The 57,671-nt window shown below is 37.5% G+C and carries 55 protein-coding genes, 2 pseudogenes and 4 riboswitches (1 of these 61 only partly in view); of the genes and pseudogenes, 13 read left to right on the top strand and 44 right to left on the bottom strand.

The features are described 5' to 3' along the window. The 6 genes from ACOZBY_RS10640 to ACOZBY_RS10615 all read right to left on the bottom strand — a co-directional run. Nucleotides 1-359, bottom strand: the start of a protein-coding gene (locus ACOZBY_RS10640; protein ID WP_422762266.1) for an SDR family NAD(P)-dependent oxidoreductase. The gene continues 394 nt to the left of window position 1, outside the view; only the first 359 of its 753 coding nucleotides appear in the window; it begins with the start codon at nucleotides 357-359; its stop codon lies beyond the left edge, outside the window. Nucleotides 360-725: 366 nt separating this feature from the next. Then, entirely contained in the window at nucleotides 726-1,604 is an 879-nt protein-coding gene (hslO, locus tag ACOZBY_RS10635; RefSeq protein WP_031415980.1) for an Hsp33 family molecular chaperone HslO, read from the bottom strand. Nucleotides 1,605-1,996: 392 nt separating this feature from the next. Then, nucleotides 1,997-2,434: a MarR family winged helix-turn-helix transcriptional regulator gene (locus ACOZBY_RS10630; protein WP_012294563.1), complete on the bottom strand. Its 438-nt coding sequence runs from the start codon at nucleotides 2,432-2,434 to the stop codon at nucleotides 1,997-1,999. A gap of 305 nt (nucleotides 2,435-2,739) precedes the next feature. After that, a complete protein-coding gene (locus tag ACOZBY_RS10625) occupies nucleotides 2,740-3,021 on the bottom strand; it encodes a hypothetical protein (protein ID WP_031415983.1) in 282 nt (93 codons plus the stop codon). Nucleotides 3,022-3,027: 6 nt separating this feature from the next. After that, a complete protein-coding gene (locus ACOZBY_RS10620; protein ID WP_031415984.1) occupies nucleotides 3,028-3,417 on the bottom strand; it encodes an SHOCT-like domain-containing protein in 390 nt (129 codons plus the stop codon). Between the two features lie 12 nt (nucleotides 3,418-3,429). Then, a complete protein-coding gene (locus ACOZBY_RS10615) occupies nucleotides 3,430-3,798 on the bottom strand; it encodes a DUF2089 domain-containing protein (RefSeq protein ID WP_031415985.1) in 369 nt (122 codons plus the stop codon). Nucleotides 3,799-4,350: 552 nt separating this feature from the next. Between ACOZBY_RS10615 and ACOZBY_RS10610 the strand changes: the two genes are divergently transcribed. Further along, nucleotides 4,351-4,686 (top strand): 2Fe-2S iron-sulfur cluster-binding protein, encoded by a 336-nt coding sequence (locus ACOZBY_RS10610; RefSeq protein ID WP_031415986.1) that lies wholly within the window; start codon nucleotides 4,351-4,353, stop codon nucleotides 4,684-4,686. Between the two features lie 109 nt (nucleotides 4,687-4,795). On the opposite strand, the pseudogene ACOZBY_RS10605 reads toward ACOZBY_RS10610, so the two are convergent. Then, a pseudogene (locus tag ACOZBY_RS10605) lies at nucleotides 4,796-4,984 on the bottom strand (SDR family oxidoreductase); the annotation flags it as partial. Between the two features lie 203 nt (nucleotides 4,985-5,187). On the opposite strand from ACOZBY_RS10605, the gene ACOZBY_RS10600 reads away from it, so the two are divergent. Together ACOZBY_RS10600 and ACOZBY_RS10595 are read left to right on the top strand one after the other, a co-directional pair. Beyond that, the gene (locus ACOZBY_RS10600; protein WP_099805907.1) at nucleotides 5,188-6,153 is read left to right on the top strand and encodes an arsenic resistance protein; all 966 of its coding nucleotides are present in this window, start codon (nucleotides 5,188-5,190) and stop codon (nucleotides 6,151-6,153) included. Nucleotides 6,154-6,600: 447 nt separating this feature from the next. Next, the gene (locus tag ACOZBY_RS10595; protein WP_422762262.1) at nucleotides 6,601-8,079 is read left to right on the top strand and encodes an Lsa family ABC-F type ribosomal protection protein; all 1,479 of its coding nucleotides are present in this window, start codon (nucleotides 6,601-6,603) and stop codon (nucleotides 8,077-8,079) included. Nucleotides 8,080-8,214: 135 nt separating this feature from the next. Here ACOZBY_RS10595 and ACOZBY_RS10590 read toward each other — a convergent pair whose 3' ends face one another. The 7 genes from ACOZBY_RS10590 to ACOZBY_RS10560 all read right to left on the bottom strand — a co-directional run bounded on the left by ACOZBY_RS10590 (nucleotide 8,215) and on the right by ACOZBY_RS10560 (nucleotide 16,044). Next, on the bottom strand, nucleotides 8,215-9,039 hold the full coding sequence (locus ACOZBY_RS10590; RefSeq protein ID WP_031415994.1) for a sugar phosphate isomerase/epimerase family protein: 825 nt from the start codon (nucleotides 9,037-9,039) through the stop codon (nucleotides 8,215-8,217). Then, the gene (locus ACOZBY_RS10585; RefSeq protein WP_031415995.1) at nucleotides 9,036-10,010 is read right to left on the bottom strand and encodes a DUF6005 family protein; all 975 of its coding nucleotides are present in this window, start codon (nucleotides 10,008-10,010) and stop codon (nucleotides 9,036-9,038) included. The genes ACOZBY_RS10590 and ACOZBY_RS10585 overlap by 4 nt, the downstream gene beginning before the upstream one ends. Before the next feature lie 13 nt (nucleotides 10,011-10,023). Next, the gene (gene asbD, locus ACOZBY_RS10580; protein ID WP_031415996.1) at nucleotides 10,024-10,281 is read right to left on the bottom strand and encodes a petrobactin biosynthesis protein AsbD; all 258 of its coding nucleotides are present in this window, start codon (nucleotides 10,279-10,281) and stop codon (nucleotides 10,024-10,026) included. Beyond that, nucleotides 10,278-11,513, bottom strand: a complete 1,236-nt coding sequence (locus ACOZBY_RS10575; protein ID WP_422762259.1) for an AMP-binding protein — start codon at nucleotides 11,511-11,513, stop codon at nucleotides 10,278-10,280. Before ACOZBY_RS10575 ends, asbD begins: the two co-directional genes overlap by 4 nt. Further along, nucleotides 11,513-13,258 carry an IucA/IucC family protein gene (locus ACOZBY_RS10570; RefSeq protein WP_422762257.1) on the bottom strand — a complete coding sequence of 582 codons (1,746 nt, stop codon included), beginning with the start codon at nucleotides 13,256-13,258 and terminating at the stop codon, nucleotides 11,513-11,515. The genes ACOZBY_RS10575 and ACOZBY_RS10570 overlap by 1 nt, the downstream gene beginning before the upstream one ends. After that, nucleotides 13,233-15,053, bottom strand: coding sequence for an IucA/IucC family protein (locus ACOZBY_RS10565; RefSeq protein ID WP_422762255.1), 1,821 nt, complete (start codon nucleotides 15,051-15,053; stop codon nucleotides 13,233-13,235). The genes ACOZBY_RS10570 and ACOZBY_RS10565 overlap by 26 nt, the downstream gene beginning before the upstream one ends. A 472-nt stretch (nucleotides 15,054-15,525) precedes the next feature. Beyond that, nucleotides 15,526-16,044, bottom strand: a complete 519-nt coding sequence (locus ACOZBY_RS10560; protein ID WP_012294577.1) for a GNAT family N-acetyltransferase — start codon at nucleotides 16,042-16,044, stop codon at nucleotides 15,526-15,528. A gap of 121 nt (nucleotides 16,045-16,165) precedes the next feature. Here ACOZBY_RS10560 and ACOZBY_RS10555 point away from each other — a divergent pair, with 121 nt between their 5' ends. Next, nucleotides 16,166-16,807: a YczE/YyaS/YitT family protein gene (locus tag ACOZBY_RS10555; protein ID WP_099805871.1), complete on the top strand. Its 642-nt coding sequence runs from the start codon at nucleotides 16,166-16,168 to the stop codon at nucleotides 16,805-16,807. A gap of 109 nt (nucleotides 16,808-16,916) precedes the next feature. On the opposite strand, the gene ACOZBY_RS10550 is transcribed toward ACOZBY_RS10555, so the two are convergent. From ACOZBY_RS10550 to mmgD, 6 genes are all read right to left on the bottom strand, one after another. Then, nucleotides 16,917-17,972: an enoyl-CoA hydratase/isomerase family protein gene (locus ACOZBY_RS10550; RefSeq protein WP_325881478.1), complete on the bottom strand. Its 1,056-nt coding sequence runs from the start codon at nucleotides 17,970-17,972 to the stop codon at nucleotides 16,917-16,919. A gap of 14 nt (nucleotides 17,973-17,986) precedes the next feature. Further along, entirely contained in the window at nucleotides 17,987-18,772 is a 786-nt protein-coding gene (locus ACOZBY_RS10545) for an enoyl-CoA hydratase-related protein (RefSeq protein WP_031416003.1), read from the bottom strand. A 10-nt stretch (nucleotides 18,773-18,782) separates the two neighbouring features. Then, nucleotides 18,783-20,477: an acyl-CoA dehydrogenase family protein gene (locus ACOZBY_RS10540; protein ID WP_416277655.1), complete on the bottom strand. Its 1,695-nt coding sequence runs from the start codon at nucleotides 20,475-20,477 to the stop codon at nucleotides 18,783-18,785. A gap of 9 nt (nucleotides 20,478-20,486) precedes the next feature. Further along, the gene (prpB, locus tag ACOZBY_RS10535) at nucleotides 20,487-21,401 is read right to left on the bottom strand and encodes a methylisocitrate lyase (RefSeq protein WP_036163716.1); all 915 of its coding nucleotides are present in this window, start codon (nucleotides 21,399-21,401) and stop codon (nucleotides 20,487-20,489) included. A 42-nt stretch (nucleotides 21,402-21,443) separates the two neighbouring features. Then, complete coding sequence (locus ACOZBY_RS10530; RefSeq protein ID WP_036216312.1) at nucleotides 21,444-22,877, bottom strand: bifunctional 2-methylcitrate dehydratase/aconitate hydratase; 1,434 nt, start codon at nucleotides 22,875-22,877, stop codon at nucleotides 21,444-21,446. A gap of 98 nt (nucleotides 22,878-22,975) precedes the next feature. Further along, the gene (gene mmgD, locus ACOZBY_RS10525) at nucleotides 22,976-24,097 is read right to left on the bottom strand and encodes a citrate synthase (RefSeq protein ID WP_422762251.1); all 1,122 of its coding nucleotides are present in this window, start codon (nucleotides 24,095-24,097) and stop codon (nucleotides 22,976-22,978) included. A 189-nt stretch (nucleotides 24,098-24,286) separates the two neighbouring features. Continuing rightward, nucleotides 24,287-24,481: riboswitch (cobalamin riboswitch) on the bottom strand. A gap of 231 nt (nucleotides 24,482-24,712) precedes the next feature. Between mmgD and ACOZBY_RS10520 the strand changes: the two genes are divergently transcribed. After that, complete coding sequence (locus tag ACOZBY_RS10520) at nucleotides 24,713-25,198, top strand: NUDIX hydrolase (protein WP_422762511.1); 486 nt, start codon at nucleotides 24,713-24,715, stop codon at nucleotides 25,196-25,198. A 47-nt stretch (nucleotides 25,199-25,245) separates the two neighbouring features. On the opposite strand, the gene ACOZBY_RS10515 is transcribed toward ACOZBY_RS10520, so the two are convergent. From ACOZBY_RS10515 to metE, 6 genes are all read right to left on the bottom strand, one after another. Next, entirely contained in the window at nucleotides 25,246-26,064 is an 819-nt protein-coding gene (locus ACOZBY_RS10515; protein WP_012294586.1) for an ABC transporter ATP-binding protein, read from the bottom strand. A gap of 2 nt (nucleotides 26,065-26,066) precedes the next feature. After that, on the bottom strand, nucleotides 26,067-26,840 hold the full coding sequence (locus ACOZBY_RS10510; protein ID WP_012294587.1) for an ABC transporter ATP-binding protein: 774 nt from the start codon (nucleotides 26,838-26,840) through the stop codon (nucleotides 26,067-26,069). Nucleotides 26,841-26,850: 10 nt separating this feature from the next. Then, on the bottom strand, nucleotides 26,851-27,654 hold the full coding sequence (locus ACOZBY_RS10505) for an ABC transporter permease subunit (protein WP_281486439.1): 804 nt from the start codon (nucleotides 27,652-27,654) through the stop codon (nucleotides 26,851-26,853). Nucleotide 27,655: 1 nt separating this feature from the next. Then, entirely contained in the window at nucleotides 27,656-28,609 is a 954-nt protein-coding gene (nikB, locus tag ACOZBY_RS10500) for a nickel ABC transporter permease (RefSeq protein ID WP_036161745.1), read from the bottom strand. Nucleotides 28,610-28,680: 71 nt separating this feature from the next. Beyond that, nucleotides 28,681-30,300, bottom strand: coding sequence for a nickel ABC transporter substrate-binding protein (gene nikA, locus ACOZBY_RS10495; RefSeq protein WP_036161748.1), 1,620 nt, complete (start codon nucleotides 30,298-30,300; stop codon nucleotides 28,681-28,683). A gap of 144 nt (nucleotides 30,301-30,444) precedes the next feature. Next, nucleotides 30,445-30,637: riboswitch (cobalamin riboswitch) on the bottom strand. Nucleotides 30,638-30,757: 120 nt separating this feature from the next. After that, complete coding sequence (gene metE, locus ACOZBY_RS10490) at nucleotides 30,758-33,055, bottom strand: 5-methyltetrahydropteroyltriglutamate--homocysteine S-methyltransferase (protein WP_036163729.1); 2,298 nt, start codon at nucleotides 33,053-33,055, stop codon at nucleotides 30,758-30,760. A gap of 273 nt (nucleotides 33,056-33,328) precedes the next feature. Further along, nucleotides 33,329-33,507, bottom strand: a riboswitch (cobalamin riboswitch). A 547-nt stretch (nucleotides 33,508-34,054) separates the two neighbouring features. On the opposite strand from metE, the gene ACOZBY_RS10485 reads away from it, so the two are divergent. Continuing rightward, the gene (locus ACOZBY_RS10485) at nucleotides 34,055-34,201 is read left to right on the top strand and encodes a YrzI family small protein (RefSeq protein WP_080695201.1); all 147 of its coding nucleotides are present in this window, start codon (nucleotides 34,055-34,057) and stop codon (nucleotides 34,199-34,201) included. Between the two features lie 382 nt (nucleotides 34,202-34,583). On the opposite strand, the pseudogene ACOZBY_RS10480 reads toward ACOZBY_RS10485, so the two are convergent. The 8 genes and pseudogenes from ACOZBY_RS10480 to ACOZBY_RS10445 form a co-directional block, all read right to left on the bottom strand. After that, nucleotides 34,584-34,949 (bottom strand): annotated as a pseudogene (locus tag ACOZBY_RS10480) (DUF2785 domain-containing protein); the annotation flags it as partial. 98 nt (nucleotides 34,950-35,047) lie between these two features. Continuing rightward, complete coding sequence (locus ACOZBY_RS10475; protein WP_422762247.1) at nucleotides 35,048-36,103, bottom strand: ankyrin repeat domain-containing protein; 1,056 nt, start codon at nucleotides 36,101-36,103, stop codon at nucleotides 35,048-35,050. 186 nt (nucleotides 36,104-36,289) lie between these two features. Continuing rightward, nucleotides 36,290-37,360: a DUF4085 family protein gene (locus ACOZBY_RS10470; RefSeq protein ID WP_080717357.1), complete on the bottom strand. Its 1,071-nt coding sequence runs from the start codon at nucleotides 37,358-37,360 to the stop codon at nucleotides 36,290-36,292. A gap of 665 nt (nucleotides 37,361-38,025) precedes the next feature. Next, on the bottom strand, nucleotides 38,026-38,268 hold the full coding sequence (locus tag ACOZBY_RS10465; protein ID WP_422762245.1) for a hypothetical protein: 243 nt from the start codon (nucleotides 38,266-38,268) through the stop codon (nucleotides 38,026-38,028). A gap of 97 nt (nucleotides 38,269-38,365) precedes the next feature. Then, the gene (locus tag ACOZBY_RS10460; RefSeq protein WP_422762243.1) at nucleotides 38,366-39,721 is read right to left on the bottom strand and encodes an NAD(P)-binding domain-containing protein; all 1,356 of its coding nucleotides are present in this window, start codon (nucleotides 39,719-39,721) and stop codon (nucleotides 38,366-38,368) included. A gap of 330 nt (nucleotides 39,722-40,051) precedes the next feature. Beyond that, entirely contained in the window at nucleotides 40,052-40,468 is a 417-nt protein-coding gene (gene arsC, locus ACOZBY_RS10455; protein WP_036161757.1) for an arsenate reductase (thioredoxin), read from the bottom strand. Nucleotides 40,469-40,480: 12 nt separating this feature from the next. Further along, nucleotides 40,481-41,539, bottom strand: coding sequence for an ACR3 family arsenite efflux transporter (arsB, locus tag ACOZBY_RS10450; protein ID WP_036161760.1), 1,059 nt, complete (start codon nucleotides 41,537-41,539; stop codon nucleotides 40,481-40,483). After that, nucleotides 41,532-41,858: an ArsR/SmtB family transcription factor gene (locus ACOZBY_RS10445; RefSeq protein ID WP_012294603.1), complete on the bottom strand. Its 327-nt coding sequence runs from the start codon at nucleotides 41,856-41,858 to the stop codon at nucleotides 41,532-41,534. The genes arsB and ACOZBY_RS10445 overlap by 8 nt, the downstream gene beginning before the upstream one ends. Before the next feature lie 553 nt (nucleotides 41,859-42,411). Here ACOZBY_RS10445 and ACOZBY_RS10440 point away from each other — a divergent pair. Further along, complete coding sequence (locus ACOZBY_RS10440) at nucleotides 42,412-43,023, top strand: hypothetical protein (protein WP_422762240.1); 612 nt, start codon at nucleotides 42,412-42,414, stop codon at nucleotides 43,021-43,023. A 305-nt stretch (nucleotides 43,024-43,328) separates the two neighbouring features. Here ACOZBY_RS10440 and ACOZBY_RS10435 read toward each other — a convergent pair whose 3' ends face one another. Next, nucleotides 43,329-44,684, bottom strand: coding sequence for an FAD-binding oxidoreductase (locus tag ACOZBY_RS10435; protein WP_422762238.1), 1,356 nt, complete (start codon nucleotides 44,682-44,684; stop codon nucleotides 43,329-43,331). Between the two features lie 365 nt (nucleotides 44,685-45,049). Here ACOZBY_RS10435 and ACOZBY_RS10430 point away from each other — a divergent pair, with 365 nt between their 5' ends. Continuing rightward, nucleotides 45,050-45,325 (top strand): YqhV family protein, encoded by a 276-nt coding sequence (locus ACOZBY_RS10430; RefSeq protein WP_012294608.1) that lies wholly within the window; start codon nucleotides 45,050-45,052, stop codon nucleotides 45,323-45,325. Nucleotides 45,326-45,647: 322 nt separating this feature from the next. On the opposite strand, the gene ACOZBY_RS10425 is transcribed toward ACOZBY_RS10430, so the two are convergent. The 4 genes from ACOZBY_RS10425 to ACOZBY_RS10410 form a co-directional block, all read right to left on the bottom strand. Next, the gene (locus ACOZBY_RS10425) at nucleotides 45,648-46,073 is read right to left on the bottom strand and encodes a YfmQ family protein (RefSeq protein ID WP_099805883.1); all 426 of its coding nucleotides are present in this window, start codon (nucleotides 46,071-46,073) and stop codon (nucleotides 45,648-45,650) included. 350 nt (nucleotides 46,074-46,423) lie between these two features. Then, the gene (locus tag ACOZBY_RS10420) at nucleotides 46,424-46,921 is read right to left on the bottom strand and encodes a DinB family protein (RefSeq protein ID WP_289448960.1); all 498 of its coding nucleotides are present in this window, start codon (nucleotides 46,919-46,921) and stop codon (nucleotides 46,424-46,426) included. A gap of 127 nt (nucleotides 46,922-47,048) precedes the next feature. After that, the gene (gene catA, locus ACOZBY_RS10415) at nucleotides 47,049-47,696 is read right to left on the bottom strand and encodes a type A chloramphenicol O-acetyltransferase (RefSeq protein WP_012294612.1); all 648 of its coding nucleotides are present in this window, start codon (nucleotides 47,694-47,696) and stop codon (nucleotides 47,049-47,051) included. A 345-nt stretch (nucleotides 47,697-48,041) separates the two neighbouring features. Next, complete coding sequence (locus ACOZBY_RS10410; protein ID WP_012294613.1) at nucleotides 48,042-48,638, bottom strand: SCO family protein; 597 nt, start codon at nucleotides 48,636-48,638, stop codon at nucleotides 48,042-48,044. 587 nt (nucleotides 48,639-49,225) lie between these two features. Between ACOZBY_RS10410 and ACOZBY_RS10405 the strand changes: the two genes are divergently transcribed. The 5 genes from ACOZBY_RS10405 (at nucleotide 49,226) to ACOZBY_RS10385 (ending at nucleotide 53,757) form a co-directional block, all read left to right on the top strand. Then, nucleotides 49,226-49,561, top strand: a complete 336-nt coding sequence (locus ACOZBY_RS10405) for a DUF485 domain-containing protein (RefSeq protein WP_012294615.1) — start codon at nucleotides 49,226-49,228, stop codon at nucleotides 49,559-49,561. Beyond that, nucleotides 49,562-51,115 carry a solute symporter family protein gene (locus ACOZBY_RS10400; RefSeq protein ID WP_031416021.1) on the top strand — a complete coding sequence of 518 codons (1,554 nt, stop codon included), beginning with the start codon at nucleotides 49,562-49,564 and terminating at the stop codon, nucleotides 51,113-51,115. It begins immediately after the preceding gene. Between the two features lie 481 nt (nucleotides 51,116-51,596). Further along, on the top strand, nucleotides 51,597-51,935 hold the full coding sequence (locus tag ACOZBY_RS10395; RefSeq protein WP_031416022.1) for a DUF485 domain-containing protein: 339 nt from the start codon (nucleotides 51,597-51,599) through the stop codon (nucleotides 51,933-51,935). An 8-nt stretch (nucleotides 51,936-51,943) separates the two neighbouring features. Then, on the top strand, nucleotides 51,944-53,488 hold the full coding sequence (locus ACOZBY_RS10390; protein WP_036163773.1) for a solute symporter family protein: 1,545 nt from the start codon (nucleotides 51,944-51,946) through the stop codon (nucleotides 53,486-53,488). A gap of 92 nt (nucleotides 53,489-53,580) precedes the next feature. Next, on the top strand, nucleotides 53,581-53,757 hold the full coding sequence (locus ACOZBY_RS10385; RefSeq protein WP_227256847.1) for a hypothetical protein: 177 nt from the start codon (nucleotides 53,581-53,583) through the stop codon (nucleotides 53,755-53,757). A 60-nt stretch (nucleotides 53,758-53,817) separates the two neighbouring features. Here the strand turns inward: ACOZBY_RS10385 and ACOZBY_RS10380 are convergent, their stop codons facing one another. From ACOZBY_RS10380 to ACOZBY_RS10360, 5 genes are read right to left on the bottom strand one after another with little or no spacing between them, the layout of a single operon-like run. After that, complete coding sequence (locus tag ACOZBY_RS10380) at nucleotides 53,818-54,567, bottom strand: TatD family hydrolase (RefSeq protein ID WP_422762236.1); 750 nt, start codon at nucleotides 54,565-54,567, stop codon at nucleotides 53,818-53,820. After that, a complete protein-coding gene (locus ACOZBY_RS10375) occupies nucleotides 54,557-55,306 on the bottom strand; it encodes an ABC transporter ATP-binding protein (protein WP_012294620.1) in 750 nt (249 codons plus the stop codon). Before ACOZBY_RS10375 ends, ACOZBY_RS10380 begins: the two co-directional genes overlap by 11 nt. Continuing rightward, nucleotides 55,281-56,054: an ABC transporter permease gene (locus ACOZBY_RS10370; RefSeq protein ID WP_422762234.1), complete on the bottom strand. Its 774-nt coding sequence runs from the start codon at nucleotides 56,052-56,054 to the stop codon at nucleotides 55,281-55,283. Before ACOZBY_RS10370 ends, ACOZBY_RS10375 begins: the two co-directional genes overlap by 26 nt. After that, nucleotides 56,051-56,344 (bottom strand): thiamine-binding protein, encoded by a 294-nt coding sequence (locus ACOZBY_RS10365; RefSeq protein WP_422762232.1) that lies wholly within the window; start codon nucleotides 56,342-56,344, stop codon nucleotides 56,051-56,053. Before ACOZBY_RS10365 ends, ACOZBY_RS10370 begins: the two co-directional genes overlap by 4 nt. 1 nt (nucleotide 56,345) lies before the next feature. Beyond that, nucleotides 56,346-57,341 (bottom strand): ABC transporter substrate-binding protein, encoded by a 996-nt coding sequence (locus tag ACOZBY_RS10360; protein ID WP_012294623.1) that lies wholly within the window; start codon nucleotides 57,339-57,341, stop codon nucleotides 56,346-56,348. A 155-nt stretch (nucleotides 57,342-57,496) separates the two neighbouring features. Continuing rightward, nucleotides 57,497-57,607: riboswitch (TPP riboswitch) on the bottom strand. Nucleotides 57,608-57,671: the final 64 nt, after the last annotated feature.

Here is a 57,671-nt window from a genome sequence, read left to right as displayed (position 1 = left end):
ACACTAGTAACATTTAAGTTGAACGTTTCTTCCAATAGTCTTTCACTTATATCCATAAATGTACTTTGTTGGATACCTCCTCCAGCGTTATTAACTAAAACATCAATCGCACCAAAGGAGGAAATAGCTTGGTCAACCATTGCATTCACTTCTTCTTTATTCGTAACATCAGCTTGAATGGCCATAGCCTCTCCATCCTTTTCTTGAATACGTTGGACAGTTTCCATGGCCCCATTCACATTTGTATGATAATGAATAATTACTTTAGCGCCTTTAGATGCCAACAGTTCTGCGGTAGCAAGCCCAATACCGGAGCTTGCGCCTGTGATGAGAACAACCTGTCCTAATAAGTTCTGCATAGCTTCTCTCCTAACAAATGTTTACAATAGTTATTCTCCTTTTCTATGGTAAACCCTTTTAAAGAATCTTCGATATACATGTTTAACTATCGCTATTATGTTGGATTGTTGCGGGGATTAAATCCTTGCTTATTTAGTCCATGTCTTGTGAAAAAGATTTTAATTGAAAGGTATCTGAATAGATTTAATTTCAGCTAAAGTTCAAATCTATTAGCTAATCATATAATAAAATGCTTTTCTTAATAAAGAACATGATTAAGTGTAACCAAAAAAATGAATGTACGCTAAAAAGAACGGAAGTCAGTTCCTTTAGCGTGCATTCATTTTACCAATGTGGGTATAAATTTTGGTTACTTATTTTAAAGATTAAACGGCCTGTTCTAACATGGCTTCTAATTCACTTTTGTTAAATTGATACGTTTCATTACAGAAGTGACATTGTGTTTCTGCTTGACCATCTGTTTCAATCATATCTTGGAGTTCTGCGCTTCCTAAGCTAACTAGCACTTTAGTAGAGCGATCTTTTGAGCAAGTACATTGGAATAGTACTTCTTGTGTTTCGAGAATTTTTACATTCCCCTCTCCTACAACCATAGTTAGAATTTCTTCCGGTGTTAGGCCATCACGTACCATTGCTGAAATGGTAGGAATACTGTCCAAACGCTTTTCAATTTCTTCAATAATTTCTACTGCTGTACCAGGTAATGCTTGAATAATAAAGCCGCCTGCTGCTTGGATTGTATTATCAGGGTTCACGATCACTCCTACCCCCACTGAAGAAGGAATTTGTTCTGACTGTGCTAAATAGTATGTGAAATCTTCCCCTAACTCCCCTGAAATAATAGGTACTTGTCCTACAAAGGGTTGTTGTAGACCAATATCCTTTGAAATCGTTACCATACCATCTGTTCCTACGGCTCTTCTAACATCTAATTTGCCAATACTGTTGAGGGGGAAATGTGTTTGCGGATTCGTAACATATCCTCGTACTTTTCCATTCGCGTTAGCGTCTACAAGGATTGTACCTAAATCGCCTCCACCATTGATTCGAATGGTTAATTTATCTTCATTGTTTAACATAGAACCAAGCATCACGCCGAAAGTCATTGAACGTCCTAACGCTGCTGATGCAGTCGGCCATGTATAGTGACGATGTTGTGCTTCACCTACTGTATCGACTGTCCTTGCTGCTATTATTCGAACCTGTCCGTTATAGGCTAAACCTTTTACTAAATAATCCTTCATTATTATCTCTCTTTTCTTCATTTTATTAGAAGATGAATCTGCATTATACATCATCGCCTTTTTACGCCACAAGCCCAACAATTTGCCCATCGACAATTCAATAATCTAATGATTGTGTTATACATGTCACAAAGACCTCAGTTGTATATCATGCGAGTGCCGTCTGTAAATAATACATGTTGTCATTTCTCTTTTATTGGCATGGGCTTCTGTTTCTACATAGCCAATAAACAGCCTACGTATTGTAAAGCACATAGTGGGAAAAATTCGTTAGTCCAAGAGTCCTTTATATCACTATGTCTAATATACATCTACGTGTTGAGAGGACAAATTCTATACAAATAGTTCAATTATGAACTATTAGAGGGAATAAAAGTTAGAACATAGCTGCTCTAACTCAAATTACCTAACACTTTTTGAAGTAGAGTAAAAGAAGTAGCTTTCTCCTCCTCACTAAATCCATGAAACATTTTGGTTGTCAGATGATCAAAGATTTCTTCAAAATATTTCTGGACCTCCAGTGCTTTTTTAGTTGCAACCACATACATGACTCGTTTGTCCTGGCTATGTCCCTCTTTTACAAGATAGCCTGACTTGACTAAACGGAGAATCATTTCAGTAATCGTTGATTTTTGTTTTTGCATTGTATCACAAATACATTTTATTTGTATGCGTCCCCCATTTTTGTACACAACGTATAACAGCATGAAATGGCTTGGGGCTAAGTCCGTATAGCCTAATCGTTTTAACTCTTGTTTTAATTCATCTTGTACTGCGGTAGAAATTATGGAGTTAAATAAAATTGCTTCATGTGCTTGTATCTCTGCCATTCATATCACCGCCTTTAGAATAGTTCAATTTTGAAGTTATTTCAACTTATATACTCATTTTTCCACAATGATTTTCGGTAGCCATTTAGTAGCTAGATGTAAGTTATGATTGATAATAGATGTAGAACACTTTAATGGTTATCTGACATCTAGCGTGGTGATTTCGCAGAAAAACCTATGAAGATACAAATTCATGGAAGAATTGGATAGTGGTTCTATTAAACTTTTTTGCCGTGTTTATTGGTAGCGAATATGTAAAAAAAACCACCTACTATTTCAGATGTAAGTGGTTGTATGTCAATAAATTATAATTTAACTTTTACTACTGTACCATCCTGTGCTTTGACATCAACTAGCACGATGCCTTTATAATGCTTGAGCTCCTGGACAATGGGCTTGAGTGTTTTTTTGTCTAGTGGCGGCAAAGTAAAGTTCAGTTTTTTTCTTTCAAAGTATTCTTTTGTCCATTTGTTTATATTCCGCTGAAATAATGGTGAAGACAAAATGGAAATAACAATATTTAACATAGCATATGGGATTGGGATGGTAAGCCGAACATCCTTTGTTTTCACTTTGACATGTATCATCAGTCACTAGTCAATGAACACAGAAACGGAATCCCCGTTTGCCGATTTAATATCAACGATTTGGCCATCTAATTCGTTTTCGATGGCTTCCATTATAAGATTAATATCTAGATCTTTCACGTATTTTTCCGATTGAGGAATACTAGCTGCGATACTATGTCCAGCCATTAATACCACCTTGACCAGCTTGATAGGTAAATTGACTGTTACGTTATCATTTTCAGTTGAGACAATACGAACTTTTAAAGTTTTATCTAAATACTTAGCTGGTTTATCTAATAGCTTATTTCCTGCTTCATCTTTCTCTTGCAGTACTTGAATAAGTTCTGAACCTTTTTCTGCATCGATTTTTCCTTCCTGAACCATCGTTAACACTCGTGCAATTTCCTCTTTCATGATCATTTCCTCCTATTCCTCTTTTAAAAGCTTAATGGCTTCTTCCGCTGTGATTTCACCCTTTTCTAGCAGCGTAACAACATTTTTCTCGTCTACTTCATTTTTCTTCTTCTTCTCCACATGTCCGAGGGATGAAATAATATCTGTTAGCTTTCCTCGAACTGTTGGATATGAAATCCCAAGTTCTTTTTCAACATCTTTAATATTCCCTCTACAAGTTAAAAATACTTCCACAAAATGAAGCTGATCCTTTGATAAGGAGGCCAGTTTCGATAATTCAAACTCATTTTCGATTGTAGTGTGGCAATGAGAGCACTGCAACTTTGTAATTTTCAATGTTTGACTGCAAACAGGACAATTTGTGATTACTTGATAGGCCATAATGAAATTCCTTTCTTTAGGTTGATTTGATTATATAACAAAGAATTTAAAAAATAAATAATTAATTTTAATTATTTATCCAAAAAAATTAAAAATATTAATATGTAGTTTGAAATAATTAATTTTTTACAAAACAACGTTAATATAAAGTGAAGAGACGATATAGAAATGGAGTATGTAGAGGCAATATGGGAAAACAAAAATTCGCCTTCGTTCATCGATTTCAATCCAAGATACTGAAATAGTAGTAGTAAAGTAGGCACTTAACCCAATTTTAAGTGCTTGCCACCGATAGAAGGTTAGAAAGTGACAAGAAAATTTCCCCATATCCAAGGGAAATATATCCCCCATGTACGGCGGATTTGGGCGTAATCCTTTAAATAGAGTGGTTTTCCCAGCGTATGAATTGGAAGGATTTCCACCATACAAGTATCCTCGCTAGGTATTATTGTTCAAATTGATTTTTGTATAAAAATAGCAGCATCCATACAAACTGATAAAAACATTTACTTCGTTAACCCCATAAGGAAAAAATGAAGGGAGTATTATTAGATGCCATTTGTCACCGTGTTTGGAGGAAAAACTTTTGAAGTTGAGGAAGGAAAAAAACTAGTGCTAGCACTTGAGGAAAATGGGATAGAAATTTATCATCAATGTGGCGGAAAAGCTAAATGTACCACTTGTAGAGTGGAGGTTTTAGCTGGTGAGTATAAAGATATTTCAAAAGTAGAAAAAACAGCCTTCGCTTTAAAAAATATAGATGAGAATTTATATGACGACTGCTTACGACTATCTTGTCAAATCCGTGTCATTAGTGATATTACTGTTCGCCCCATTCTAACTTCTGAAAATACAAAGGGCAATAGAGGACCAAGACCAGCAGAATAATCCTTAATGTTAAAGAAACGCGGAGGCTAAACCCGCGTTTTTGTTCTTAATATTTATGTTTTAATAGTATTCCAAGGCTAATGATTGTATTTATATGATGGAAATTTTCTTAAAATACACTGCGTACTAATCCACCATCAATACTTAATGCAGAGCCATTGATGGCAGATGACAGTGGACTACATAAAAACGTGACGAAATTAGCAATTTCCTCTGGGCGAATAAGTCGTTGTATAATAGAAGTTGGTCGATTCTCCTTCATAAAGCGCGCTTCAGCTTCTACCATTGTCAAACTTTCATGATATGGAGTCGTTCTATTAGCTGATTTCTACTGACTCCGTACCCCCACCCGAATGGGGATAGGTATTTTCTTGCGATTAAAAATCTGTTTTTATGAAGGAATTTGCTTATATCATCCAATAAGGTCCTTTTATATGATACTTTTATAGAGGAATTCCCCTAGTAAATATACGGGGTTAAAAAAATAGGAGTTCAATGATGATGATTGCAAGAGAAACATTAGAAAGAAATCAGATTTCCCTGTATGTATTCGTTTTATTGTTGGCAGGAGGTATAGGGTTATTCGCCCCTGAGATGGGCATCCATTTAGACATTACCATTTCATTTGTCATAGCTATTTTAATGTATAGCATGTTTTCACAAATTCCTTTTACTACATTAAAAGAATCCTTTTCTAACCGTCGTTTTTTGGGGGCTCTGCTAACGGTCAACTATATAGCGGTACCCATTGTTGTTTGGCTACTAACTTTGTTTTTACCAAACCACCCGCCTTTATTACTCGGTGTCTATTTAGTATTACTGACACCTTGTATTGATTATGTCATTGTTTTTACAGCACTTGGTGGTGGTAATGAAAAAGCTATGCTGATTTCCACACCTATTCTTTTCATTACCCAAATGCTATTACTCCCCTTCTATTTGTGGTTATTCATTGGTCATGAAGCATCGGAAATAGTTGAAAAAGGTCCTTTCCTAGAGGCATTTTTAGAGCTGATCGTCATCCCATTAGTCATTGCTATTATTTTTCAACTACTAGCTAAAAAATCAATAATTGGTCAAAAAATTATTCATTTTTCTGCATGGCTACCTGTTCCGTTTATGGCGTTAACATTGTTTGTTGTTGTAGCTTCACAAATTGGAAAACTATCGTCGTCCATTGATTTGATTGTAAAGGTCATTCCAATTTATATTGCCTTTATGCTTATCATGCCATTTATTTCAAAACACATCGGCAAACGATTCAAACTTGATCTTGCATCTGGTCGAGCTTTAATTTTTAGTGGTTCAACACGCAATTCACTTGTCGTTCTGCCCTTGGCCTTATCTTTACCGGATTCAATTCATACAGTTGTGGTTGCTATTATCGTTACACAAACGATTGTCGAAATTATAGGAGAAATCATGTACATTCGTATTGTGCCTCATTTACTGTTACGCGAACAATAGGCTGATTTGTCATTCATGAAAAAATTTGGTACGATGAATATACAATTATGAGAGGACTGATGGATGAACAATGATGAACTAATCTATATTTTAAGTTGAAATCAATTACTTCAAACTACAAAATATAGGATTAGTCTGTCCATTTTTATTCATCAGTTTATACTTTATTTGTCATTTTCCTATGGCAAAAAGGTCCTTTATTATTACCTGTAACCGACTAATCCTTCCAATGAAATTGGGGGGATTTTTTTATTCTCTCATAGTTACATCAAAATTCAAAAAAGGAGTGTGGAAAATGAGCGATTTAGACACAATTGTTACACATGTAAATCTCCGTATAAGTCGTTAATATCCATCCTACTTATGCGGAGACATGAACACCAGATGGATATGCCGACTTTGTATATAAGAAAGAAAAACGTGTTGCTATACAAAGGAGGAATTATCATGTCAATGATACAAGTTCAAAATTTAACATTTTCCTATCCAGGTAGCTTTGATCCTATTTTTGAAGGTGTTAACTTTCAATTAGATACGGATTGGAAACTAGGATTTATCGGTAGAAATGGTCGAGGGAAGACAACATTCTTTCATTTATTATTAGGGCATTATGAGTATAGTGGGAAAATTAATGCTTCGGTAGACTTTACTTATTTCCCCTACCCTGTTGCTGATCGAAACAAATTTACGTATGAAATATTTGAGGAGATTTGCCCGCAGGCAGAGGATTGGGAGTATCTTCGCGAAATATCGTATCTACATGTAGATGCGGAGGTCATGTACCGACCCTTTAAAACATTATCGAACGGAGAACAAACGAAGGTATTGCTTGCTGCCCTTTTCTTGACGGAGGGCCAATTTCTATTAATTGATGAGCCGACTAACCATCTAGATACAGATGCGCGAAAAATGGTTGCTAACTATTTGAAGAAGAAAAAAGGATTTATTTTGATTTCGCATGATAGAACGTTTTTAGATGGCTGTGTGGACCATATCCTATCCATTAATCGAGCAAATATTGACGTTCAAAGTGGTAACTATTCTTCATGGAAGTTAAATTTTGATAGACAGCAGGAGCACGAGGAAGCAACAAACCATCGTCTACAAAAGGATATAGAAAGATTAAAACATTCCTCGAAGCGTTCAGCAGGCTGGTCCAACCAAGTCGAGGCTTCCAAAAATGGGACGACGAATTCAGGTTCTAAGCTAGATAAAGGCTTTGTCGGACATAAGGCGGCTAAGATGATGAAGAGATCGAAGCACATTGAATCAAGACAACAAAAAGCGATTGATGAAAAATCAAAATTGCTAAAAAATGTAGAAAAGACGGAGTCATTAAAATTAGAGCCATTGACGTTTCAGTCAAAGCAACTAATGACGTTGACCGATGTATCTGTTCGATATGATGACCAAATGATTAATCAGCCATTAAGCTTTAAAGTTGAGCAAGGTGATCGTATTGTCCTTGATGGAAAAAATGGAAGCGGAAAAAGTAGTATTTTAAAACTCATTCTTGGAAACGACATACAGCATACGGGCAACATTCATGTAGGCTCGGGTCTCATAATATCCTATGTTCAACAGGATACTTCCCATTTGAAGGGATCGTTATCGGATTTTATTGAAGCTAACGGCATTGATGAAACATTGTTTAAATCCATCCTTCGTAAAATGGATTTTGATCGAATCCAATTTGAGAAGGATATTGCTCATTATTCAGGTGGACAAAAGAAAAAACTACTTATTGCCAAAAGTTTATGTGAGAAAGCACATTTATATATTTGGGATGAACCACTTAATTTTATAGATATCTATTCCCGTCTGCAAATTGAAGAGCTCATCCAAAGCTTTAATCCTACAATGGTGTTTGTAGAGCATGACCAGGCATTTCAGCAAACCGTGGCAACCAAAATTATTTCTATGTAGCTAAGTAGGAAACTATAAAAACTGAACGTTTGTAAATCAATAGCTCTCTAAGCGTATCTCCCTAATAAAAAGACAAAATCCCAAGGAAAAGATGATACATATTTTTCCTTGGGATTCTCTATAGCCTTATACTTATTATATTTGCACCAGCTGCAAAGCCTTCTTAACATCGTGAATATCTTTTGTTAAAACACTCTTCACATTCGATCCGAACCATTCCAGTGAGGCATTTATCTCCATGGTTGAATCTACTTCCGCTAGGAATTCTCCATAATCAATGACTCCTTCAAATAATGGAACCATCCCTTCTCTAGACCCTGATGCAGCATAAACATTATGTGGTGCAAAAACATCAAGTTGTGTACGGGAGGCAATATTTTTAAAGTGGAAATGTAAAATATAAGGACGAAGTTGCTCCATAGCGATAATAGGGTTTATCCCTGATTCCCATACATGTAATACGTCAAAATTTACTCGTAGCCTTGGGTGATTCGTTTCTTCGAGTAGCTGCATGGTTGATGGTAAATTATCTGTCAAAGTGTTCGGATGAGTTTCAACAAGTAAATATTGTCCCTTTGACTCAAGATAATCACAAAGCAATTCTAGTCTGAAAGTAAGTTCCTCTCTTTCTTTCTTACTTGTGTCTGAGCTGCCCTTCTTTCCGACAAATGTACGAATCTTATTGGTTCCCCAGCGTTCCGCAAGTGCAGATAACCTCTCCGTTTCAGCCATCATCTCAGAAATAGGAGCATCTAATGGTAAATAATCACTAAGCATGCTCGTTTCCAAACCGAAGGATCTTAACCAATCCGCTCCATAATGAAGGTCATCAGCCAAGTTCTTTGCATGAACACCCCAGAGCTCAATCCCTTGAAAGCCTTGAGCTTTGGCAAAGTCAGCCAATTGATCTATTGAGTGAAGATAGTGGCGAAACGAAATTGTACAAATAGATAGTTTCATAACTGGACCTCTTTCTTATGCTGTAGTGTTAACCATGCTTGAAAACATTCGTGTAATCCTTGCTTTATGTTGAACTCAAGGAGATTTTGTTTTGCTAACTTCGCAAAAATATCTTCTGTTACTAGCGGGTCTTGCGTCATCGCAAGTTTCATCACCCGATACTGAATCGTAGTATAGCCATTCACTAAACGCTCAATATCATCACACCATTTATCAAAGCCTTCTTCAGCGCGGCCAAGTGCTTCCCAAAAAAATGCAAACGCATGCTCATATGCATACTTTCTAATCGCTATAACTGGCAATTGTTTTATTGCAGCTGGAAGTTTTGATATACTTTCTTTGTCATTCCCAGCAGTATGCTCTTTAATAATTTCAGCAATGGTATCTGTCAATGGATTACAATGAAGCTTAATACATGTATTAAAATAGGCTTCCACCGTCTCGGTAGTTGGAGCAATGATTGTCTCCGAATCAAAGTAATAGCCTCCTCCTACAGATGGCTCTTGGATAGCAGCTAAAATTCTTTCCTTCGGTAATAACCCTTCCCAGCGAAAATCAGGATCATACATGAACCACTCTTCTTCATTTTCTGTCGATTCTAGCATCACATAATGAGGGAATGGACTTTGATGAAATTTATTCTCTCGTTCTGGAAGCTTCGATAAATCTAACATTACCATTACATGTTGCTGGGGAGATTTATGCGCTAATAACCCTAGTAGCTTGTTGATATTTTCTTGTTTGGTTTGTTTTTCGTCATACCATTTGTAAAGCTTGATGCCATAGAGCATTTCATACCATGTTTGAAAGAAATAATGATCTATTTGTTCAGAATGGTATGTGAGCACACCATTATCAAGCACATCGAAATCTGCATCCCATACTCCAAAATAGTAAGGCCTATGATCGACACCCTTTGTCTTCTTAATAACCTCACAAACACAGCTTACAAAACAATGAACTTTTATCATTTTTAGCCTCCGATTAATCTATCTTTTGCTGTTCTTCTAAGAAGCTTGCTAGTGTCCCTACTGTTTTGAAATCTTTCGGAACGAGCCCCTCATCGGGAATGGAAATGCCAAGATCCAATTCTATATGAAGGATGAGTTGAAGAACCATAATTGAATCCATATATAAATCCTCATTTAATCGGGCATCTTCATTAAAAGAAGACAGTGTCTGCAACTCTAATGAATTTTCCATAATATCATAGATGCTCTTAATCAATTGTTGCCGACTCATACAGAGATGCCTCCAAGTTTTTTTCTACTTACTTTTCCATTAGGTAGCTTTTCGATTTCATGAACAAATATGAACTCAATCGGAATTTGATGGGGGGCAAGAAATTTCCGGCACCATTCTCTAAGTTCTATAGTATCGATTGGTTCAGAAGACACATAGAGTGCACAAACTCGCTCTCCTGATAAATTATCCTGTTTCTTATATACGACGGCTTCCGTTATTCTTGGCTCATCCATTAACACGCTTTCTACTTCTTGCGGATACACATTCAAGCCTGCTACATTAATTGTGTCATCGATTCTTGCAAGAAAAGAAAGAATATTATGTTCTATATAGCCAAGGTCTTTCGTATAAATCGTTTGTGTAGACGTTTCAATGATAATCTCGCTAGGTCTTTGTTTGTCACCAGCTGTCACCTTTACATGAGGTAGAGGATATCCCATCTCTTTTGGATCTTCCACATGAGGGTGAATCGCAACACAGCCAGATTCGGAGCATCCATACTGCTGTAGTACTTGGTTAGATTTTTCTCTTAATGATGTTAACCAGCTATGTGGCATCACAGTTCCTGACGTCATCACACGATCAAATTGTTGATCAATTGGTAATAATCGGCTTAATGTATACAGTAACACTGGAGCTCCATAGAGTATGTGCTGAGGATGTTCTTTTAGCTTTTTCAATATATATTTAGGATTACTATTCGTAATAATAACCGGCTTTGCTCCTCTTCTTATGCAGGCTAGAACCCCACAAATAAATCCATAAGAATGAGTAACTGGACAAGCAACAACAGAATTTGTCATGGCATCAACAGGTAACGCTTTTACATAACTTTCAATCTCCTCCTCCACTGAGCTCCACGTTCGTTCAATGCACTTCGGAGCTCCTGTTGTACCTGAGCTCATTTGAACCAATACCCCTTCTTGGTTATTGGAATGATTGGATAGTTCAATAAAGGTATCAATCGATTGGAACAACAACAGATGACTACCCGCAGTAGAAGCAATCCTTATGGCCCCCTCTTTGGGCGTAGCCGGATGGATTGGGACAACTGATCCTCCATTTTCACGAATGTATAAACAAAGAGTCATATATTGAAAAACATCATCCGTACAAATCGCTATCCTGCGATTGCTACACTCCTTTAGATGAGATAAGCCTTCATATATATCAAATTGTTGTTCAATATTTTCTACTGTATAAAATTGATCGTTAACATAAAACATCATTATTTCCCCTTTTCATCTGCTTGTGCCAACGTATTGTTGACGATATGTCGAAAATTTCCTTCTTCTTGATTTTGCAGTTTCTTTTTTAGTAAAGATTCAACATAAATATGTGTGCTAGTAAACTGAAGCTGTTCATTTCTTGGGCATAAAGATGGAAAGCGGTCAAAGTGCTTCTGTATTCCGTCGTTAACTTGACTCCAAAAGCGTGTTTCTTCGTATCCATAATGCTCTTCTAGCAAATAAGATAGCTCACTTAAATGAAACACGAAGAGTGTATCCATAGCTAACTCTCGTAAACCCTCTACAGAAGACATCCAATAATATTGATCGGCAGGTGCATCTTTAAAGCGTTCATGTATCATTTCAAAATCTGGAACGAGTTTTCTATCGGCAATGAATTCTTCCGTATATTCGATACTGTCATGAAAATCCCGCCATACAATTCGTGTCGGCCACCCATTTTGATGCAATAAAATCATATTTTGCGCATGGGCCTCTACAGCAATTCCGTGAGCAACAAGTAAGTGCCAAACAGGAATAACACTCACTTCAATCAATCGTTTTATCCACGCCTCGGTTCCATATCGGCATAGCCAGTCATCAATAAAAGGACGCCCATCTAACTCCGTCATCATGAGTACCGTAAACGGTACTGCTTTCTCTTCTTCCTTCATGTACAAGCGCACACTTTCTCGCCATATGGTGCCAAACTGACCTTCTAATTTTCTACTATGCATTGTGGCATCCGGTTCAAAAATAATGCCTGCATATTCTTCCAGTACAATAACGCTCTTTTGTAAGTAGGCATCGGATTCAATGACCTGTTTAAGCCATGCAGAAATATGAGGAGCAGCACAAACAGCATGAGAATGTAACCTTCGTAATGAAGAGGTATTCACCATATTCATGGAGCATTTTAATTGTGCCTTTTTTGGATCTGAAGAATTCCATAATGTTCGCACTGATTGAGTTGCCCTATAGTAATCTCCTTTCACATCAAGAGGTATGAAATCTTTTTGTTCTATTAATTCAGCAAGTTTCTGTTTCATGGTACGCCATTGCCATGGGTGAACAGGTAAGAACGTATAGTCCTCAAATGTTCCTTTGAATACTGCAAGCTTGTCAAGAATGGTTTCCCACAGTAAATGCCCTAGCTCTCTTTTCCAAAAATTCGCTTCATCCTCAAGTACAGCGATTCGTACATAGCTTCTTCTCACTGCAACCCATTGAAGAGTAAATGCTTGCTTTCCCTCAGGGCCATAGGCTGCATGGTCGTCAATTGTAAAGCCGGTTCTGGATTTGAAACAAGGATGATAGGGATGTCCTTCCATAATTTCCGATTCTAATTCTTCATAGATTGATTTTCTTCTCGACATGGGCATTTGGAGATGTCGTTCATTCCATTCACAAAGCTTATTCGTTCCATGAAGTTCTTTCAGTAATCGAATTTTGTCTTGACGACTCGTCAGTAACTCATCGACTAGCTCCTCAAGCGTTGCCTCATGTACCGTTTCATCTTCGCTTACTAAAAAAATATGATCTTCCTTTATTCGAATGCGATCAAATGCCATCCTTCTACCTTCACAACGATAGGTGTATTTCTGTCCAATAAGTGTAAAAATTATAGTCCTTTGATCTAGACGTGTTTCTTCATATTTGATTAGTCCTTCAAAGATCATTGCTTCTACAAGCTGCCGCCTTACACGGAGTTCTCCTTGTTTAGCTAAAGGCTGTAGCTGCTGCATACTCTGCCTCCTCAAACTGAATAACAAATGGATTAGGAATTTTAGTATATACGGCTTGTTCCAGTTCGGCCTCCAGTTCATCTACATCATGAAACCTTGTTAATAGGTTTGCTTTGAAGGCAAGCTCCTCTTGTTTTAGAATGTTACGAACGAATATTTTTCCAAAACCTGTAAATTCTTTTTCTAATAAGTGCAGTTGATCCATAGACCACTTCAAAAGTTCATTTTCATTAATTAACTGATCTGCTCCAAATCGAGCAATAACAGGGAACAATTGATTCATAAATAAATAATAGGTAAATCTATCATGGATAAGGGCATCTTCGTAAAATAGCTCCTCCGTTTCATGTAAAGATGGTTCTATTGAAAGAAGTACATCTTTATATGCTTTTGATAAGTAATAACCTTGGTTATCGCGGTAATAATATGTAGTTGGATAACCTGAAGAGATGTTTAACAGACTATTTTGTTGATGGGCTTCAAGAGCGATCCCATGCTCATCGTATAATCTTAATAATGGTTCAATAGCATTTGTCCAATAGACTTTAAACCAATCTAAACTGACGCTCTCTAATGACCGGAATTCAGATTGAGCGATTTTCATGATGAGCTGACATAGCTTTGATTTTTCTTCTAGCAGGGGCTCTTGCACAAGCGTAGCGATCATGCAGATTCCTTCATCATGCCCCTTAGGAAATATGTTTGAACGAAAAATAACCTCAAATCCTGATTCCGTCTGATTTGGAAACTCTATAGTCATATACGCAGGGTCATTCATCATTTGAAAGGATGAATGCTTTTGTAAGAAATCTATCTTCTTCATTAATCGAGCCATAGCAATCCCCGCTTTGAGTTCATGAGTTCTATTGACCCTCAATGAATTTGTTATTTTTACGGGAATTGAAAACTTATACATCATTTCTTCCTGAGCGTTGTAAACCGTTCTGATTGAAGAGGTTGCTGTATAATATGCCCCTTGTGCTCCTTCGTATTTTATTAAATCTTCAGCAATCGCCTTTTTGACATACTGTTGCTGTAGAAGCCATTGTGCTTGTAAGGGGTGTACCGGAATGTAACAGACATTCTCTGACTTAACAAATTCAGGCTGTGATTTGATTAAAGATCGAGCAATGTGTTCACTAGCACTTATTTCTAATACGGAGGCCTCGTTCACCATTTTACGGTCGACTCGAAAGTAGTGAAGTTGGAAAGAACCTTGTAACTCTGGAGCAAAGCTGGTTTGTTGCCAATCTGCCATCCCTTGTCTACTTTTAGGTGTTGGATGGAGCCAATGACCAAGTAGGAGAGACTGCTCTGCTTCAATAAACGTATCGCTAGCTCGGTGTTGCTTGTCACCTTCAAAACTCTTTTCAATATAATGGGCCATTGTTTGATAGCTCTCAATTATGCGAAGAATGAGTTCGTCAAAATGGGAAGAAAGCTTCAGACAGCCATCCATTTTAGTCGTACAATGTAGTTCCTGAATAAGCGTGATGAGAATCGTTAATTTATCCTCAACAAGCCATTGTTTTTGTTTTGTACAATATTTCAACGATGCACCAAATACCTGTCTTCCAACAAGAGATTTATATTCCACGCCAAATGCAAAACGTATGTTTTGTCTTGGTAACTCAAGCTCTAATATATATGCCTCGGTAATCAGGGCTGATAGTCGTTGTTCCTTAATCCATTCCTCCTTTTTGACCCAATGCCCGCTTCTCACCTCTCGTATATAACAATTCATAAACGCCTGAAACGTTGCATTCTTTGCAATCTGTTTAGCAATCTGCTGCATGAAATAAACCAATCCTTTCACAGAACCTTTTTACTATTAATTGATAATGATTATCACTCACTGTTGAAAAAATAAGTCTCCCTTATTAGAAAGACTGAGAAGTAAAAGTAAATCGAAACAAATGAGGTGTTGTTAACAATTGATAATGATTATCGTTTTCATTAATAATTACATTTTATAGGTAATATGGAAATGACTCAACTGTCTAAAGACCTATATGACAATACAAACCATTGAAATAGGTAAAAGTATAGAAAAAGTTGGCGTTTTCCGCATCACATATTAGAGATTTTTAATATTTAATGGATTAAAAAGCTTAAATATTACAAGAAAACAAGAATGGTTGTTTAATGAAACAAAGGTTCTTATGGTTTGAAAGACGTGCCATTTCACAAACGATGTACCTGTAGAAAAATAAGTATAGAAAAATAGCAAAAACGTTGATACCGCAACATTTCTGCTATTTAAAAATTTATATTAATATTTTTGTCATAATTACATCTATTTGTTCTTCCTCACCCATATAAAAGCTGTGTGCCCCGGTCTGCACAAAGCCTATATTCTTATAAAAGCCTATGGCATTGTCATTTTTATCCCAAACTCCTAACCAGATGCTGCTTTTGTTTTGAGCTTCAGCTAATTCGACTGCCTTGTTGATGAGATATTTGCCAAGACCTCTTCCTTGAAATGGCTGTCGAATATAAATACGTTCAATTTCAAGTGTCTCATCCCCCATTGGTTCAGACTGAGCATCATTGACATTCACCTTTAAGTAACCAGCAATGACATCATTGTTATAGATAAAATAAAATTCTGAAGCTTTATTAGATAATTCTTTTTCCAGCTGATACTCTGTAAATGCTTTCTCCAAGTAAGCGGTCATATTTTCAGGTGAATTATGATCTTTAAAGGTATCATTGAATGTTTCGATACTCACCTCTTGGAGTTTTTTTAAATCACCTATGCTACATTTTGATAATTTGATTGACATTGATTACACTCCTTCAGAACTCTTTATGTATTTTATATTGCAAATGCAATAAAAAGAATATATATTGAATGTAACTTATTTTTGTTGTATATGCAATAAAAAGTGGAGGGAGGTAATAAAAGTGAAATATGTTTTTTATGTCTTAGGCATTTTCATTTTAACACTGGGCATTTCTTTAACTATTCAATCTAATCTAGGCACTTCCCCCTTCGATGCCCTTTTAGTGGGATTATCTAAAAATATAGGGCTGACTGTAGGTAGCTGGGAAATTATTATAGCTATTATTTTAATAGTTGGTAATTCTATGTTAACCAAGCAAAGGCCCGAATTCTTGGGCTTGATGACAGCCTTTATTACGGGAATTGGAATTGATATGTGGTTATTTGTGTTACACAATTGGATAACGCCTGTAGCTTGGTATAGTCAAGTTGTTAGTTTTGGTGTAGGTTTAATGGTGATTGGGTTAGGGACTGCCACCTATTTACATACGAATTTTGCACCGATACCTGTTGATCGATTAACCTTAATAATTAAAGAGCTCACGAAAAGGAGCATCTTTTTTGCAAGAACCACTATTTATCTCCTGTTTTTAACGCTGGCGTTACTATGGAAAGGCCCAATTGGCTTTGGAACAATCATAACGGTTTGTTTGGGAGGGCTCATCCTCCATTTCTTTATGCCTATTACTGGCAGAATACTAGATAACCTCCTACAGCACTCTAATACCACTCTAAATGATCAAAATGAAGAGATTGAAAGCTAGTATAAACCCGAATATTCTGTTTCTTGCTTAGAATGGGGTGATGTCATTTCCCCCTTTCTTCTATAAAGATAAAAATCCTGCTACGAACAGGATTTTTAAATGAAGTCTATCATGTAACATTATTTTCTTGAAAAAACTTTTTCTTCTCCTCTTCTGTAAATTCTTCTAGGTTTTGATAGGTATAGCGTGGATTACGATCCTTATCAATCACAACAGATCGTACACCTTCATAGAAATCCTTATGTCTTAAAAAGTTTCTTGCCAACATGAAATCTGTATTCAAACATTCCTCTACTGTTTTTTCACGAGCGTCAATAAGCTGCTGTAACGTAATTTTTAAAGAGGAAGGTGATTTCGACAACAGCAAGTTCTTCGTGTCACGGGCAAATTCGCTTGGGTCATGGTTTAAGGATTGTATGATTTCCTCGACTGTATTTCTTGAAAAATGATGGTTTATTACTGTTTGAAGCTTCTCAAGTTCACTGTTCGTGGATGGATTACTAGAATATTTCTTAATTAGTTGGTGTAAGGTTGCGTTTATATTGTTAGAATGCCAATCTGTCTGTATAACGCTTTGAAGGAAATCAAATAGCTTATCGCTCGTCATATAATGATCTGCTCCGTTCGCAAAAAGGACATCTGCTGCTTTAATAATGGACGCAGTTAATGCCACATAGTAACCAATAAATCCTGGCGCTTTGTTTAAGAAATAGCCCGCGCCAACGTCTGGAAAAAAGCCAATATCCATTTCCGGCATCGCCCATTTTGTACGCTCTGTAACGATTCGGTGGCTTGCTCCATAGGTTAATCCGACTCCACCACCCATGACTATGCCATCAAGGCAAGCAATAATTGGTTTAGAATAATGATAGATTTCCAAATCCACTTCATACTCTACTTCAAAAAAGTTTTCAGCTACTTTAAATGCTTCTTGACTGGATTGTGCTTGATAAAGTGTTTTAATGTCACCTCCAGCGCAAAACCCCTTCTCCCCTGCCCCTTGTAGTACAATAAGACAGATTTGATCATTCGCTTCCCATTCTTTTAATTTTTCTCTAATGAGGTTAAGCATGTTAGTGGAAAGAGAATTTAAAGCTTTAGGACGATTCAACGTAATGAAGGCTGCTCCTCCATCTTCCACCGAAAATAAAACTTCGTTTGCCATGTTGGCCCCCTCCTTTAACAGTGTTTAAAGTGTGGCTGTCTTTTTTCAATAAATGCCTGTACACCTTCTTTGGCATCATTTGTTAAAAATAACTCAGCAAAACGTGTTCGTTCAAGTTCAAGTCCTTTTTGTAGGTTATCCTTCGTGCTTTGAATCACACATTCAATTGTACGAGAGACACATGTCATACTTTTACCCGCAACAAAGGACTGTGCAACAGCTTTAGCCGTCGTCAAAAGTTCCTCAGGTTCTGTTACGAGTTGAATAATACCTAGCTGTAATGCCTCGTCTGCACTCAGTTGTTTACTTGTTAAAATTAATTGGAGCGCTGTTGCTTGATTCGTCATTCTGCTAAGTCGTTGAGTCCCCCCGAATGTTGGGAGTAGCCCAAGCTTTAATTCTGGTAAGCCGAGAATGGCTTGATTCGAAGCAATTCGGAAATGACATCCTAACGCTAGTTCAAGCCCTCCTCCAAGAGCCGGTCCATTAATGGCAGCAATAACTGGTTTTTTCATGGCTTCTACTTCATCGCATAGCGCTTGCCCTGCTTGAGCCATTTGCAATGCTTTTTCCTGTTGGCCAAAGGCTGAAACAAACTCCTTTATATCAGCCCCAGCGACAAAAAATCGGCCAGTGCCTGTAATAATAATGGCACTTGTGTCTTCATCCTCTGCTAGCTCTTGGAAAATGAGACGTAGGTTTTCAATAGTGGCTGATGACAAAGTGTTTGCAGGTGGATGATTTAAATGAATAATTGAAATAGAATCCTCTTTACTAACGTTGACAAATGTATCGATCATGCTGCTCCTCCTAACTAATCATTTTTGGGTTGTCAATGAATGTTCTCGCAAGTGCCCGTTTTTTCATAAAGAGATTTTGCTGTAGCGGAATATTTAATTGTCGAATGTTATTTAGCAAGCTTACTCGTTTTTGTTCATTGCTTTCAGCGGCCGTAATGATAGTAATCGCACTTTCTTCTATTTTGCGGTAACCCTCCTGGCATAATATGTCAGTCATTAATTGTTTTGTTTGGACATGTGCAGTTTTTTTCGACCTGAGCCAGGCTGATTCCATGACATACGTTTCCATGGCCATATCCGCCAACAAACGCATAAATTCTTGCTCCTGTTCGAGTTGAATTTGTGCATTTGCAATGACATGAATAGCTAGTTGCATTAAATGCTTGGAGAGAAGGATGTAATGGTGATTTTTTTCTAATGGTTGAGCGTGAATAAAATCACCCTCTATTGCAGTTGTTTGTACATATTTTTTCCACAGCATTTTAGCCATTGTGAGGCGATTGATTTCATTTGTACCCTCGAAAATACGGTTAATTCTTGCGTCTCGATACAAACGTTCCACTTCATAATCTTGCATATAGCCATATCCACCATGTATTTGAACAGCTTCATCAGCTATTCTTCCAAGTGCTTCGGAACAATGTACTTTATGAAGTGCGCATTCCAGAGCAAATTCAGATATTTTCTGAACTATCGTTTCATTGCTTGCTGATGCAATAGCCTCATCAACTTTCCCAGCCGTTCGGTATGCACCGCTTTCTGCTCCATAAATCAGAACGGCCATGTCAGCAAGCTTTTCCTGTATCAATGTAAAGTCAACGATAGGTCGTTCAAATTGTTTCCGTCCCTTCCCATAATTCACGGCTATTTGAAATGCTTGTTTGGCCGTTCCTATATTAGAAAAGGCAAGCTTTAGACGTGCCATATTCAAAATGTTCATAGCGACTATATGTCCTTTGCCAACCTCTCCAAGAACACAATTGATTGGCACAATAACATCTTCTAAAATGAGCGTGGCCGTTGAAGAGCCTTTAATGCCCATCTTCTCTTCTTCCTGACCCACGGATACTCCTTTAATGGAACGTTCGACAATCAACGCAGTCATCCCCCTATTCGTCTGGGCAAATACAACGAAGACGTCTGCTAGCTGAGCATTGGTAATCCATTGCTTTTCTCCATTTACTAGCCATGCTTTCCCGTCTTCTGTTAATCTAGCATTCGTTTTGGGGCGCAGTGCATCAGAACCCGCTTCGGACTCTGTAAGGGCGTAAGCTCCAATCCATTCTCCAGAAGCCAACTTTGGTAAGTATTTCAGCTTTTGCTCCTCATTTCCAAAATAGATATAGGGTAATGTGCCCACCCCTGCATGAATATTGTAGGAGACACTAAAAGAACCCCCAAAACCCATTTTTTCTGCTACCAGACCAGAAATTTTTTTATTGAGCTCAAGTCCTCCATAAGCTTCGGGTATTTCAATGGCCAGTAATCCAAGATCACCTGCTTTTTGGAACAATTGTCGGGTGATCTCATATTGTTGCTGTTCAATGGATGAGATATTCGGTGAGACATCCTGTTTAATGAAGAGCTCAGCAGTTTTTGCAATGAGCTCTTCTTCATCGTGGAAATCCTCAGGTGTAAAGATCGTCATGTTGTTTTTTAGTCGATCCATATAAGCCCTCCTTGAAAGAAAGTGGAGAAAAGCCATTTACCTCTCCTACTTTATTTCCTCCTTCGGTAAGATGGTTTTTGCTAATTCACTATCTAAATCCTCGAATTTATAATAGGAAATCGTTTCATACAATTCGCTTCTTGTTTGCATATCCTCAATTGCTTCTTGTTGTGTTCCAGTATTTTTTATTAATTCAAATACGCGCTCGTATGCTTTTGCTGCAACTCTCATAGATGTAACGGGATAAATGACCATCGAGTAACCCATTTTTTCAAATTCCTTAGCGGTATAATAAGGAGTTTGACCGAATTCAGTCATATTGGCTAATAAGGGGGCATCTAACTCATTGGCAAATTGTTTAAACTCTTTTTCAGTTTGTAATGCCTCTGGAAAAATAACATCTGCACCAGCAGTAACATATGCTTTGGCTCTTAGTATAGCCTGCTCTAAGCCTTCAACAGACCTTGCATCCGTGCGAGCAACAATCATTAATGTAGGGGCTATTTGTTTAATCATTTTTATTTTTTGAATCATTTCCTCCTTTGGAACAAGAGTTTTGCCATTTAAATGTCCACACTTTTTAGGAAGATTTTGGTCCTCTAGCTGTACGGCAGCAACCCCTGCCTCTAGCATTTCACGAGCAGTACGGGCAACATTTAATACGCCACCAAAGCCCGTATCAATGTCCACTAGCATCGGTAAATTTGTAGCCCGAATAATATCACTAGCACGCTGGGCTATCTCATTTGAATAAATCATCCCTAAGTCTGGTAAACCTCTACTCGCTGTATAAGCGGCACCAGAAAGATATAATGCCTCAAAGCCAACTTTTTTAGCCATCAAACCAGCCATTGCATCATGTACCCCTGGTATTTGCAAAATAGCTGAACGAGCGATATGAGCTTTAAATTGTTCAGCTAATTGTTTTTGTGTCTTTGCTTCTTGGACAATCCATGTCATTTTTAAATACCTCCTCTTTATTGCGTTCGGAATCCATCTAAATTAAATAAATAGATTAACAAATTCATGAACAGCAATTTGTTCAAGCAGCTCTTTATTTACACAAACATCGTTTATTTTATTGAGTTGTTTTTGAGCATAATGCGTACGAAGGTTTTGCTGGAATTTATCAATAATCTGAGGGAATGCTTCCTCACGGCGGAAACGATGTCCTAAAGGATATTCACACTCAATTAGCTCAGTTGATGTACCATCTTTGTAATAAACTTGAACAGCGTTCGCAATGGATCGTTTATCAGGGTCTAAATAGTCGATTGTATATTGGCCTTTTTCCACAACAACCATTTTATTACGCAAGTCATCGATTCGTGGATCTGCCGCCACCTCATCTTCATAGTGATTTGCGGTAATGTCACCATAAATAAGACCAATCGCTGTAATATATTGAAGGCAGTGATCTCGATCTGCAGGATTGTGAAGAGGCCCTTCTTTATCGATAATTCGCATGGCTGATTCATGTGTTGTAATTTCTATGCGGTCAATATCAGCTAGGCGATTTTTTACTTCAGCATGCAAATGAACGGCACATTCTGCAGCCGTTTGAGCATGAAACTCTGCAGGATATGAAACTTTAAAGAGGACATTTTCCATAACATAAGATGCAAGTGGTCTCGCAAGCTTTAATTCTTGCTTATGAAAGAGCACATCTTGGAATCCCCAGCCTGGTGCAGATAATGCAGTTGCATAGCCCATTTCCCCTTTCACAGCCATCATTGCTAGTTGTACGGCCCTGCTTGTAGCATCGCCAGCAGCCCATGATTTTCTTGATCCCGTATTAGGAGCATGTCGATAGGTTCTTAAACTTGAATTATCAATCCAAGCATTTGATAAAGCATTGACAATCTCTTGATGAGTGCCCCCTAAAGCCTTTGTAACAACAGCTGTTGTCGCTATTTTGACAAATAAAACGTGATCTAAGCCAACACGATTTAAGCTATTTTCGAGTGCAAGTATTCCTTGTATTTCATGGGCTTGAATCATCATTTCTAAAACATCTTTCATTTGGAGAGGCTCTTGCCCTTCTGCAACACGTACACGACTCAAATAATCAGCTACAGCTAAAATACCACCAAGATTATCAGAAGGATGCCCCCATTCTGCCGCCAACCATGTATCGTTATAATCCAACCAACGGATCATACAACCGATATTAAAGGCACCTTTAACTGGATCAAGGACATAGGATGTTCCTGGAATACGAGTACCATTTGGAACGACTGTACCTGGTACTACAGGACCTAGAAGTTTTGTACATTCAGGATATTGTAAAGCTAAAATGCCACAACCTAACGTATCCAATAAAACATATCGAGCCGTTTCGTAAGCTTCTTCGCTCGTAATCTTTGTGTTTAATACGTAATCCGCAATATCAATAAGAAGCTGGTCTGTCATCGTTTTTTCATTCGTTTTAATCATCTATAACTTCCTTTCAAGGTATGCATTTGATATACTAGTATGCTGATGGGCATTGGTCAGAATGTCCATCAGCTCTATGGCGAGTTGTTAAAACTTGATTATACCGACAATTCTTCAAGGTTATGACGCTCGCCTATATAATGAACACGAGGTCTAAATAATCGATTATTGTCATGTTGTTCGATCACATGTGCACATAAACCGATCGTTCGAGAGCCAAAGAAAATAGGCGTATATAATTCAATTGGTAAGCCCAGCATGTAGTACACGGGCGCAGCATAATAATCTAAATTTGGATACAAGCCTTTTTCCTCCACCATCACTTTTTCACCGGCTTCGCACATGTGATATAAGCAGTCATCCCCTTGCTCCAAGCATAATTTATACAAAGCTTCTTTCATGATCTGCGCTCTTGGGTCCATTTTTTTCATATAGACACGATGGCCAAAGCCCATTATTTTATCTTTATTTTTGAGCTTGTTTTTCAGCATCGCTTCAAAGCCCTCCACAGTCTTAGCTTCAAGCAGCATATACATGACTGCCTCGTTCGCCCCACCATGCAAATTTCCTTTCAATGATGCGACAGCACCAGTTAGAGCACCATACAGATCGGATTGTGTGGAGGCAATAACACGAGCAGCAAAGGTCGAATTCGGCATTTCATGTTCACTATATAAAACAAGTGATTGGTCAAAAATTCCCTCTTCTAATGGTGTTGGTTTTCTTCCAGTAATCATGTAATAAAAATTAGCACTATAAGAAAGCTGACTATCCGGTTCTACAACATCTTGACCATTTAATACACGGTAGCTATTCGCAACGATGTTGGGCATTCCACCTAAAAGTCGATATGCTCGTGTTACATTCATTACAGTCGAACGATCATGGATGTGCTGATCATACCCTGCTAACGCTGAAATTCCAGTTCGAAGGCCGTCCATCGCATGTGTCCCATTTGGTAATAAGTTGAAAATTTGAACAAGCTCTTGTGGAACGTGATAGTTTTCTTTCAATTTATCCTGTACGTCAGCTTGTTGCTCAGTAGTTGGTAGGTTTCCGTGCAATAATAAATGGACAATATCTAAATAGGCGTATCGCTGAGATAGTTCAATCAAATCATAGCCACCTATAACAATTTGACTGCCTACTACGTCTAAGAAAGACAGTTTTGTTTCCGCAGCAATAACTCCATCAAGACCTGGTGAATACGTTAACTCCATAGATTACAACCCCTTTGTTTAATCATTCTTGTAAGCGTTACCATTCAAACTCGAAAGAACAACAAAAAAACAACTTCTATCCTTTAGAAGTTGTTAATCTACAAAAGTATGACAGAACAAAAAACAGTGAACTTACATCCATTCACAATCATCATACAGTAGCTAACACCTCCCTATCCTCGTAGGTCAATTGATGCTTATTTAGTGGCAGGTCTCCTGACTTATCATCAACATTCCTATAACACCTTCCCGTTTTGAAGAACAAAACAGTGGTCTCGTTATGGAACTCCTACATACAGTTGCGGGACAGTGTTGGACTCACACCAACTTCCCTTTTAATCAAATGGAATCAAACCCATTTGAACCACCAAAATTTAGCATATTCAATTTGTCTTTTCACCTTAACATAGAGGTTTCCAAACAATCAATATAGGTAAAATTCAGAAAAGACTGATTATAAAAAGCTATTTTTCATTTTTGACGAACTATTCTGCATATTTAAGCATTATTTCGCTCAAAAAAAGATTGTTAATCAATCCCAATGGAGCTATATTTATGAAGTCTGCTTTAAAAAAGCGATTTGTTTTGCATTACGATGAAACGAGGAGTGACGGGATGGGCTATATAACTGAATTAAGAAAGCTTATCGGTAATAGACCAATTATAAGCGTTGGTTCGACAGTTCTTGTTGTTAATGATGATAAGAAAATACTCTTTCAACATCGTTCAGATACGTTGGATTGGGGATTACCTGGCGGTTCAATGGAAATAAACGAAACATTAGAGCAGGTTGCTGCTCGTGAACTTTATGAGGAAACTGGTCTCGTGGCTAAAGAGTTTGAGTTTATCGGTGTTTTTTCAGGACCTGATTATTACTACTGTTATCCGAATGGCGATGAAATCTATACAGTCATTCACCTTTATAGAGCTAAACATGTAAGGGGTGTATTGGAAATGAAGGATGGTGAGAGCTTAAGCCTCACTTATTTCAGTAAGGAAGAACTTCCGAGTAATATGGAACAGAGGACGGTCGCTCTCTTAAACAACCTAGAGGGCAAAATATGGGGGTTCGAAAGCTCCTTTACGAAGCTTTCCAAATAACAATGTAAGAATTTTAATAAGGACTTTCTTCGCAAAGACATTTCAGATCATTCCAAACTAGTATTCTTGTGAATTCTTTCGCGAGGGTGACTGGGCAAAATCGCGTTGTATAGCTCAAGTGATGCGGAATGCTTAAATGGTTCACCTTTCATGATTTCCTCTACTAGCTGACCATTTTGCATGACGAGGATGCGATCTGAAATAAAGCGTGTAGCCTGTAAGTCATGAGAAATGAAAATGTATGCAAGTTGCAAATCCTTTTGTAGTGTCTGTAGTAATTGAATGATTTGTTTTCGCAAAATCATATCTAAACTACTAATGGCTTCATCTAAAACAATTAATTTTGGATGTAAGGCAAGCGCTCTTGCAATGTTCACACGCTGTTGTTGTCCCCCACTAAGCTGGGAAGGATACTTTTCGGCAATAGATTTTTCTAACTCTACATGATTAAGTAATTCCTTTACCTTATAGTGTCTCTCAGCTGAGCTATAATGCTCGAAATTTAGGTACGGTTCCTCTAAAATTTGAAAAATAGTGTGCTTTGGATTTAATGAATGATAGCTATTTTGGAAGACTGCTTGTAAATCTCTCCGTATCATTTTTTTCTGTTGGCTAGTGGCATCATAAAGATTAACCCCTTGAAATAGAACCTCACCGGCTGTTGGCCTTTCCATTCCTAATATAATTCGGCCCAATGTACTTTTTCCTGAGCCACTTTGTCCAACAATGCCTAAGCATTCCCCCTCCTGAAGTGAAAATGATACTTTCTGTAATACAGGAGCATCCTGTCTTCGCTTGAATATGAACGGTCTATGTGCATAGTTCTTCTCAATATTTCTCACTTCTAGTAGCTTCAATTTTTTCACCTCTAAAACATCATTCGGGATTGTAATAGTTTCTTTGTATAAGGATGCTGTGGTGCATCAAAAAAATCATAGACATTCGCTTGTTCAATTAGTTCCCCCTTATACATCACGGCTACATCATCAGCTAGTTCAGCAATAACGCCTAAATCATGCGTCACAAGAAGTATGGCTGCCTGTGTTTCCAGGCGAATCCGATCAAATAATGTCAATACCTGTTTTTGGTTGACTGTATCAAGAGCTGTCGTTGGCTCATCAGCTATGTATACCGAGGCTTGAATTGCGAGTGACAAAGCAATCATTACACGCTGTAGCATTCCCCCACTTAATTGGAATGGATAATAGTGTAAAAGTTTCTCGGGATTAGGTAAATTAACTTTTGACATGCTTTCCATAGCAATTTGTCTAATTTCATTTTTAGTTATAACAAAATGAGCCTTTAATGATTCACGAAAATGACTTTCAATGGTTTGCACACGGTCAAAGGCAGTCGAAGGATTTTGCATAATAATAGATAGATGTCTTCCACGATAAGCTCTCATTTGAGCAGCATTTATCTTCAATAAATCTTGTTGATGGTAGAATATGTGCCCTTTGATAATCTGCGCTCTAGACGGTAAGGCTTGCATGATAGCTTGGCAAAGCATGGTTTTCCCACTACCGCTTTCGCCAATAATCCCCAAAACGCGGCCTTGATAGGCTGTCAGATGAATGGCGTTTAAAATATTTTGTTCTCCAATTTTGACCGATAAGTCTTTCACTTCTAAAACTTTTTTCATAACTTCCCCTTTACTGGTCAGGCGTCTTTAAACTACTTGCCAAAACATTACATACTAGGACAACTAGAACGATAGTAAGCCCAGGATATAGCATTAATTCGGGATGTTGGCGGATATATTGCTTCCCTTCATTTACCATCATTCCCCACTCAGGAGTGGGAGCCTGCACGCCAAGCCCTATAAAGGAAAAGCCTGCAATCTCTAAAATAACCTTTCCCATATCTAATGCAACAATCGTTACAATAGGAGGCCAAACATGAGGGAGATAGTGACGAATAATTAATTTCACACCTGTAGTACCGCTTATTCTTGCCGCTAGAATAAAATCCTTTTCATTCATGCCGATAAATAAACTTCGAATTAGTCTTGAATAATAAATAAGCTGTGTCAAAATAAGTGCGATTAACACATTTTTTAAGCTTGGCCCTAATACACCTAAAAGCCCAAATGCTAGTACAAGTGTTGGAAAAGCTAATAAAATATCGCATATCCGAATAAATAGCGCATCTATTATACCTCTTTTTAAAGAGACCCATGCGCCCAACAGGATCGCTACTACAATAGCAACTATTTGTATGACGAGCGCCGCACCTAAAGAATACCGAATCCCTAAAAGCAATCGTGAGAAGACACATCTTCCTAATTGGTCTGTTCCTAATGGATAGTCCCATGAAGGTGCTAAAAATTTCTTAGAAATATCGACTGCTAAAGGGTCATGAGGCATCATGATTGGGGCAAACAGTCCTAGTAAACCAATGATGATTAGTATAGTGAGACTCATAAATCTTCTCATATGTATACGTTCTAAGTTCACTTTACTCTCTCCTATTCTTCATCATCAGATGAGGATCCAATAAACGATGCAATACATCTGTGCCTAGATTGGCGAGCACATAGATGACAGCGATCACCAACACATAGCATTGTACAACGGGGTAATCACGATTCGTTATGGATTCTATTAAATATCTACCGAGTCCAGGCCAACTAAATACTTGCTCTACAATGACAGCCCCACCTAGCAAATTTCCGAGTGTCATCCCTAACAAAGTTGATATCGGTATGGCAGCATTCCTCCCCACGTGTCGGATGAGAATGACCGATTTTTTTAAGCCTCTAAGCTGTGCATATTTTACATAGGGCTGCTCGTATTCTTCAATGATGGCAGAGCGGATAAACTGTGAGAACAATCCGATTGTAGGTAAAGCTAATGTGAAAGCTGGTAAAACTAAATGTGCTCCTGAACCTTTTCCATTCGTCGGAAAAATCCCAAGTTTTAAACTGAATAGATAAAGTAGGATAAACCCTAACCAAAATGTTGGAATGGAAACACTTAGGACTGTAAATAATCGAATGATTTTATCGATAAAGGAATGCTTATATAATGCGCTCACAACCCCTAATGGAATACTAAAGGTTAAAATAAGGATAAATGCTACTAAAGCTAATTCGATGGTAGCGGGTAGCTTAGCAAATAGCTCATCACCAACGGGTAATTTACTAACAAAAGATGTCCCAAAGTCTAGCTGTAAAACGCCTTTTACCCATAGCAGATATTGCATGATAAAAGGCTTATCTGTCCCTAATTCTTCTCGTAAAGCTTGTATAGCCTCTGGTGTTGGGGCTATTCTTGCAAGTCGAAGAATGACCTCTGCTGGTTCTACTGGTACGAAACGAATAAACACAAAGGTCAGAATAGATACGCCTACTAATACAAATGGAAGTGTGAGAATTCTTTTTACACAAAACATCCAAGTCGATTCGTACATGTCGTCACTTCCTATTTCATCCGATGATAAAAAGAGAGTTGTCCTGGTTCGACACACTCTCTCTTTCATACTTAGTTTTCTTTATCCATTTGTGCATATGGAATGTCATACTCAGAAGCACGTGGTGCAAAATCCTTCATATATGGTTGATAAATAACTTGATTCGTTTCATACGATATTGGATAGAACAATGCTTGTTTGTGGAACATTGTTAAAATATCCGTGTATAGCTGCACGCGTTCTTCTTCATCGGTCCCGACTAATAATTGATGTATGTTAGTATCGATTTCTTGAGTATTTGGTAAGCCTAATTTTGCTTCATAAACACCACTAGCATTTGGTGTAGCTGATTCATTTGCAAAGCTATGTGGATCAGTCGGCGGTCCATTAGTTCGCCAGAAGTTAATATCAACCTGATCATCCATTAATTTTTGCAGACCGACCATCACATCGGCGCCTTCAATATTTAACTGTACGCCTATTTTCGCTAGCTCGCCCTGCATTAACTCTGCCATAGGTTTTTGAATGGCATCAGTAGCAATATAGATTAAATCTAATGTAAGGGGTTGACCATTTTTTGAACGAATTTTTTCACCCTTCTGTAGCGTCCATCCCGCTTCATCTAGCAATTTCTGTGCTTTTTCAGGATTATATATAATGGGGGCTAAATCAATATTGGCATATGGAATTGCTTCCCAAAATAGCGTGTTAGCCACTTTTTCTGTACCATGTGTAATGCTTTCTACCATTTGTTCCTTATTGATAGCATATTGCATTGCTTGTCGAACCTTTAGCTCAGCTAACGGTCCAGACTGTGTATTGAACAGTAATGCTTTTGTAGACAGTGGCTCAGATGTAGCTGTTTTATATTTGCCACTATCTCTTAAATACGTATAGTTATCTAAGCTAATAACCCCTCGCCCATAAATGACATCTAATTCTTCATTTTCAAAGGCTAACGAAATGGATTCCGAATTTGGGATGATTTTAACCTTTATTTTATCTACGAGAGGCTTTTCTCCCCAATAATGTTCATTACGGCTAAATAAAGCATATTCATCTTTTTTATAGTCGGTTAAAACCCATGGCCCTGTGCCAATAGCTGATTGAATGGAATCATTTGTCTTATCGCCGTCTGGGAAGCCATTATCCCCTAAAAAACGGAATGGTCTGACAAAGGCTAATTCGTTTAACACAGGGTAATACGGTTCGTCTAATTGCAAACGTATTGTTGATTCATCTACTTTGACGACCTCTTTTATATGGTTGACCATGCCCATCCAAGAATGCATGTCACGATTCGCTAATACCGCATCAAAATTGCGAATCACATTATCAGCATTAAAGGCAGTCCCATCCGAATAGTTAACATCCTTGCGTAAATGGAACGTATAAGCAGTTTTATCCTCTGAGATGACCCAGCTTTCTGCTAGCTTTGGCGTAATTGTCCCATCATCGTTATACGCCACTAAAGATTCATAAACCATTGCTTGAGCAGTCATCTGATTTGGTAAATATGTATGGGGGTTTAATGGGCCTACATCTAATGGCCAACCAATCGTAATCATTTTTTCATCTGTCTGTTCAGTTGATGCTGAGTTTCCTTTGTCTTTTTCCGTGCTTGTACAACCTGCAAGAAAACTGAAGGTCAAAACAAGCATGTAAGGCAGTAAATACTTCGTCCATCTCATTTTTTATCTCCTATCTCTATTCCCTGTTCATATCTACAAATTGAATAGAAAGAAGGCATAAAAAAACCTTATTCTACAAGAATAAGGACAGATAAACCTACAATACGTAAGCTACCATCCATCTCCCTATCTTTCGTAGATCATCAATGAATCTTCTTACAAGCAGGCATTCTGGCTTATGAATCATCATTTTGCTTCACCTTCCCAAGAAAAAACTCAGTGGTCATCGAAACAAAACTCCTCATTTACAGCTGCGGGACAGCATGGGATTTACACCCATTTTCCTTTTAATCGAACGAAAAATAATTTCATTCAAACTTGTAATGCAATATTTGAAATTAGTAATAAACATAACATGCTCAAATGTTCACGTCAATTTTATTTTCTGAATATAATAAACAGATACAAAAAGACCAGGCAGATAACCTGATCTTTGCTTAACTCCTTTTATCTCTCGTTATCTCGATATAGATTCCTTCACCTCCTGACGCAATAGTTTGGTAGCAGCCACCATATTAGCTAAAGCCGCTATTGTTTCTGGCTCTTTCCTTGTTTTTAAGCCACAGTCCGGATTAATCCAAAATTGATGTTTGTCTAAAACTTGTAAACTATCTCTCATGATGGCTAACATTTCTCCCTCACTCGGCACACGTGGACTATGAATATCGTATACACCTAATCCAATCCCTTTTGTATAAGGATGCACTTGAAGTGAAGAAATAAGCTCTCCATGGCTTCGTGATGTTTCAATAGAAATCACATCAGCATCTAGCGCACTAATGGGTTCTATGAAATCGTTAAATTCGCAGTAACACATATGTGTATGAATTTGTGTTGTATCTTTTACACTCGAGGTAGCAAGTTTGAAGGCATTGATTGCCCAGTCTAGGTAAGCCCCCCAATTTTCTTTACGAAGAGGTAGCCCTTCTCTTAGTGCTGGTTCATCCACTTGAATAATGGAGATACCTGCCGTTTCTAGTGCTTTCACTTCCTTACAAAGTGCTAAAGCAATTTGATAGGCCACATCTTTCCGAGAAATATCATCACGTACAAAGGACCAATTTAAAATGGTCACTGGCCCTGTCAGCATCCCTTTGACAAAGCGCTTCGTTAAGCTTTGGGCATACGCTGACTCTTTCACGGTAATGGATGAAGTCCATTCAACATCTCCATAAATAATCGGAGGCTTCACACAGCGAGAACCATACGAAACCACCCATGCTTTTTCAGTAAAGGCAAAGCCCGTCAGTTTTTCACCGAAATACTCGACCATGTCTGTCCGTTCAAATTCTCCATGAACCAGTACATCTATATCCATATCCTCCTGCAAGTGAATCCAGCGCTTTGTTTCCAGTTCAATAAATGCTTCATAGTCTGTATTCGATATTTGTTTCTTTCGCCAAGCATTCCGATTTCTCTTCACCTCATCAGATTGAGGAAAGCTACCGATTGTTGTTGTAGGGAATAGTGGTAAGGCTAACGCCTGCTGCTGTAATTTTTGACGTTGACTAAAATCACTATGTCGCTCAAAATCCTTTGTGGAGACGGATTGAACGGCTTGCTGGATCATCTTATTTTGACGAATCGGATGATTTTTTAGTGCTTCAATGGCTTTCATACTTTCTGAGAAATTATGACGTCGAGTTCCGTTTTGACCCTTTCTATATTTAGTTAGCTCAGTAATCTCTTCGATTTTTTCATCGGCAAACGCCAGTGCTTGTTTGAGAACAGGGTCCAACTTCTTTTCAAATGAAGTAGATATTGGTACATGTTGCAGGTTACTTGAAGGTTGAATCCACAATTCCTTAGCATCACTTAGTTTTTCAATTGCTTGAATCATGGCATTCGCTTCCGCTAGGTTTGAACGCCATATATCACGACCATTGACCACCCCAATGGCTAAAACTTTATCTGGAGGGAAACCATATTGTCGAAGTGACTCCATATTCCCTTTATAGCCATGTACAAAATCTAAGCCAAATCCTTGTACAGGCAGTGTAATTAATGTTTCATAGGAGCATAATGCTTCAAAGTATGTTTGTAGCATTAGTTTTGCTGCTGGAACTGTCATCATCAATTGAGCATAGATTTCTTGAACTAGCTTCAGTTCTGCTGAGTCAAGTGTCGTCACTAAAGATGGCTCCTCTATTTGAATCCATTCGGCACCTGCATCTACTAATTCTTGAATAATCTGAGCATAGAGAGGTATTAAAGCTAATAAGTATTCGACCTGCGTTAATTTATTGTAGCCCTTAGTGAGCTTATAAAATGTATAGGGGCCAATAAGTGTCGGCTTCGCCATAATACCGAACGCTTCCTTTGCCTCTAAAAAGTCGGCTAATACCTTATTTTCTGTTAGCTGCAACGGTTGTCCTTCATACTCAGGAACAATGTAGTGATAGTTGGTATTAAACCATTTGGTCATTTCACTAGCTACTGCTGAATGATTTCCTCTCGCTACACTGTAGTAGGTATGTAAATCTACCCTTCCACCTTGCCAGTTAAAGCGCTTCGGTACTAAGCCGAACATTAAGGCAGTATCCAACATTCTATCGTACAATGTGAAATCTCCTACTGTCACCACATCTATGCCGAGTTGTAGCTGCTTTTCAATTCTTGATAAACGAATACTTTTTAGTGTAGCCTGAAAATCCTCTTCCGTTAGTTCTTGACGCCAAAATGCTTCTAATGCCTTCTTCCATTCGCGATCATCTCCGATATATGGGTAGCCAATGAGTGTACTAGTATAAGTCATCTTTCATCTCCCTTTCATCAAAAAAATTACTTCTAGCTTGCTCTACAAATTTGGTTATCCACATGCTAGTTTCGTTGCCCTATATGAAAACCAGTGGGATTCACTTTGCAATATTAGCATGATAAAAAGCCATTCTCCTTTTTGGAAAATGGCTGCATAGTAAAATTATTAATACAAAAACAATACGAAAAAAAAAGAACTTCCGTATACATCATCTGTTTTCGCACAGTGCCTATTGGTCACTATTCACCACCTATTTCCACGTAGGTATTTGGTGTGTACTAGAAATTGGCAGGTCTCCTGGCTTCTCATCAACACGTCTCACAGCCTTCCCAGTTTCCCAGTGGCATTTGTGATTTGCTCCGAATTACAGTTGCGGGACAGCGTCGGATTTGCACCGACTTCCCTTTTAAGCCAAACTTTCATCTGGCACCATTTCTTACACTATATTCAGTTATGCCCCTACTATACCATATATTTCAGAATAGTAGAAATTGTTTTTATATAAAAAATTATCTATTTACTTTGTTTTTAATTGTCAACAACTTGACCCTTACCCTTAGTGAATAATGCCTTAATGATGTTTGTTGGCTTTAAGACTACTATTTCTACTATTCGCTACCCCAAAAAATCAGATAACTAACAATGTAAAGCAGCAAAGAATTTTTCTAGACTTTTACACAATCAGGAAGTCTTAGTAAAAGTTGTTTACAAACAACTTAAAAAATGATATACTTACAAAGTAAAAAATTGTTAAGGAGGTCGAATGAAATGTTCGTTATCGCTAAATTAATGTCATTGGTAGTTACAACTTCAGTAAAAATGAAAATCACACATTCGACCAGATCGGAATGGATCGCTTAAGTTTTTTGTAATTAAGTATACCCATACCGCAGGGAGAAGTGTGCCCCTGCGGTATTTTTGTGTCTTTTTTCACCGTAGAGGAGTCTCTCTGCGGTTTTTTTCATTCCTCATGGTAATTTAAGGAGGTGATAATAAATGATGTTAAACATTTTTGCTCTTACGATAACTATTACAAAACGTGAGATTTCTATTGAAAAAGCACTTCAACATGAAAATGCGAAAAAAATCTTTGAAGAGAACAGAAGAAAAGTAGAAAATTATATTCGTATTCGTCAATATTAATGTTGTAATTTTAAAAAACAGGAGAGGTGGGAATAGAAATGATTTATATGATCAAAAGACGATATGCAGTTTTATGGCTGGAGAAAGACACAACCACCAGATGAAGTAATATTTTATAATCCCTGTAAAGCTAACCCGTTCTAATCTAGGACGGGTTGCTTCAGGAGATATTTTGCACATTTCAAGCGATTTTTTACACATACCACTTGTTGTAGTTTAAGAAAATGCGGCATTACAATGTTCGAAAAAGCGTAATTCCTCGATACTAAAATTGAATGTGGCAATTTAGCCTAATTCAATTATTCTACTCCATTAGCCATCCATGTAACAAAAAACAGCGCTTCTCAGCCAAATCCAAGGATTAGGACAACCCCTTAATCCTTTAACTGATAGAAAACCTGTTTAATTTTGCCTCAGTGCCAAGTATGGCAGTATTAAGCTCATTTCCTCGGCTATCTTGTCCCCTTCTGAAATAGAGACTGCGTAAAAAATTCTTGCTGTTCACGCGAGCAATCGCCTGACTGCGACTTCTCGGCAAATTGCAGCATTGCGCTAAGCAGCTAATCCAATCAGCAATTTCTTGATGTGGAAGTAATTCTTTGTCAATCATTGTATCCACGATATTGACCAACCGCTCATCATCCTCATCACTAAAAATATGTATTTCATTATGGAGCATGCTAGATATAGTGACAAGCACCTCACGTAGCATTGCAACGCTGCTCTCCTCGCACTGCACCAGATGCAACTAAGGGGTAATTTACCAAAGCCCTTCATTGCCGTTAAGTGCTTAGAAAAAGCGGATAGTATTGTTTATAAAAATGGTTATTGGATTCGTTAAATATGTTAGCGCTTATATTCGGGCTGTTCTAAAATAATTGGATTTGGATTGCTAAGTACCCATTGCACTGCTAACTCGCATAGTCTCGCAGGCTCCTTATCTCCATCACCTTTGTAAAGTTCTTTCGCTAAAGTGATAGATTCCTGAAGTGCAGCGGGATGTAATGGTGTACCTAAGCTAATGTAATGGTTCAAACTTTTGAGCATTTTACGAAAATCATTATCCCAGTTGATGCCGCCATTATGTAAAATTTCGTATGAGACTTTACCAGTAATACGAATAACCTCTCCTTGTACAGTTTGGGCATGTCCTTGCGAAGGAATTAGTAAATCCCAAAGTTCATTATGTTGTGCGTGCCAGCCCTTTGTACATACTGTTATTTTAGACTTACCATCATGCGTTTTTCGCTTCTCTACAGGTGAAACATCAAATAGCTCATAAAGACGGGAAAGTGCCTCATCCGTTTCTTTCAAATATTCTTTATTAAAACCTTCTCTATGAAATTCAAAGTCTTTTCCAATTCGCTTAATAGAATTTTTCATTTCCGGCGTTACAGCTATACCTGCGCTCAAAAAAATCTCAGAAACTTCCACTAGATCAACAATATTTATATTTCTGCATACTGCTAAAGCTTTGTCCAAAGGCGTCTCATTCAACATATTTACCGCGCTTATATTTGCTCCTTTAGAAACCAATGTGCGCACCACATTTGGTTTAAAAAAAGCAGCCGCAGCAAATAAAGGTGTTTCATTTTGATAATCCAAGGCTTCTATATCTGCATCTAACTCAAGAAGCAATTCAATATTCCCCCGCCAATTTATTGCCTGATTATGTAAAGCTGTTCTTTTGTAATTGTCTCTCGCATTTATATTTGCTCCCTGTTCCGCCAGCCAGCGAACCAATTCATCCGGTACATCGAAAAAGCTTAAGGCTGTTGTTTTACTATAACCGCCATATGCATCTAGCTCGCATTTGGTAAATACCTCTTGTAATGCCGCAATATCACCTGCTTCAATTAGTTCACTAAAATTTTTCGGTAACGTTTTTCTCTTCCTCGCCATATGTATTTTCCTCCTCACATTAGATTTTTGAATACAATTCATCACGTCATTTACTAACTATATACCATTCTATATTTTACCATGTTTTAATTTCTTTTTTGGCATGGAGGAGGGATTGGTTGTGTCAACTATCCATAATACTAAAAAAGGCTGTTCAATCATTGAACGTTTTGAACAGCACTCTTCTTATTCACTATGCCATTTCAGTTTTACATCCTCCTCTAAACAACCGAGTTGATTGAAATGATTGGCAATAATATTAAAATACATATTTTCATCTGTGTTTATATCGACTTTACGAAGCACATCATTAGCGATATATGCGGCATCTTTTCCTAATGCAAAGATTGTGTTGAAGGCACGCACACGTATATTTTGGTCTAAATCAAACATAGCAGATAACAGCTCATCAGCCGGTATAGGCTCACTAAAATGAGCATATGGATCTTCATAAGTAGCACAATAAATCCGCTCTCTTGCCTCCTCAAAAGTATCACCTAGTAATACTCCTCCAGCAAAAATCCCATTATCCGATTGCGAAATATTAGCCATATTAATCTCTACAAAATGCGTATCTTTTACAATATAATGTTTATCATCTAGGTTTAGTGCAATAACATAATCATCCCACGTAGCGACTCCTCCTGGTTCAATATAAACTGCAGGACGATACAAGTATTTTGCTGTCACATCTTTGAAGAAAATCGTACATTCAGCATAAGGGCTACCAAAACTAGATAAAACTCGTAAGGCATATCTACCTTCAAACTTTATTAGTTCGTCATACACGTAATAGCCTTCAAGATCACCCTCTATATGGGCATCATGAAAAACTAATTGGACCATTGACTCGACTGTAAACCCGTTACTCATATCTAATAAAAGCATAAAATTATTTCCTTGTTGCTCAGCATTCAAAATTTCTCCATCGTGCAATGATTGTGAAAAAACAGTTTTTGCAGACGAATGAAAGCTTTCCACAATTGCTTCACGCTCTTCATAAATAGCATTACTCTTAGTTATGAACTGCTCAATTGTCACATTGCACCACTCTTGAAACTCTTTCATTAAAGTATCATTTCCAAATAGAGTTCGTTCAATCATTCCGGATTGAAACTTTTGTGGTAAGACATCTATATACGCAGTTAAATACTCGTATAAATGATCTTCAAATTCGCCATCGAACTCCTCTTCAAATGGATATGTTTGTGCTGCGTTGAATACTTCCTGACGTTCACGTGTTAAGAAAAACATCATCCCACTCCTTTTAGCTGTAATGCCTGTTATTTAAAGTATATGAACGATAAAAAAATGTAGTTTTAAAGTGTCTAATATACAGGTTTCTATGCTGAGTACACACTCAGCATACTCTTGAAAAGTACTTATAGTAGACCTGTTTATGTATTGCATAAATAGCTGTTTAAAGAATATTTCATTGAATTCAAAATTTGGTTTTGGAAATTTATCTAAAATGAATATGTAGTGAATTTAGTACTATTTCTTAAAACATTATTTATTTTTGCCACAAGCCATCACGGCAGCTATTGAAATAATCACGCCCATACCCATTAAAAAAATAACATCTCCTCATTTCAAAAAAACAGCCCACCAAACCAAATAATACCAAATTTTCAGCCATTTAAAAGCTCGTAGTTGAATGTAATTTTATTTCTATACCCAGCTCTATATTTAAGAAAGTTTCTACACAAGTACTTCTTTAAGCATAAGACCCATTTTAATTATTTTCTCCATATAGTTTGATAAGGGTTATATAACACTGTAGCGAATAGCTAATTATTTTTATAATCATCTATAAAGCTAACCCGTTCTAATTTAGGACAGGTTGCTTCAGGAGATATTTTGCACTTTTCAAGCGATTTTTTACACATACAACTTGATGTAGTTAATGCGGCATTACAATGTTAGGGAAATTCTAATTCTATAAACGTCATTCCTCGATTTATCTTTTCATGTTGCATCGTAGACGACCGTGTAGAGACAGGGGAAATGCCAATCCAACCCTCTACCCCATTGTCTTCTTCTGCAACAAAACGCAATGTTGCATGTTGTCTTTCATCCCTTACCTGTTCACTTGGCACAATTATTTTAAAGGTTGCCAACCCTGTTTCGATTCCTTCTTTATCAATCTGTAATTCCTCTTTCAATCCTTCTTTTCCATTTTACGAATAATGAGTGTGTCCATCCTAATTCCCTCCTTATTATTTTAAAAGGACTGCTAGCTTTCGCTAACAGTCGGAATCTTTAACAACATGAATTTGATGGACCGGCAAGATTTATTCCACATACACCGGTTTCAGGTAACTCCAATTCCACACGTTTTGAAGCTTCTTCATCATCTGATAAAAAAGCTGTTATGGAACGAACTTGTTCGTAGCCTGTTGCCATTAAAAAAGTTGGTGCACGTCCATAGCTTTTAGCTCCGACTATATAGAAGTCCTTTTCTGGTTGGCGTAGAATTTCTTCTCCATGTGCTCTTACTGTGCCACAACTATGCACATTTGGATCAATTAATGGTGCTAAGGAATGCGCACTTTCAGTTGCTGAATCAATGGAAAGCCGTAATTCACTGTTAATTGAAAGGTCTGGTCTACTTCCTGCATTGACAATAAGCTCTTCAAATCCTGTTAATACTTTTTGTTCTCCGTTCATTGCACCAACAATATGGATGTTCTCAACTTTCTTCACCTGTGAGATATAGAAAGGTGTTATTACTTCAATCTTACCTGTATCCACTAATTCATGAATGCGAATACCAAGTGTGCCACGGGCTGCTAATGCATCTTTTTCTTCGCCACCATAGGCTTCTTCTACAGACTTTTTACGCATAATCCACACTAGCTTGGTTGCAGGATTCTCTGTTTGTAATTCTGCAAGCGCCAATAATGTATTAATAGCTGAATGACCACCTCCAATAACTGCAACCTTCTTATTGGCATATCTCTTAGTATTCGTAGCAATGTCTGGGATACCATATTCAATGTGATTGGCTAATGCCTTTTCACTTTGTAGCCATATACCTGTAGAATTTGCTGGGTTGGGATTTCCCCATGTACCCGTTGCATCAATAACTGCTCTCGCCTCAATCATACGGATGTCATTCTCTTGTTCAATATAAATAGTAAAGGGCTGTTCAACTCGATTTTTTGTCTTCATCTTATCATTCAACTGTCGTGAAATCCCTACTACTTTTGCGTTCAACTGAATGTTCGGCTTCATTTGTACTAGCTCAGAAAAAGGCTTTAAATAAAGATCAATTAATTCATGTCCTGTCGGTAACGTATCTAAATTAGGTGCTACCCATCCGGAGTCATCTAATAAAGCTTTAGCTGCTTTATTAATATTATATCGCCATGGTGAAAATAGTGTAACATGCCCCCAGGTACGAATATTGTGTGCTATTTCACGCCCAGCCTCAAGTAAAATAAATGCTTGCTTTTGTTCCACTAAATGAGCAGCTGCAGCTAATCCAATAGGACCTGCGCCAATTATGACAATCGGTAAATTCTTGTTGGATTTATTAACACTCTTCTGTACTTCAATATCCTTTTTAGTAGTACAACAAGAGCCATTTTGGTTGATTATATTTAGTGTTTTCATTATTACCTTCTCCTCTTTTTCTTTATATAAGCATTCTCTTATATATAATATATTTTTTACGTCTAGCAGTTAGCTAGACGTTTAAACTTTGCATGTGTAATTAACACATTTCACATATCGTTTATCAATTTCTTTTACAGCACTTTTAAATTGCAACCATGTCGAAGCGCCGTAACAATCCAAGGCTTCTTCAAAAAAATCAAAAGCGAACTCTTTGGCCTGACTCAATGTGTGCTCTCTACTATTCATAATAACTATTAAATAAGCGATAAAATAGTCTAGAGTTCATACGCTAGCATGAATCACTGTCATTTTTAATCCTCCATTCAATTACAGCTCATCAGCTACAAATTGCTCAATGCGTTTGCCGATTGCATCACGTACATTTTGGAATACAGTCCATTTCTCTTCATCTGTTCCTGTCGCTTTCGCTGGATCTTCAAATCCCCAATGCTCACGACGTACGTGCGGTGGAGTCATTGGGCATTTATCAGCGGCATCACCGCATAACGTAACAACTAATGTGGCATTGTTTAATGTCTCAAAATCAATTAAATCTGATGTGTGATCCGAAATATCAACCCCTACCTCTGCCATCGCTTTAATGGCCTTCGGATTTACGCCATGTGCTTCGATCCCAGCACTTTCTACAGTCCAATTAGTAGGGAGTAATTTTTTTGCCCATCCTTCAGCCATTTGACTTCGGCATGAGTTCCCCGTACATAAGAAATAAAGTGTATTTGTCATAAAAATTGCTCCTTACAATTCAACGGTTTTAAAGTATTTTTTCTGCCAACGTAAGGCAACCCATACAAGTCCGATGAGAACAGGTACTTCTACAAGTGGACCAATAACAGCAGCAAATGCCACGCCACTGTGAAGGCCAAACACGCCAACTGCCACGGCGATCGCTAGCTCGAAGTTGTTACTTGCAGCTGTAAAAGAAAGAGCTGCTGTGACAGGATAAGAAGCACCTGCTTTACGAGAAGAGAAGAATGACACAGCAAACATCACCACAAAGTAAATAAATAATGGAATAGCAATTCGCACTACATCAAGTGGCAGTTCTACTAATTGCTCACCCTTTAAAGCAAACATCATCATAATCGTAAATAACAGTGCAATTAAAGTAAGTGGTGAAATCTTTGGCAAGAACTTTTCTTCATACCACTGTTTCCCTTTTGTTTTAATCCCTATCCATCGTGTGAGGAACCCTGCAGCAAACGGGATACCTAAGTAAATAAGTACACTCTTAGTAATCTCCCACATAGAAATGGATACATGGAAATTCTCTAAACCAAACCAACCAGGCAATACATTTAAGAAAAAATAAGCAAAAATAGAATATGTCACGATTTGAAAGATGGAGTTAAAAGCAACGAGTCCAGCGACGTATTCCCGGTCTCCACGGGCTAAATCGTTCCATACAATGACCATTGCTATACAGCGAGCTAAGCCAATCATAATGAGTCCAGCCATATATTCAGGATAATCATGCAGGAAGATGATGGCTAAAAAGAACATTAAGAACGGTCCGAGTAACCAGTTTTGAAAAAGGGATAGCAAAAGCACCTTCCAATCCTTAAACACGCGCCACATTTCTTCATATTTTACTTTCGCTAATGGTGGATACATCATAACAATTAACCCTATTGCAATCGGTATGGACGTTGTACCAATAGACATGGCCTCTAATGCTTCGCCGATATTGGGCATGGTGATACTTAATACGACACCGATACCCATTGCAACGAATATCCAAAGGGTAAGGTAACGATCTAGAAAAGAAAGCTGTTTGGTTAAAGATTCATTACGCATGATCAGTCCCTCCTATATGGCAACAATCTGTGCCACAGTTGCACCCGTTTAAAGGTTGAATTTGTTCTAAAATCCCCTTCATCAGTGGCGTTTGATCCTCTACTAAACGGTAATGTTTCCAAGTCCCTACTTTTCGTTCCGTAATAATGCCTGCCTCCTTTAATTTTCGTAGATGCTGACTAACGGCTGGTTGTGATATTCCTAACACCTCCACAAAATCACATACACATACCTCCCCATTTTTCATGCATGCAAGTAATTTAATGCGATTCAAATCTGCTGCTGCTTTTAATTGTTTTTCAATTAGTGTATTTTCCATGTATCTGCACTCCTTATATAACTATTTACTTATATATTATTTTAAATAAAATCACCTAACCAATTCAGGTGAATAAATTTTTATATAACTATACACTTATATTATGTACACTGATTGGAAATTGCAATAAAAATTTTTATAGATATTAAAAATTATTGTGTTGTAAACAAAACAAAGCACCGCACCGCTTCTTAGTTACTGTGCTTTGTTTTGTTTAACCATTATTCCATTACTGTCTGACCAAAGTACATATTCATCCTGAAACGAAACCTATAGATACCTGTTTTTTTGGTGCGAATACACAAGGCTATTCCATTTTTTCGGAGTTATTTCTAATGGAAAATCTTCTATAAGTAAGAAGGTTAAGCATCCACCGTCAGAACTCTTTTATTAAAATATGAACTAAGTAAATATTAATATTCGAATTTTAGTTAATAATTTTCTTTTTCCTAACCGTTTTTTCAAACCATCCAAATGCAACTTCTGCAAGGTTTTTGTTCATGTCTAATACTCTTTACTACATATTATAAATAGAAAGGGGATAAGTTCTTGTATGGATAATTGTCGGTATAATAGTAGATTGTCAACATTTAGAGCATGCGATAAATCCGGACCATTTATGGCTACAGAAACCAACTGTATAAACCCTTCTTCTCCTACTGATAACACTATAATTGCATTCTCAACTGGAAATTCAACATCACATATTCAAGCTCTAGTTGGACTTGCAAGTAGTATAGGGTTCGGTACTGCAAATACCGTTTCGATTATAAATAATGTCATTAACTTAAATGGAAACACGAGTGAAGCCTTCACAGTTCCTAGTGATGGTAACATTACAGCTATCTCAGCGTCATTTTCTCCATTAGGATCATTACCTTTAGTAGAAGGATCTGTTACAATCCGAGCTCAAATTTTTCATGCACCCGTTGGAAGTAATATGTTCATTGGTACAAGTGCCTTTGTTGATTTAACTCCCCCTATAACATTACCAGTAGTAACCTTCGGACAAATTGCTTTCGCATCAGGTAATATTTCACCCTTATCTATATCAGTTGGAGATTGTTTATTAATGGTATTTTATATCTCATCAATAATGGTAAACTTCCCAGTTAATTTAATTGGTACTGCAAGTGCAGGTATTCATATAGTAACTAAAAAATAATTCAACTTCACCTACTGTTATTTAGGATAAATGAAGGTGATTGAGTTCTATTTATTCCTTCAATCATTGTATGTATAAAATATTTATGATCCATAATGAACCACTCAGGAGATTGCAAAGAAATACGGGGTTTCACATCGAACCATTATTCGCTATTGAATGGAACTGAGTGAGAGCTGAGGGATGGCTAAACTGGCCCCAGCAAAACTACACCACAGTTAGTAGTAACTACTAAACTGTGGTGTAGTGTTAATTTGGTGTTCACTTTACTTTTATCATTTTAAAATCTATCCTAATTTTCTATTTCACTTTAACCCCTGTGGAAACCTAAATACATTCAAGGGATCATACTTACTTTTTACTCGATTCAACCTCTGTGCATTGCCTCCGAAATACTCTTTCTCAAAATTTTTAAGATGACTAATGGGAAAGTTCACATAGGAACCTTTTGTCATCTTTTTAATAATGTCAAAGCGTTCACGAACCCATTCCTGATTTCCTTTAGCATACCTATCGTCTATCCATACAGACTGAATGCCCATGATATATTTAGCATCTCTATAGTAAAAGGCCGTTTCATTTTTATCTATGTTATTGATTGCTCCCCCTAGTGCATAAAAGGATATAGCTGCATAAACTGAACCATTGGGAGGGCTTTCGACAAGTCTTCCAATATTTTCGAGCTCATCGGATGTATAGCTCCTTTGAACAAACCTACCCGTTGATTTAAATTTTTCAAACGGTGGATAAGTTGCCTCTACCCTTTTCACTGCTTCTAGAAAGGATAATTCTTCTAAGTTCATTCGAAAACCCTCTATTTTTGCAAAAGGTTGTAAAATTTTCTTTGCCAATCTTGAAGAACCGTAAAAAAATCCTGTTGCAAAAATACCTAACCCTTCTTCCTCCGTGTTATAAAAGCTTGCAACCAAAGTCATTCGTTTATCCAGTTCAGGTAACCAGTTTTGCCAAATATCCATAACTTCTAGTTGCTTAGCCTTTGTAGTATTTACATAAAAGAATCTAATTAATGTGACAGGGCCTTTTATTGGTTTTGGTAACTGAAAAGTCATGCTTACAACCACCCCAAAATTACCTCCACCAGCACCACGACAAGCCCAGAAAAGATCCGGGTTCGAATTTTTATTTGCCTTTATGATTCTTCCCTCAAAATCTACCAATTCAAGTTCAATCAAACTGTCACACCCTAGCCCATAAAGTCGACTGGAGAATCCCCAACCTCCACCCAGTGTAAAGCCAGAAACTCCAACGGTCGGGCAAGTTCCCCCTGGAAAAACATATCCATTTGAACCTATAAAATCATATACGTCTGAATTTTTTGCTCCTGCTTCGATTGTTAATACATCTTCCTTCTTCTCCAAACTCATTGCATTTAAGCGACTTATATCAATTACCAATACAAAATCACCAGAGGAATATCCCTCATAATGATGTCCACCCGACCTAATGCGAATTCCGATGCAATGTCTACGTGCCCAAAGAACGGCGTTAACAACATCCTGCTTTATTTCACAATATACAATTACCAGCGGGAATTTCTGATTAGCTCGATTCCATTCTTGTCGTGCTTCATCATAATTAGGATTTTTTATCGTTATCACTTCACCTGTTAATCCTTTTAAAAGCTTAAAATCTTGTTCCATTTCAGTCACCTCTACTAATACAATAATAGTTTTTTATTATCGTATTCTTTGGCTTCAAAAGGGTGTAGGTATTAGGGACGTATGATTGAAGTTCTCAGGGGTATCAATCACTTCAAAAGTTGTGCTCGAAAACAAGTAGATTTTTATACTATTAATAATTTGTTTGTAATTAGGATAAATTCTAACCTTACCTACAATAAAACTAGAAATTTACCTATTAACTTAATAACTTTAAAGTATCAGATAAAAAGAATATTTAATATGAATCCTACATATATTGATTTTAATATTGCTTGAAAACAGGAGTCTATGATTAGCCTAATCATGAAATTATAAAATAAGCGAAAATTATCTATAAAGATAGGATGATGACAATAATTGATAAATCGCTTCTTGCTATGGTTATTTTACGTGTATTATCTGGAAGTATTGAAGTTAGTGCTGGATTGTTAATGCTGAAGCTTAATAACTTGGAAAAAGCATTCTATATTAATACAATGCTTGCTTTGTTTGGCCCAACCGTTTTAATTGTCACTACTGCAATTGCATTATTTGGATTAGCTGATAAAATTCCTGTGACGAGAATCATTTGCCTATTTACGGGAATTACCCTTATTATAATAAGCTCACATATTAAGTAATAATAAATGAATCTAAAAAAGCACTTTCCAGGAAAGCGCCCTCATATATTAAAACTAACTCTTCTCTTTAAAAAGTCATAACATCTACCTCAAACCGTCCCATCATTTTCTAACTTTATATGAATCACTTCTTGTAGAAGCCTTTGGAGGATAGAAGCAAAATTGAACGCATCATCCAGAATACCCATTAAGATACCAAGTACATTCACTACAAAACTATGTCCTATTCTATCCCTCTATAATTTCGTATAAAAAAAGGGATTTCGCACCGATAACCGAAGTACGACCAAATCCCTATTTTTTCGAAAATCGCATTAGAAGTTTAAATAGTGAAGTTTTGTAGACTTTCTGAACTTAGACTATATGAAATCACTTTCTCCTTACACTTCCTGACTACATCCACATGATTGTCGTAGGGAAAAATTAAGAAATTCACATCTTTTTTACCACTTTTTAAGTTGATGATAAAAGGTGTAACATTCGTCTCAGGCTGTAAAAATAATTTTTCATTGCCCGGAAATATATAATATTTTTTCAAAAAGATAGCTTTGTTAAAAAAGTCTATAAATCTTATTTTTTCTCTCTCTTCTAAATTCTTTCCCTTAAATGAGATCGTAACCTCTTTTGAGTCCAGTTCTTTATGAAGCTCAAATTTATTTACTAGCCACGCCACAGCTATACTTGGTGGGCTCATTAACAATTTAATAATAGATCCAATCACTATTGTAATTATCAATCCCGTTGTCATATCCTATCAACTCTTTCAGCTATTTTTTCTTAATAGCTACTACTATATTAATAATTTCATTTCTCATTAATCAGTAATTACGCTATATTGATGTTTATCATCCACCTTTCAATGATAAGGGATTTATATTATTTATCACCCTCCAATTTTAAATTTTTTTGCCCATCCACTTATGTACTAATAACATCTCTGGTATGTCATGTATCGAAGTAAATCTAATACTTCTAATACCCTATTAATCCAGCAAAATATAAAAAGCCCAAAACTTTTTGTCCTTTTTAAGACAATTCGTTTTGGACATTCCTTTTTATCATTGGTAGATTAAGATTCTGCTCTTATCGAATTAAAATTCATGGTGCTTCTTCATCAGCCGAGGGACCGTAGCTGCCGGGCACCGGAATATTGAGAAGGCGTAAATATACTCCGAGTTGCGCTCTATGGTGAATCATATGGCTTAATCCAAAGGTACGGAACGCCATGGCTCGTGGCTGACTGCGGATGATATGTTCACCTTGACGTAATGTCCATTCTTCAGCAAGCAGCTTCTCGTTACATTCAGCTAGCAACTTTTCAAGCTTGTCTACGTTTTCATCAAATTCATTCAGAATGGAAGCTTGCTTATTTATTGGCTCCCTTCGCAGCGGTACTGTCAAAAGATCAAACTCTGAGTGCTGAAGTATTGCGATTTGCCAGTTCAGTAAGTTGATTAAATGTGTGGCTAACCCACCAAGTGTCATCGATTTCTCGTGCGGCTTCCACGACAGGTGCTCCTCAGGCAAACGTTCCAAAATGCGGCGTGTAGCGGCTAATTCATGCAATGTGTCGCCGATAATCAGTTGTTTAATCATAGATTCCTCTCCTCCCTTTTGGTTAGCATACTATAAATTCCATTCAAATAGAAAGCTCTCACTAGACTTGGCTTTATGCTTACGGCAATAAAAAGAAGCTGTAATCACAGCTTCTTTCATAAAAAAACTATAGCCACTCCGCACTATTATCAGCAAGTCCTTGCAGCTCATTCATAAAGATACCTGCATGATAACCATCACAAACTGCATGATGAAATTGGAGGGAGATTGGTAGGTGGTACTCCCCATTTATACGCGTATACTGAGCGCCGGTTATAATTGGTAGTAGGTAATCTCCACCATTATGAATGTTCAAATTAAATCCAGTAAAGGAACACCAAGGAATCATAGAGATTGGGATATTGTTTTCTGGCACAGGCATTTTTGGAAACATTCGACCTGTACCTTTATACATATCTACATCTTGCTCGTATTGTTTGTGAAATTCAGAAAATGTAGTTAAATTGGATGTCCAAACGCAAGAAAATGTGCACGACTGTTTTTCAAAAATTGTGTAAGATGGTAACATTTCCGTCCAATAACCTAATTGCCCTTCTTCGTTAAAGTTAGTTCTGAATTCTTGATGAGCATTGACTATTTTAGTCATCATAAAAATAAACGCGGGATATAGCTTAAAATTCTTTTTCTTTAAATTCTCCATCAAAACAGTAATATTAATTTCATTCGTTATACTAAAGGTTGTTTGTTGTTGTAAATAGTGTTCAAAATACTCTTTGCGGTGCCAATTCTCACGGTCAATCAAATTAAATTCCATTTTTTACGCCTCCTAAAATGTTTTATTGGATTTAGGAGGCAATTTTCACTGCTTTTTTCATTTAAATCATCCTTTTTTCTAAATGAAATATGAGAATAGTATAAGGATATGTGATACGGTAGTCAATCATCATCATCTTCATAATAATAGAGCTTCTTAATAGCAAAATTTGTCGTAAAAAACCGAATTTCGAGAGGGGCTTTTACTTGCGTATATACATAACATTTAATATAAAATTTTATGGACTAATCTGTGCAATATCGAGAAAGTAAATGGAGACGAATCCATTTTTGAAGGAGACTCCCTAGACCACAAAAAAACACAGAAGTCCCATGGACCTCTGCGTTACTTGCTCTCCTTAATAAGTGCCTTCATATCTCCAACGATTGTTTCAACTGGTACGTTCGTCGCGCCATCATAGTCTTTTACAACTGTGCCGTCTGCATTCACTAAATAATAGCTCGACATATGTATGACTTGGTCTGAGTTAGGATCATTTTTGACTAAAGAATTGAATGATTTACGTGCAAATTGCTCGATAAATTTTTGCTGATAACCTGTTAGTAGCTGCCACTTGCTTTCATCTGCAACGTTATACGTATTTAGGTAGTTTGTTAATACATCTGGCTTATCCACTTCTGGATCTACACTAAATGCAACAATTTGATAATCTTCAAGGCCTTCATCCTGCAGTGCCTGCTGTACCTCTGTCATATTAAATGTCATGGGCGGACAGATTGTTGTACAGTTTGTAAAAATAAACATAGCCAGCCACGGCTTGCCCTTTAAATCATCCAGGCTTACCTGTTCATTTTTTTGATTGGTTACATTAAAATCTTGAACCTCAATGTTTAAAGATGGCTCAAATTTGTAACTTCCGCAAGCAGCTAAAATGCTACTGATTGCTAGTACTAAAACTAGCAGTATGCTTTTCTTTTTCATTTGTATTGCACACATCCCTTCATTTCTTCACCTTATTTTATGCATTCTAGATACCAAATACAAGATAATGAACTTCCGCAAGCAATGCATTTTGTGTAAGTTGTGAACATTAACTAATTTTGGAACTCCATCACACTTATTCTTCCGAATGGCTCTCCTTTTTCAGAAATTTTTTCATAGCTTTTTTTTATTATTTTCGTTATTTCCCAAAGAAAATAACGATTGTTATATAACAAACGATTCTTCACCTTATTATGAATCTGGAATTTTAATAGCAGAATAATAAAATACAGAAAATTCTCTTTTAAGTGCAAATTTTCTCCCGCAATCATTTTTATTAGCAGCAAGCTATTTTAAGAATATTATATCAATAAAAATAATCACTCTCTTTCAAACAATATTTCTCTATTAAATCCTTAATATTTCTATGTTATTACCATAAAAATGAAATGACTAAAAATTATAAAAACTCAAAATTTAGTATTGCATTATAAGAATATCCCCCATAAAATAAGTGAATATAACGACGAACGAAAAAGAAATATGTCGTTTAAAACAGAAATATATAACTTTAGGGGGGAATAATAATGGCGAATGTTTCTAGTAAAAAACAAGCACAACCTATTGATTATCATGCAATCGAGGCAATGGAATCGTTCAATAGTTTTGTGAAAAAGAAAAACACCTTTCTTTTTTCGATTACAGCACTGTTTCTTATTCTTTATATCCTACTTCCAATCCTCGCATTCCAGCCTGTACTACAACAAAAATTCTTCGGAAATATTACAGGGGTATGGGTGTACTCAGCTGGATTATTTGTGATGACTATCGTGCTCTGTACAGTATATGTAAAAAAAGCTGCTTCATTCGATAAAGCTGCAGCTGCTGTGTTAGCCGAGTATCAAACGAAAGGTGGTAACTAAATGAATATTGTATCCGTTGGTTTCTTTTTAGCTATTGTTGGTTTAACACTCGTTGTTACCTATATTGCAGCAAAGCGCACTTCCTCAGCAGCTGATTTTTACACAGCTGGCGGCGGATTAAAGGGATGGCAAAACGGCTTTGCCATTGCTGGTGATTATTTATCCGCAGCGGCATTTCTTGGGGTGTCGGGTGCGATTGCTTTAACTGGCTTTGACGGTTTCTTCTTCTCAGTGGGCTATGTTGTAGCCAATTTAGTGCTTCTATACGTTATTGCTGAGCCTATGCGCAATTTAGGCCGCTATACACTAGCTGACATGTTAACGGCTCGTTTTAATGAAAAGCGAATTCGTGGCGTAGCTGCATCAGGTACGATTATTATTGTGATTCTTTATATGATTGCACAGCTTGTAGGTGCAGGCGCATTGATTAAACTACTGTTCGGCATTGAATATTGGGTTGCTGTGTTAATTGTCGGTGTAATGATGACTACTTATGTTTTATTCGGTGGCATGACAGCCACGTCTTGGGTGCAAATTATTAAAGCTAGTCTACTATTATTCGGGACAGGCTTATTAGCAACATTAGTATTAGTGAAGTTTGATTTCTCTCTAATGAAAATGTTTGACACAATTGCAGTCGATCATGGGGAGGAATTCCTTGTACCAGGAATTAAATACACAAGCACGATTGATTCTGTCTCTATGATGATGGCCCTAGTTTTAGGAACATCCGGTTTACCACATATATTAATGCGCTTCTTTACTGTAAAAGATGCTAAAACAGCTCGTTCTTCTATTTCATGGACAACTTGGATTACAGCTATCTTCTTCTCGTTAACTATATTTTTAGGATTCGGCGCGTTAAACTTTGTCGGTCTCGATCAAATTTTAGCTGAAAGTAAGGCTGGTAACACAGCTGCTCCACTACTCGCACATTATTTAGGCGGTGATGTGTTAATGGCATTTATCGGGGCTGTAGCCTTTGCAACAATTTTAGCCGTCGTTTCTGGCTTAGTATTAACAGGAGCATCCGCGATTTCACATGATATATATGGAGAAATTATGAAAGGTGGAAAATTAACAGAAAAGCAACAGGTAGTTGCAGCACGTACAGGCTCTATTTCCATTGCAATTGTCTCTATTGTTTTGGCGCTGTTTGCACAAAGCTTAAACGTTTCGTTTCTAGTGTCATTTGCGTTTTGTATTGGTGCTTCCGCAAATTTACCTGTCATTCTTTATACTATCTATTGGAAGAAATTCAATTCTACTGGTGCTGTAGCAGCCATGCTAACAGGGTTAATTTCTTGTTTAATCTTAGGAGCGATGGGACCAAATGTATGGAGTCCTGTTGAAGGTGCAGCTATTTTTGTTGGTAAGCCACTTGTACCACTAGCTGTTCCGGCCATTATTACCATTCCATTAGGCTTTATTGCAGGTTATTTGGGATCAGTCCTTTCATCTAGTAAAGTACCGACTGAAGAGGCCGAGCGTATTTATAAAGAAATTCGTGTAAAAGCGAATACTGGCGTTTCTGTATCTGATATTTCACATTAATTTTTATGCACCTTATGCATAATGAACCGAAATTCAAAATATACAAAAAAATAGGCAAAAAATTCGATTTTTGGTCGAGTTTTTCGCCTTTTTTGTTATTCCACAACTAGCAATTTACTTATCGAACAATATTATTTGACTTCCAAAATACAGAAAAAAACCAATTTTCACTAAGGCAATAGTATTTAAATATGGATAAAAAATCTAGGCATTTTTATAAATTTATCGTTCTTTTTTTGTTAAGAATCTAGATTTCTCTTTGCTTCATTTATTTGTCTGAATATTCTAAAACCCTATATATTCTTGATTTAGGAGGTTATTTTCTCTTTCAGGACTATTTTCAGAAAAATTTTTTTTACATAATTTTTCTGAAATGTATTGCAATTTTGTGAACTCTTTCATAAAATGAGAATGTGAATTCACTAAACTAGCAAAATCAAGTCTTAAGGCAGAAAAAATATACACAAAATGGGGAATGTTAATGGCGAACAATCAAGCAAAAAAAGGTGTCGTGATTGACTATGATGCAATTGCAAACCAAGAATCGTTTAAGTCTCTTGTACGTAGAAAGAACTCTTTTCTTTGGTCTATGACTGCCATATTTTTATTGGCCTACATGTTGTTACCAATTCTGACATCGTACACAACAATTCTACACCAAAAGGCATTTGGGGAAATTACTTGGGTGTGGATTTATTCCGCAGGGCTATTCATTATGACATGGGGGTTATGTCATTTATATGTAGCTAAAGCAAATAGCTTTGACAGAGAAGCTAAAGCAATTATCGCAGAATACGAGAACGGAGGTGGCCACCGATGAATAACGGAATGAGCTTTACAGCCATATTCTTCTTTGTAGCCATTGTTGGTTTAACATTAGTTATCACATGGTGGGCATCTAAACGAACTTCTTCTGCAAGTGACTTCTATACAGCTGGTGGGGGCTTAACAGGCTGGCAAAATGGACTAGCTATCGCAGGTGACTATTTATCGGCAGCCTCTTTCTTAGGGATTGCAGGTGCAGTAGCACTATTTGGATTTGACGGATTCTTCTTCTCTATTGGTTATTTAGTCGCTTACTTAGTGGTATTATACATCGTTGCTGAGCCATTACGTAACCTTGGAAAGTTCACTTTAGCTGACATGATTACAGCGCGTTTCAATAATGCGAAAGTACGTGGAACAGCTGCTTTAAGCACTATTACCATTGTTTTATTCTACATGATTGCACAACTAGTTGGTGCAGGAGCACTTATTCAATTACTTTTAGGTATCGACTACTGGGTAGCTGTATTGATCGTAGGTTTCATGATGACAACTTACGTATTATTCGGTGGTATGACAGCGACTTCATGGGTTCAGATTATTAAAGCTTGTCTTTTAATGCTAGGTACAGTGATTATCTCATTCTTAGTATTAAAAGAGTTTGGCTTCAGTATTGCAACAATGTTCAAAGAAATGTCTACAGTGACTGATAATGGTGCTGCTTATTTAAATCCTGGTCTAAAATATACAGAGGGACTTGACACAATTTCAATGTTAATTGCATTAGTATTAGGTACTGCGGGTCTTCCACATATCTTAATGCGTTTCTTTACAGTAAAAGATGCAAAAACGGCTCGTTCATCTGTTATTTGGGCAACTTGGATTGTAGGTATATTCTACGTTTTAACCATTTTCTTAGGTTTCGGTGCAGCAGCATTCGTTGGAAAAGAAGATATTATTGCGGCTAACGCTGCAGGTAATATGGCAGCCCCTCTTCTTGCAGAAGCACTAGGAGGCGACATTCTATTCTCATTCGTTTGTGCGGTAGCATTCGCAACAATTTTAGCGGTAGTAGCAGGCCTTGTACTTTCAGGTGCCTCTGCCCTATCACATGATATTTATGGTCAAATCATTAAAAAGGGTAAAGTTACTGAAAAAGAGCAAGTTCTTGCAGCTCGTATTGGCTCGATTACAATCGCTGTAATATCTATTCTATTAGCTCTTGGTGCACAAACATTAAACGTTGCATTCTTAGTATCTTTAGCATTCTGTATTGCAGGTTCCGCTAACCTTCCAGTTATTATTTACACAATTTATTGGAAACGCTTTAATACAGCTGGTGCTGTTACAGCGATGTTAACAGGCTTAATCTCTGCATTAGTATTAGTAGCTATGTCACCAAACGTATGGAATCCAGTTGAAGGCAAGGCGATTTTTGTTGGTGATCCGTTAATTATGTTAACGAACCCTGCCCTAATCTCTGTACCGCTTGGTTTCCTTGGTGGTTTCATCGGCACATTACTTTCTAAAGAAACTGATGATGCAAAATATCGTGAAGTTGACGTTAAAGCAAACACAGGTATTTCTGTACAGGACGTATCTCACTAAATCGATTTCATAAACCTCGTAAGTTCTTGCTTACGAGGTTTTACTTTTTCATTCATTTTCGTTACTATAATTGTTAAAAGGAGGGAATGAAAATGGCTCAATCTAGGGCGAAAAAGAAGCGGATGCATATAAAAAGAACTGCTGGCAAGGATGTAGAGAAAAATCGCCAATCCAATTCCTTCAGCACACATGAACGCACCACCAAAACAAAAACAGAGAAATTGATGCATGATTTTACTAAACATAAAAAGCAGTATACGGATAACTAATTGATATCCTATACTGCTTTTATTATTGTAGAAAACATAAGTGGCAATTGCCACGTTACCTTAAAGTCGATAAAAGTTTTTTGTATTCTGAGTGATAATTTTAGCCGCTTGCTGAATAGACAATCCCTTGATGGCTGCAATCACCTCAATCGTCGAATGCATCATCCACGGAGACGTTGGTTTATTTGTAAAAGGTCCCTCAAACGACCATGGGCCATCTGTTTCTACCATCATTAAGTCAATCGGGTAGATTTGAATTAGCTGTTGAATTTCCTCTTCATACAAGGCATCAGGCGTAATAGAGATAAAATAACCTCGCCGAATCATGCGTTTCATGACTGCCTCGTCCCCTTTAAACCAATGGAAATGAGCCTGACAAAGCTGATGCTTTTCTAGCAAATCGCACACGATGCTAGCATCCTCATATACAGCATGCAACACAATCGGTTTGCCCAATTCCTTAGCCAATACGATAAATCGTTCCAATAAAGCTTCATATGGACGAACATCCAAGGCTTGTTCTTGCCTTAAATAATAGGGTAAACCGACCTCACCAACCGCTACCATGTTATCACGATGCGCGCGAATCCAATCAAATAAAGCCTTCTCTTCTATTTCATCCAGTAAAGGCTGTTCAGGATGAAACCCAAAAGCCGCCTTCACCTTGGGATAGACCTTCGCTAAATGCAACGTCTTTTGACAGGAGGACAACTGCATACTTACCGCAATTAATGCCTCTACTTCTGCCAATAATGAAGGTATTTCCACGTCCTTATATTGATCTAAATGAATATGGGCATCAATCAACATTCAAATCCCCCTTTTCTTCCTGTAAATACGTGAATAACTGTTGCTTCAAGGCTGTGAATGTGGCAGAATGACGAATTTCTTCTTTGCGGGGGCGCTCAAATGGCACAATCATTTCTTTTTTCACTGTTGCAGGCCGTTTCGATAAAACAATTATACGATCGGCTAAAAAGAGGGCCTCTTCAATACTATGTGTGACGAATAAGATAGATTTTTTATGCTCTTCCCAAATGGACAGGAGCCATGCCTGCATTTCCAGTCTTGTAAATTCATCAAGCGCAGAAAATGGTTCATCTAGACATAAAATAGGTTTATCACTGACAATGGCACGGATAAAAGACACACGTTGTTGCATCCCTCCCGAGAGCTCGTATGGGTAAGCTTGACTAAAGGAAGCAAGCCCCACCTTTTCAAGCCAACCTTTTGCACGTTCAACATTTGGATTTTGCTGTAATTCCTCGACAATTGTTACATTCTCTAAAATAGTACGCCAAGGAAGTAAACAAGGCTGCTGTGGCATATAGCCAATTGCTCCTCTTTTTTGCTGAATCTCCTCTCCATTTAATAAAATCGTCCCTTGATCAACCAAAGAGACCCCACCAATTAATTGAAAAAGGGTACTCTTACCACTGCCAGATGGTCCTACTATGGCCACAAACTCACCATCCTTGACATCAAAGGAAACATGGTCAAGTACATGTAGACTGTCAAAGGATTTAGCGATGTTTTGAATGCTGAGCATGATAACCTCTCCCCTTTACCATTAATTTTTCAAGCAAGCGGATACTACTAAACAACAATAAGCTTAGCAAGACAATCGCAAAAATGGCGACAAACACTCGATCTGTACGGAAGGAAGATTGTGCTAAGGTCATGTATACACCTATTCCCTTTTTTGCACCAAGCCATTCCGCAATAACTGCTCCCATTACACTATAGGTAGCAGCAATTTTTACGCCCGAGAAAATTGCCGGATAGGCATGTGGCCATTCTAATTTCCAAAACGTTTGGGCCTTCGTTGCTCCAATCATTTCGAAGTAATGCTTTAACTCGGGTGCTGTTTGACGAAAACCGTCCATTGCCGCAATGACAATAGGGAAAAAGCATACTAGACAAATAATGATGAGCTTTGGTAATAAGCCAAAGCCAAACCAAATAATAAGTAACGGCGCCAATACAAGAATGGGTATATTTTGCGACATAATGAGAATCGGATAAAATAACGACCGAATGAAAGTAAAACGATGCAAAACAATCGCCACGGTTAGACCACAGCCAACCCCAATAGCAAGTCCAAGTAAAGCTAATTCCACGGTAGCCAGAGCATGTGGCAGAAACGTTTGATATGATTGAAAGCCTTCCTTTAAGATTATGCTTGGTGCTGGGAGGAGCCAGGGAGGAACATCAGCGATATGCACAACAAGCTCCCATATGAATAAGAGGAAGGCGATAAAAATTATCGTCCTTCCCTTTTGTAATGCCCGTTTCATGACTGATATTTCTCCGTTAATGTAGCCATGGTAATCCCATTTGGTTGATATAAAATTTTTACTTGTGTAATGACATTAATGGCTCCTAGCTCGACCATCTTAACATTCATTTTTTCAATGATTTGAAGAAGCGTTGTAAGCTCACCTTCCATTGTTGTTTCAAGGGCATGAACCTCATAGTTCACACCAGATGCATCAATAACCGCAATGGCCGCATCCACATAAGGAATGACATCCTCGTATTTCTCTGTCTTCGGAATGATTTGGACACTGATTAATGAATTTGCCATGTTAATTGGCCTCCTTTTTCGGTAGGAACTCATTCGTAAACGCCTGTTTAGCATCAAATTCGCCCTCTAACACTTTGTTACTCGACATCCATTTAGCATAGTTTTCCCATACAGAAAGCTTTTGCTCCCCCCATTGATTAGCGTCATCCTGATACTTATCAGCCAACCACTCTTGACTTTTATGCACTAACTCCTTATCTAAGTCTGGTGCCGCTTCTAGTAAAATATCAGCCGCTTCATTCGGATGCTCGATGGCATATTCATAGCCCTTCGATGCAGCCGCAACAAAAGCTTTGACGCTGTCTGGATTGTTTTGAATCATTTTTTCATTGGTTGCTAAAACAGGTGTATAGTAATCTAACTGATCACTGTAGTCCGTTAAATACAGCATATTAATTTTTTCCCCACGAAGCTCTGCCTCAATACCTGTCCATGCATAATAAATCCAAGCAAAGTCGATGTCCTTTTTCATCATCGTAAAGAAATCTAAATCTCCCGCATTGACAATGTCTAATTTATTAATATCAGCGTTTTCTTTTTGCATTAATGATTGTAATACCGCTTGTTCGAGAGGTGCTCCCCAGCCCCCATATGTTTTTCCTTCAAAGTCCTTTGGAGAGGTAATACCCTTTGACGCTACAGAAGCAAATCCAGATGTATTATGCTGGATGATGGCCGCTATCGAGACAAGTGGCACATCCTGAACACGAGCCTGTGTAATGCCCTCCTGATAACTCACGCCAAATTCTGCCTTACCAGAAGCTACGAGCTGATCGGCTCCTGCCTCTCCTGGCATTATAATATCAACATCTAAGCCTACTTCTTCAAAATAACCGAGCTTTTTCGCAACATACAATCCTGTATGATTCGTATTCGGTGTCCAATCGAGTACCACTGATACCTTTTTCTTTGTATCAGCAGACTGCTTGTCCTCCTTGTCGCTACAGCCTACTAACGTCAATAGAGTAGCTAATAGGATAAATAACCATTTTTTCATGCTAGGTCCTCCCAGTTTGTAATATGAAAGTGTTCATGAATGAATGTTGTCACCAGAAGAAAGCGTATTATACGGTTGGTAAGATATTGCTTAGAAAACAAAAAAACGCCTAGGATTCCTCCCAGACGTATTGCAATCAATCTCCAAAACATTTGCTTTTTTGAATAGATGTTCCCTACGCTGGTACGAGCCAAATCAGGTTCAAAGGGTCAGTGTCTATCGGACACAATCTCAGCTAGCCATAACTAGCCCCCCTACATTCTTTCGCTATGAACTTTTCGATGTTTATTATACCCATAGTTGATCTTAAATGACAAGATGCTAATTTTG

It is taken from the genome of Lysinibacillus sp. NPDC056220 (genome assembly GCF_049315265.1).
Taxonomy (GTDB): Bacteria; Bacillota; Bacilli; order Bacillales_A; family Planococcaceae; genus Lysinibacillus; species Lysinibacillus pinottii.
This window is presented reverse-complemented; position numbering and strand designations above follow the sequence as displayed.

What these genes read in the sequence shown, in the direction of transcription:
- ACOZBY_RS10470 (WP_080717357.1), bottom strand. Translation starts at nt 37,360, where the DNA reads ATGATGTTTTTCTTAACACGTGAACGTCAGGAAGTATTCAACGCAGCA.
- ACOZBY_RS10420 (WP_289448960.1), bottom strand. Translation starts at nt 46,921, where the DNA reads ATGATTAAACAACTGATTATCGGCGACACATTGCATGAATTAGCCGCT.
- metE (WP_036163729.1), bottom strand. Translation starts at nt 33,055, where the DNA reads ATGACTTATACTAGTACACTCATTGGCTACCCATATATCGGAGATGAT.
- arsB (WP_036161760.1), bottom strand. Translation starts at nt 41,539, where the DNA reads ATGCGTAATGAATCTTTAACCAAACAGCTTTCTTTTCTAGATCGTTAC.
- ACOZBY_RS10565 (WP_422762255.1), bottom strand. Translation starts at nt 15,053, where the DNA reads ATGCAGCAGATTGCTAAACAGATTGCAAAGAATGCAACGTTTCAGGCG.
- ACOZBY_RS10545 (WP_031416003.1), bottom strand. Translation starts at nt 18,772, where the DNA reads ATGATCGATACATTTGTCAACGTTAGTAAAGAGGATTCTATTTCAATT.
- ACOZBY_RS10600 (WP_099805907.1), top strand. Translation starts at nt 5,188, where the DNA reads ATGATTGCAAGAGAAACATTAGAAAGAAATCAGATTTCCCTGTATGTA.
- ACOZBY_RS10610 (WP_031415986.1), top strand. Translation starts at nt 4,351, where the DNA reads ATGCCATTTGTCACCGTGTTTGGAGGAAAAACTTTTGAAGTTGAGGAA.
- ACOZBY_RS10395 (WP_031416022.1), top strand. Translation starts at nt 51,597, where the DNA reads ATGGCGAACAATCAAGCAAAAAAAGGTGTCGTGATTGACTATGATGCA.
- nikB (WP_036161745.1), bottom strand. Translation starts at nt 28,609, where the DNA reads ATGTACGAATCGACTTGGATGTTTTGTGTAAAAAGAATTCTCACACTT.
- ACOZBY_RS10425 (WP_099805883.1), bottom strand. Translation starts at nt 46,073, where the DNA reads ATGACAACGGGATTGATAATTACAATAGTGATTGGATCTATTATTAAA.
- ACOZBY_RS10550 (WP_325881478.1), bottom strand. Translation starts at nt 17,972, where the DNA reads ATGGCAAACGAAGTTTTATTTTCGGTGGAAGATGGAGGAGCAGCCTTC.
- prpB (WP_036163716.1), bottom strand. Translation starts at nt 21,401, where the DNA reads ATGACATGGATTGTCCAAGAAGCAAAGACACAAAAACAATTAGCTGAA.
- ACOZBY_RS10595 (WP_422762262.1), top strand. Translation starts at nt 6,601, where the DNA reads ATGTCAATGATACAAGTTCAAAATTTAACATTTTCCTATCCAGGTAGC.
- ACOZBY_RS10435 (WP_422762238.1), bottom strand. Translation starts at nt 44,684, where the DNA reads ATGGAACAAGATTTTAAGCTTTTAAAAGGATTAACAGGTGAAGTGATA.
- ACOZBY_RS10575 (WP_422762259.1), bottom strand. Translation starts at nt 11,513, where the DNA reads ATGATGTTTTATGTTAACGATCAATTTTATACAGTAGAAAATATTGAA.
- ACOZBY_RS10585 (WP_031415995.1), bottom strand. Translation starts at nt 10,010, where the DNA reads ATGATAAAAGTTCATTGTTTTGTAAGCTGTGTTTGTGAGGTTATTAAG.
- ACOZBY_RS10400 (WP_031416021.1), top strand. Translation starts at nt 49,562, where the DNA reads ATGAATATTGTATCCGTTGGTTTCTTTTTAGCTATTGTTGGTTTAACA.
- ACOZBY_RS10485 (WP_080695201.1), top strand. Translation starts at nt 34,055, where the DNA reads ATGATGTTAAACATTTTTGCTCTTACGATAACTATTACAAAACGTGAG.
- ACOZBY_RS10380 (WP_422762236.1), bottom strand. Translation starts at nt 54,567, where the DNA reads ATGTTGATTGATGCCCATATTCATTTAGATCAATATAAGGACGTGGAA.
- ACOZBY_RS10625 (WP_031415983.1), bottom strand. Translation starts at nt 3,021, where the DNA reads ATGATACATGTCAAAGTGAAAACAAAGGATGTTCGGCTTACCATCCCA.
- mmgD (WP_422762251.1), bottom strand. Translation starts at nt 24,097, where the DNA reads ATGGAGTTAACGTATTCACCAGGTCTTGATGGAGTTATTGCTGCGGAA.
- ACOZBY_RS10560 (WP_012294577.1), bottom strand. Translation starts at nt 16,044, where the DNA reads ATGTCAATCAAATTATCAAAATGTAGCATAGGTGATTTAAAAAAACTC.
- ACOZBY_RS10630 (WP_012294563.1), bottom strand. Translation starts at nt 2,434, where the DNA reads ATGGCAGAGATACAAGCACATGAAGCAATTTTATTTAACTCCATAATT.
- ACOZBY_RS10410 (WP_012294613.1), bottom strand. Translation starts at nt 48,638, where the DNA reads ATGAAAAAGAAAAGCATACTGCTAGTTTTAGTACTAGCAATCAGTAGC.
- asbD (WP_031415996.1), bottom strand. Translation starts at nt 10,281, where the DNA reads ATGAGTCGGCAACAATTGATTAAGAGCATCTATGATATTATGGAAAAT.
- ACOZBY_RS10440 (WP_422762240.1), top strand. Translation starts at nt 42,412, where the DNA reads ATGGATAATTGTCGGTATAATAGTAGATTGTCAACATTTAGAGCATGC.
- hslO (WP_031415980.1), bottom strand. Translation starts at nt 1,604, where the DNA reads ATGAAGGATTATTTAGTAAAAGGTTTAGCCTATAACGGACAGGTTCGA.
- ACOZBY_RS10375 (WP_012294620.1), bottom strand. Translation starts at nt 55,306, where the DNA reads ATGCTCAGCATTCAAAACATCGCTAAATCCTTTGACAGTCTACATGTA.
- ACOZBY_RS10385 (WP_227256847.1), top strand. Translation starts at nt 53,581, where the DNA reads ATGGCTCAATCTAGGGCGAAAAAGAAGCGGATGCATATAAAAAGAACT.
- ACOZBY_RS10540 (WP_416277655.1), bottom strand. Translation starts at nt 20,477, where the DNA reads ATGGCTTTTCTCCACTTTCTTTCAAGGAGGGCTTATATGGATCGACTA.
- ACOZBY_RS10365 (WP_422762232.1), bottom strand. Translation starts at nt 56,344, where the DNA reads ATGGCAAATTCATTAATCAGTGTCCAAATCATTCCGAAGACAGAGAAA.
- ACOZBY_RS10615 (WP_031415985.1), bottom strand. Translation starts at nt 3,798, where the DNA reads ATGGCCTATCAAGTAATCACAAATTGTCCTGTTTGCAGTCAAACATTG.
- ACOZBY_RS10590 (WP_031415994.1), bottom strand. Translation starts at nt 9,039, where the DNA reads ATGAAACTATCTATTTGTACAATTTCGTTTCGCCACTATCTTCACTCA.
- ACOZBY_RS10445 (WP_012294603.1), bottom strand. Translation starts at nt 41,858, where the DNA reads ATGGAAAATACACTAATTGAAAAACAATTAAAAGCAGCAGCAGATTTG.
- ACOZBY_RS10475 (WP_422762247.1), bottom strand. Translation starts at nt 36,103, where the DNA reads ATGGCGAGGAAGAGAAAAACGTTACCGAAAAATTTTAGTGAACTAATT.
- ACOZBY_RS10370 (WP_422762234.1), bottom strand. Translation starts at nt 56,054, where the DNA reads ATGAAACGGGCATTACAAAAGGGAAGGACGATAATTTTTATCGCCTTC.
- arsC (WP_036161757.1), bottom strand. Translation starts at nt 40,468, where the DNA reads ATGACAAATACACTTTATTTCTTATGTACGGGGAACTCATGCCGAAGT.
- ACOZBY_RS10620 (WP_031415984.1), bottom strand. Translation starts at nt 3,417, where the DNA reads ATGAAAGAGGAAATTGCACGAGTGTTAACGATGGTTCAGGAAGGAAAA.
- ACOZBY_RS10390 (WP_036163773.1), top strand. Translation starts at nt 51,944, where the DNA reads ATGAGCTTTACAGCCATATTCTTCTTTGTAGCCATTGTTGGTTTAACA.
- ACOZBY_RS10430 (WP_012294608.1), top strand. Translation starts at nt 45,050, where the DNA reads ATGATGACAATAATTGATAAATCGCTTCTTGCTATGGTTATTTTACGT.
- ACOZBY_RS10520 (WP_422762511.1), top strand. Translation starts at nt 24,713, where the DNA reads ATGGGCTATATAACTGAATTAAGAAAGCTTATCGGTAATAGACCAATT.
- nikA (WP_036161748.1), bottom strand. Translation starts at nt 30,300, where the DNA reads ATGAGATGGACGAAGTATTTACTGCCTTACATGCTTGTTTTGACCTTC.
- catA (WP_012294612.1), bottom strand. Translation starts at nt 47,696, where the DNA reads ATGGAATTTAATTTGATTGACCGTGAGAATTGGCACCGCAAAGAGTAT.
- ACOZBY_RS10360 (WP_012294623.1), bottom strand. Translation starts at nt 57,341, where the DNA reads ATGAAAAAATGGTTATTTATCCTATTAGCTACTCTATTGACGTTAGTA.
- ACOZBY_RS10570 (WP_422762257.1), bottom strand. Translation starts at nt 13,258, where the DNA reads ATGCAGCAGCTACAGCCTTTAGCTAAACAAGGAGAACTCCGTGTAAGG.
- ACOZBY_RS10510 (WP_012294587.1), bottom strand. Translation starts at nt 26,840, where the DNA reads ATGAAAAAAGTTTTAGAAGTGAAAGACTTATCGGTCAAAATTGGAGAA.
- ACOZBY_RS10460 (WP_422762243.1), bottom strand. Translation starts at nt 39,721, where the DNA reads ATGAAAACACTAAATATAATCAACCAAAATGGCTCTTGTTGTACTACT.
- ACOZBY_RS10530 (WP_036216312.1), bottom strand. Translation starts at nt 22,877, where the DNA reads ATGATTAAAACGAATGAAAAAACGATGACAGACCAGCTTCTTATTGAT.
- ACOZBY_RS10405 (WP_012294615.1), top strand. Translation starts at nt 49,226, where the DNA reads ATGGCGAATGTTTCTAGTAAAAAACAAGCACAACCTATTGATTATCAT.